Raw genomic sequence first — 57,087 nt, forward strand, 5'->3', positions numbered from 1 at the left:
GTGGCCGACCAGCGGCTTGGTGTCGATGCCCGCGAGTTCCTCCTCGCCCACCGAGAAGGCGACGACGGGGATGTCGGTGGCCTTGATGCCCTGGTTGCCGAGTTCCTTGTAGAACGGCACGTTCGCGTCGCCGTTGATGGTCGAGACCACGGCGGTCTTCTTGCCGGCCGAGCCGAACGCCTTGATCTTCGACACCTCGGTCTGCCAATCGGAGAAGCCGAACGGCGTGTAATTGATCATGATGTCCTCGGCCGCGACCCCCTTCGACTTGAGGTAGGCTTCGAGGATCTTGTTGGTGGTGCGCGGGTAGACGTAATCCGTGCCCTCCAGCACCCAGCGCTTGGCGCCGCCGCCATCCTCGGACATCAGGTAATCGACCGCCGGGATCGCCTGCTGGTTCGGCGCGGCGCCGGTGTAGAACACGTTGCGCTCGCTCTCCTCGCCCTCATACTGGACGGGGTAGAACAGGATGTTGTCGAGTTCCTTGAACACCGGCAGCACCGACTTGCGCGACACGCTGGTCCAGCAGCCGAACACGGCCGAGACCTTGTCCTTCGAGATCAGTTCGCGGGCCTTCTCGGCGAAGAGCGGCCAGTTCGAGGCCGGATCGACCACCACCGGCTCCAGCTTCTTGCCGAGGAGGCCGCCCTTGGCGTTCTGCTCGGCGATGAGCATCAGCATGGCGTCCTTCAGGGTCGTCTCCGAGATCGCCATCGTGCCCGACAGCGAGTGGAGGATGCCGACCTTGATGGTCTCTTCCGCCCGTGCGGCGCCCGTCGAAAGCGCACCGAGGGCGAGGCCGGCGGCCAGCGCGGCGGCCGAACTCCAGGTCTTCCAAGTCTTCACGGTCATCCCCTTGTCGTCTGCGCGAGACGTCGCAGACGGAGGCAATGGCCGTGCCAGTTTTTTGGGCAAAACCGCGGATCGAAGCCCCGGAGCGATCACAGGCCGGTGCCGTCATCCCGGCGCGGTCCGGTCTCTGCTAAAGCCGGGCGGTCAGCCCGGAGAGAGCGATGATGCATGAGTCCGACGCGGCCCCGCAGCGCATCGCCCTGATCGGCGCGCCGATCGAGGTCGGCACCCATGAGCCCGGGGCGCTCATGGGACCGGCGGCCCTGCGCACCGCCGGGCTGGTGCGCACGCTGCGGGACCTCGGCCACGCGGTGGAGGACAGGGGCGACATCGCCCCCGCCGGCCTCGCGCCCGGCGCCACGGGCCTGCCGGCGGTGGCCGCCTGGGCGCAGGCGCTCTCGGAGGCCGTCGAGGCGGCGCTCGGCGAAGGGGCGGTGCCGCTGGCCGCCGGGGGCGATCACAGCCTGTCGCTCGGCTCCGTCGATGGGGCCATGCGCCATTGCGCCCGCACCGGGCGGCCGCTCATGGTGCTGTGGCTCGACGCCCATGCCGACTTCAACACCCTGGAGACCTCGCCCTCCGGCAACGTCCACGGGATGCCCCTGGCGGCGCTCTGCGGCGAGCCCGGCTTCGCGGCCCTGTTCCGCCAGCCGGCGCCGCCGCCGCTGGACCCGCGCCGGGTCCATCTCTTCGGCCTGCGCTCGGTGGATGCCGGGGAGCGCGCCCTGGTCCGTGCCCGGAAAGTGGGCGTCACCGACATGCGCGAGATCGACGAGTTCGGCGTCGTCGCGCCCCTGCGCCGGCTGCTGGAACGGGCGGCCGAGGCGCGCGCCCATCTCCATGTGAGCTTCGACATCGACTTCCTCGACCCGTCCATCGCCCCGGCCGTGGGGACGGCGGTGCCGGGCGGGGCGACCTTCCGCGAGGCGCATCTCATCATGGAGATGCTGCACGATTGCGGCCTCGTCGGCTCGCTGGACGTGGTCGAACTGAACCCGTTCCTCGATGAGCGCGGGCGCTCGGCGCGGGTGCTGGTGGAGCTGGTGGCCAGCCTGTTCGGCCGCCGCATCCTCGACCGGCCGTCGTCGCCGGAGCCGTTGCCTGCGGAACAGGCAGGGCGCGGGTGAGGGCGATGCACACGGAACAGGCAATCGGCGCCCCCTCGCGGCAGCGCTCCGTGGGCACGATCCGCCTCGCGGTGGGGCCGAGCGGAGAGGGCGGGCCGACGCGCCTGCGCGACCTCGCCGAATCCGGCCCCTCGCGCCTGCGCTTTCCCCGGGTCGGGGACGTGCCGGAGGCGGTTCTGGTCAACACGGCGGGCGGCATCGCCTGCGGCGACGTCTTCCACGTCGATCTCGACCTCGCGGGGGGCAGCGACCTCGTCTTCACCACCACGGCGGCGGAGAAGATCTACCGATCCGACGGGCCGGACAGCGTGATCGAGAACCGGGTGCGGATCGGGGAGGGCGCGCGGCTGGCGTGGCTGCCGCAGGAGACGATCCTGTTCGACCACGCGCGGCTGCGCCGCCGCTTCGAGGTGGATCTCGCAGCCGATGCGGGGCTGCTGGCGGTGGAGATCGTCGCCTTCGGCCGGGCGGCCCGGCGGGAGCGGATCGGGCAGGGGCTCTTCGCCGATGCGTGGCGGGTGCGGCGGGGCGGACGCCTCGCCTATGCCGACACGGCCCTCCTCGAAGGCCCGGTGACGGACCTGCTGGCCCGCCCCGCCATCGGCGGCGGCGCCGGGGCGGCGGCGACCCTGCTCGACGCCTCCCCCGGCGCCGAGCCCCGGCTGGAGGAGGCCCGCGCGATCCTCGCCGGGCTGGAGCGGCCGGAGGAGGGGATCGAGGCGGCGGCGAGCGCCTGGAACGGGCATCTCGCCCTGCGGATGCTGGGGCCGATTGTGGGGCCGTTGCGGGAGCGCATGGCTCGCTTCACGGCGGCCTATCGCGGGTTGCCGATGCCGCGGGTGTGGCAGACCTGAATTGGGTGCGTCTCGCCCGTTGCCTGCCGGGGCCGACCTCTGCTAGAGACGCGGCCTCCGGGGCCAGCCGCCAGGCCCCGCGCGGCCTTGCGCCGCGACCGGATGGCCTCGTGGCGGAGTGGTGACGCAGAGGACTGCAAATCCTTGTACGGGGGTTCGATTCCCTCCGAGGCCTCCATCCTTTCTCTTTTATCGCTTGGTTCGACGCAGCCCCGCCCGCAAGGCCGGGGCTTTCGGCGTTTGGCCGCTGCCTCTGGCGCCCGCCCTGGGCGTTGCCTTTCGGCCACGGGGGCATCGCCGGCATTTATCCCGGCAAACAGGGCTTGCGCGGTCCGCCAGCGCTGTGTAGAGACACCCCCGCGATCCCCGATAGCTCAGTTGGTAGAGCAGGCGACTGTTAATCGCCTTGTCGCAGGTTCGAGTCCTGCTCGGGGAGCCATCGCCCTAATAACTCCCTCGCATTGTTGGTCTATTTGCTTTGGCTCCCGCACCGGGTGCTGAGGTGAGGGAATAGCGTCGCCGTTCCAGCGGTCGGCAATACGCTCCGCGAGCGTCGTTCGATTGGCGCCGCGCACGTCAGCGGCGCTCTCGCGGTTCCCCTCGGCCCATCCGAACCACGCGTTGGGCTCGCCCACCGGATCTCGAAGCGCGCGACCTCGTCCTCCGTTTTTCCGGCCTGACGAGGGCGTCGGCAATGTCCTGGGTGGCGAGGGGAGGGGCGGCGCGGAGGCTGGCTCTCGCGGCCACGATTCAACGCCCGGCCCCGTCATGGGTCCAGGCGTTGCAGGTGTGCTCCAAGTCGGCTGTGCGGACGCCCCATTCCCAGAGGCGGAGCGTCCCGTCCCGCGCTACTCGCGCGAGGCCATCATGTCATGGGTGAGGACGGTGAGCTTGCCGATCAGGCTGGTCAGGTCGCCCTTGCGGCAGGACCATTGCGTACCGATCGCCTCGCCGTCCGCCGAGACCGAGACCACCGCCACCGAGCGGAGCTTGCCCTCGCGCGCCAGGGCCAGTTGCTCCTGCAACACCTCGATCACCGACGCGACGCCTTCGTCGGCGACCGTCGGTGCGAGCCTGGCCGGGAAGGCCACGACCGTCGCCTCGTCCGCCTGCTGGCTGCGCTTGTTCATCGGCTCCGCCGCTCCTGTTCCTCGAATGAGCGATCCTTGCGGGGCCGGTTCGGGCAGAGTGTGGCAGCTTATCCTTACTGGATCAAATCAACCAGGCATTGTGGTATCCGTGCCACATCCCCGGGCTCCGCCAAGCGCCACGCGGAGCAATATCGCGGTTGCGAACGTTAGTGCTGCATGAGCACACAGATCGATCAGAGCCACACCGTCGAGATCGTGCCCTGCACCGGCGCGTTCCCGAGCTTCCGCTGGATCATCCGCCGGCCGGACGGGACCGCTCTGCGCCATTCGCCCTACGCCTTCTCCACCGAGAAGGGCGCGCAGATCTCCGCCTCATGCTGGCGCCGAGAGCTCGCCGAGGCCGGCATCCGCTGAGGTCGCCGCCTCAATAATACAGCGTGGGGTTGCAGTAAGCGTGGCCGTGGCGGGAAGGCTTCGGCGGCCTCCCCATGATCTCGGCGGGGTCCGCGCAAACAAAAAAGCAAGGCCACGAGGCCTTGCTTTTAGAAATGGCAGTCTTTCGGCCTTGGTTTTCCCGACGCATTGCCTGCGTGGTGGCCGGTTTTTCCTCCCGAGACTCGGACCCTGCGCCGGCCCTCTCGGGCGTCGCAAACATCGCGGCCTGCTTATAGGAACAACAATGCGTGCTGTCACCGGGGTTGGAGAAAAAATCTGCGCTTTTTTGCCGGCCACGGGGAACGGCGTGTTCGCGCCCTGGTTGCGCGTCCTCGCCGTAAGAAACCGGAGCGATCTTTCGCCGGCCCCACGATCCGCTTGTATTTTGCCACAGTGACGTGTTGTGTGCCCCGCGCCGGGGCCACCGAGCCCCGCAAGGCTCCCGTTCGAAGCGATCGATGCGTCTCTCCCGCTACTTCCTGCCGACCTTGCGCGAGACGCCCAAGGAAGCCGAGATCGTCTCTCACCGGCTGATGCTGCGCGCGGGTCTCGTGCGCCAGGAATCGGCGGGCATCTACGCGTGGCTGCCCCTCGGCCTGCGGGTGCTCAATAAGGTGTGCGACGTGATCCGCCGGGAGCAGGACCGCGCGGGCGCCGTCGAGATCCTGATGCCGACGGTCCAATCCGCCGAGCTGTGGCGGGAATCCGGCCGCTACGACGCCTACGGCAAGGAGATGCTGCGCCTGAAGGACCGGCACGAGCGTGAGATGCTCTACGGCCCGACCGCCGAGGAGATGGTCACGGAGATCTTCCGGGCGAGCGTGCGCTCCTACAAGGACCTGCCGAAGAACCTCTACCAGATCTCGTGGAAGTTCCGGGACGAGGTGCGGCCGCGCTTCGGCACGATGCGCTCCCGCGAGTTCCTGATGAAGGACGCCTATTCCTTCGATTTCGATCAGGCGGGCGCCCGGCACGCCTACAACAAGATGTTCGTCGCCTACCTGCGCACCTTCGCCGGCCTCGGCCTGCAGGCGATCCCGATGCGCGCCGACACCGGCCCGATCGGCGGCGACCTCTCGCACGAGTTCATCATCCTCGCCCAGACCGGCGAGAGCGCGGTGTTCTGCGACAAGGCCTATCTCGACATGGCGATTCCGCCGGAGACGGTGGATTTCGACGACGTCGCCGGCCTCCAGGGCCTCGTGGACGCCTGGACCTCGCGCTACGCCGCGACGGAGGAGATGCACGAGGAGGCCGCCTTCGCCGAGGTCTCGGAGGAGAGCCGCCTCTCCGCCCGGGGCATCGAGGTCGGGCACATCTTCTATTTCGGCACCAAATATTCCGAGCCGATGGGCGCCAAGGTCGCCGGGCCGGACGGGATCGAGCGCCCGGTCCACATGGGCTCCTACGGCATCGGCCCGAGCCGGCTGGTCGCCGCGATCATCGAGGCCTCGCACGACGAGGCCGGCATCATCTGGCCGGACGCGGTCGCCCCGTTCGACGTGGCGCTCATCAACCTCAAGGTCGGCGATGCGGGCACCGATGCCGCCTGCGCGCAGATCCAGGGCGAGTTGGAGGCCGCCGGCCTTTCCGTCCTCTACGACGACCGCGACGAGCGGCCGGGCGCCAAGTTCGCCACCGCCGACCTGATCGGCCTGCCCTGGCAGGTGATCGTCGGGCCGAAGGGTCTCGCCGAAGGCAAGATCGAGCTGAAGCGGCGGGCCGGCGGCGAGCGGGAGAGCCTCGCTTCCATCGACCTGCTGGCCCGCATCAAGCGCGTCTAAGGCGGCCCGATGGCGGGGCTCGCACCGATGGTTGGCCGGCTAAGGGGCCGCGCGGCGGAATGGGCCTCCGGCTTCGTCGCGAACATGAAGGCGGGCACGCCGCCCTTCGCGCCCTTCGAGTGGCTGCTCGCCGGCCGTTACCTCCGCGCCCGGCGCCGGGGCGGCGGCGTCTCGGTGGTCGCCTTCTTCTCGGTGCTCGGCATTGCGCTCGGCGTCGCCACGCTCATCATCGTACTCTCGGTGATGAACGGCTTCCGCGCCGAGTTGCTCTCGAAGATCGTCGGCATCAACGGCCATCTCTTCGCCACGCCCATCGACCGGTCCTTCACCGATTGGCAGGACCTGTCCGACCGGCTGTCGAAGGTCGCGGGGGTGAAGGCGGCGGTGCCGCTGGTGGAGGGGCAGGCCTTCGCCTCCTCGCAATATGGCGGCTCGGGCGTGCTGGTGCGGGGCATCCGCGCCCAGGATCTCGATTCGCTGGCGGCCGTCACCACCTCCGTCCGGGGCGGTACGCTGGAAGGCTTCGATGACGGCAGCGGCGTGCTGATCGGCAAGCGGCTGGCCGATTCCCTCGGCCTGCAGGCGGGGGACACGATCACCCTCTCGACGCCGAAGGGCGCCTCGACCCCCTTCGGTACGGCGCCGCGCACCAAGAGCTACGCGGTGAAGGCGGTGTTCGAGGTCGGCATGACCGAGTTCGACCAGACCTTCGTGTTCATGCCGCTCGCGGAGGCGCAGACCTTCTTCAACCGCGAGGGCGACGTCTCGCTGATCGAGATCTACGTCGATGACCCCGACCATGTCGGCGACATGCGCGAGCCCCTGGAGATGGCGGCCGAGCGGCCCCTGCTCCTCACCGATTGGCGCCAGCGCAACCGGACCTTCTTCGGGGCCCTCGAAGTCGAGCGGAACGTGATGTTCCTGATCCTCAGCCTGATCGTGGTGGTGGCGACGCTCAACATCGTCTCCGGCCTGATCCTGCTGGTGCGGGACAAGTCGAGCGACATCGCGATCCTGCGGACCATGGGCGCGACGCCGGGCACGGTGATGCGGGTCTTCCTCATCAACGGCGCGCTGATCGGCGTGGTGGGCACCCTCTCGGGGCTGGTGCTCGGCATCCTCATCACCGTGAACATCAAGCCGATCCAGCGCTTCCTCTTCCCCGGCGCCTGGGATCCGACGGTGCGCTTCCTCGCCGAGATCCCCGCCGAGATGAACCCGCGCGAGATCACGGCGGTGGTCGTGACCACGCTGCTCCTGTCGCTCGCCGCCACCCTGTATCCCTCGTGGCGCGCCGCCCGGCTCGATCCGGTGCAGGCCCTGCGCTACGGCTGAGGCCATCACCATGAGCTCTGGCTCCCCGCCAGCCGATGCCCCGCCGGTGCCGGCCCTGTTCTTCGCGCAGGTCGAGCGGCGCTACGCCCAGGCCGAGGGCGCCCTCGAAATCCTGCGCGGGACCGATCTCGCGATCTGGCCGGGGGAACTCGTCGCCCTGGTCGCCCCCTCGGGGGCAGGCAAGTCGACGCTCCTCCACCTCGCCGGGCTGCTGGAGCGGCCGGATGGGGGCGAGGTCTATATCGGCGGCCGCCCGACCTCCGCGATGGCCGATGCCGAGCGCACCCGCCTGCGCCGGGAGGAGATGGGCTTCGTCTACCAGTTCCATCACCTCCTGCCGGAATTCTCCGCGCTGGAGAACGTGATGATGCCCCAGCTCATCCGGGGCCTGAAGCGCGGCGAGGCGAAGGCGCGGGCCTCCGAACTCCTGACCTTCCTCGGCCTCCAGGCCCGGCTCGCCCACCGTCCGGCGGAACTGTCCGGCGGCGAGCAGCAGCGCGTCGCCATCGCCCGCGCGGTCGCCAACGGGCCGAGGCTGCTCCTGGCCGACGAGCCCACCGGCAACCTCGATCCCGGCACCGCCGGCCATGTCTTCTCGGTGCTGATGTCCCTGGTGCGGGCCTCCGGCCTCGCCGCCCTGGTCGCGACCCACAACCTCGACCTCGCCGCGCGCATGGACCGCCGGGTGACGATCCGCGACGGGCAGATCACGCCGCTGGATTAAGCGGCCGGGCGGCCTCGCAACCCTTTATTGACCATCTTCGAAAGCCACCCGCCTGCCGTGCAAAACTCCGCTTCCAAAAGAACAAAACAAGAACATACTGCCTCAGCGAATGCGGGAGGTGGCGATGATGCTCAAGCGGGCGATCCTGACCGGAATGGTGGAGTTCATGGCCTTCGGGATTCTGTTCGGGGCGTTCGGCGCCTGGGCGGTAGCCCTCGCACCGATCCGTTGAGGGCGCGCTTCCAACCGGGCGGAAGTTCCCGCGGAACCGGGGTTGTCCACAGGCTGTCCCCGCTTTTCACAGGGCGGCCACAGGGCCGCGAAATCGACGCGCGGGCAGTGGATAAGTGCCCGGTGCGACCCTCCGGCGGTCGACTCTCGGGCGGACAGGGCCGATCCTCCACGGCCCCCGAACAAGGCCGGACATGACACGTCAGTTGAAGGAGGTCGGCTTCGTCCACCTCCACGTCCACTCGTCCTATTCCCTGCTCGAAGGCGCCGTGAAGGTCGGCGACCTCGTGAAGGCGGCCGTGTCCGACCGGCAGCCGGCGCTGGCCCTCACCGACACGAACAACCTGTTCGGCGCCCTGGAATTCTCCGAGAAGGCGGCCAAGGACGGGCTGCAACCCATCGCGGGCGTGCAACTCTCCGTGGCCTTCGAGGGGGCGGACCCCCATGCCCGCACCCTGCCGACCTATCATGGCGTGGTGCTGCTGGCGCAGGACGAGGAGGGCTATGCCAACCTCCTGCGGCTGGCGAGTCGGGCCTATTTCGACTCGCCGCTCGGCGAGGCGCCCCGCGTCGCCGCCGCCGTGCTCGCGGATCATGCCGGCGGCCTCATCGCGCTGACCGGCGGGGCGGGCGGCCCCCTCGACGGGGCTCTGCGCGCCGGCCGCCCCGAACTCGCCGCGAGCCGGCTGGAGAGCCTGAAGCGGGCCTTCGGGGAGGACAACCTCTACGTCGAGATCCAGCGCCACGGCCTGCCCGAGGAGGGGCGGATCGAGGCGGCGCTCCTGCATCTGGCGGACCGGAACGGCCTCGGCGTCGCGGCGGCGAACGAGACGTTCTTCTCGAAATCCGACGATTACGACGCCCACGACGCGCTCCTCGCCATCGCGGACGGGCGGATCGTCTCGGACGACCGCCGCCGCAAGCTGACGCCGCGCCACAACTTCAAGACCCGGGCCGAGATGGCGGCCCTGTTCCACGACCTGCCCGATGCCCTGACCGCGACGGTCGAGATCGCCATGCGCTGCGCCGTCCGCGCGCGGACCCGCAAGCCGATCCTGCCGAACTTCTCCCGCGTGGCCGGCAGCGAGGCCGCGACGCTCGCCGAGGCGTCCGGCGCCGTGGCCCAGACCATCGCCGCCGACGAGCCGACCGAGTTGCGCCGCCAGGCGGAAGCCGGCCTCGAACTGCGCCTGCAGCAGCACGGCACGGCGCCGGGCTTCACGGAGGACGATTACCGCAAGCGGCTCGCCTTCGAGCTCGACGTCATCGTCTCGATGAAGTTCCCCGGCTACTTCCTGATCGTGTCGGACTTCATCAAGTGGGCGAAGGAGCACGACATTCCGGTGGGGCCGGGGCGCGGCTCCGGCGCCGGCTCGCTGGTGGCGTGGTCGCTGCTCATCACCGACCTCGACCCGCTGCGGTTCGGCCTGCTCTTCGAGCGGTTCCTGAACCCCGAGCGCGTCTCGATGCCGGATTTCGACATCGACTTCTGCGTCGAGGGCCGCGAGCGCGTGATCCGCTACGTGCAGGAGCGCTACGGCGAGCGTCAGGTCGGGCAGATCATCACCTTCGGTACGCTGCTCGCGCGCGGCGTGCTGCGCGATGTCGGCCGCGTGCTGGAGATGCCCTACGGGCAGGTCGACAAGCTCACCAAGCTCGTGCCGCAGAACCCGGCCAACCCCGTCACCCTCGCCCAGGCCATCGAGGGCGAGCCGAAGTTGCAGCAGGCGATGGAGGAGGAGCCCATCGTCGGCCGCCTCATCGACATCGCCAAGAAGCTGGAGGGCCTGCACCGCCACGCCTCGACCCACGCGGCCGGCGTGGTGATCGGCGACCGGCCGCTGGAAGAGTTGGTCCCCCTCTACCGAGACCCGAAGACGGGCATGCGCGTCACCCAGTTCAACATGAAGTGGGTGGAGCAGGCCGGCCTCGTGAAGTTCGACTTCTTGGGACTTAAAACTCTCACGATGCTGCGGTGCTGCACAGACCTGCTGAAGCAGCGCGGCATCGAGATCGACCTCGCGAGCCTGCCGCTCGACGACCCGGACACCTACGCGCCGATGGGCCGGGGCGAGACGGTCGGCGTGTTCCAGGTGGAATCGGCCGGCATGCGCAAGGCGCTCTGCGAGATGCAGGCCGACCGGTTCGAGGACATCATCGCCCTCGTGGCCCTCTACCGGCCGGGCCCGATGGCCAACATCCCCGTCTATTGCGAGCGCAAGCTCGGCCGCGACGCGGGCAACGAGGCCAACTGGTACCCGCATCCGAGCCTGGAGCCGATGCTGAAGGAGACCTTCGGCATCATCGTCTACCAGGAGCAGGTGATGGAGATCGCCAAGGTGCTCGCCGGGTACACCCTGGGCGAGGCCGACATGCTCCGCCGCGCCATGGGCAAGAAGATCCGCGCGGAGATGGACGCCCAGCGCGAGCGCTTCGTGAAGGGCTGCGAGGCGGGGGGCCTCACCAAGGCCAAGGCGAACGAAATCTTCGACCTGCTCGCCAAGTTCGCCGATTACGGCTTCAACAAGAGCCACGCGGCGGCCTACGCCCTGCTGACCTACCAGACCGCCTATCTGAAGGCGAATTATCCGGTCGAGTTCCTGGCCGCCGCCATGACCCTCGACATCGACAACACCGACAAGATCGCCGAATTCCGGCAGGACGCGCAGCGCCTGAAGATCACCGTCGAGCCGCCCTCGATCAACGCCTCCGGCGAGGTGTTCGAGGTGCGCGACGGCAAGATCTTCTACGCGCTGGCCGCCATCAAGGGCGTCGGCCGGGAGGCGGTGCGGGCGCTGGTCGAGGCGCGGGGCCAGAAGCCCTTCACCGACCTCTCCGACCTCGCGCGGCGCCTCAACCCGCGCCTCGTGAACAAGCGGACGATGGAAAGCCTCGTCCAGGCCGGCGCGCTCGATGGCATCGAGCCCGACCGGGCGCGGGCCTTCGCGGCGGTTGAGCCGATGATGCGGCTCGCCTCCAGCGCGGTCGAGGCCGAGACGACCGGCGTCGCCGACATGTTCGGCGGCGTCGCCTCGGCGGACGTGTCCCTGCGCATCCCGCCCCATGAGCTGTGGCCCATGGCCGACACGCTGAAGCGGGAATACGCGGCGATCGGGTTCTTCATCTCGGGCCATCCGCTGGACGAGTACGGCGACCTCCTCGACAAGCTGCGGGTGCAGAGTTGGACGGATTTCTGCCGGGCGGTGCGGGCGGGCACGACGAGCGTCGGCCGGGTCGCGGCCTCGGTGCTGGACCGGGCCGAGCGGCGCACCAAGACCGGCAACAAGATGGGCATCGTCACGCTGTCGGACCGGACGGCGCATTTCGAGGCGATCATCTTCTCCGAAGGACTCGGCCAGTACCGGGACATCCTGGAACCCGGCCGCCCGCTGGTGCTCCAGTTGCAGGCGAACCTGGAGGGCGAGGATGTCCGCGCCCGGATCATGACCGCCGAGCCCCTGGATGCGGCCGTCGCCCGGTTCCAGAAGGGCATGCGCATCCACCTGGAAGACCCGCGCGGCATCCAGGCGGTGCAGAGCCGCCTGACCATGCGCGGGGAGGGGGAGGTGTCCCTGGTGCTGCGCCTCGACGGCGGCGGGCGCGAGGTGGAGATCCGCCTGCCGGGCCGCTACCAGGCGACGCCGCAACTCGCGGGCATGCTCCGCGCCATGCCCGGTGTGGCGCAGGTGGAGGTGAGTTAGGGACCGACCGTGCGAAGGCCGGCGTGGGGCGGAAGGCGGTCTGGCGGCTTTCGCGATGGATGTCCGCGCAACCGGACAGTCGCGCGGATCACGGTGGGCCGCAGCTCGGGTCGGATCACCGTCCGTGCTCTGCCAGAACGGTGTCTCGCTCCGCCTTCAGGATGCTGATGAGCCGCCCGGCGAGTTGCCCCACAGGTCGGCCAGCGGGGCGGATCATCACCGACTCGATGGGCAGGCAGGGTCGAAACGGGCGCAGCACGATCGGAAGATGGGCCAGTTCGCGTGCCGGAATGGGGTCTACAATGGCCAGCCCAGCACCTTCCGCCACCAAGCCGCAGCGTGCTGCCGTGTACTGAGCCATGTGCAGAAACCTCGGCTCCGTGGCTGCCTCACCAAAGGCCGCCTCGACCGATTGCTGGAAGATGCCGGGAGCGCCCGCGATCAGGGTCTCGGCCATGAGATCCTGCACCGTCACGAATGGGGCCTGCGCCAACGCGTGCCCGATCGGCAACGCACAGACCGCGTCGACCGACAGGAACGGCTCGCTGTCGACGCCGACATAGCCGGAGCGTGGCCGCCCGATCCCGAGGTCGCACTGGCCGGACGCCACCCAAGACCAGATCGTGTCCGGCGCTGGGACGTGGAGCGCCACACGCGCGCCCGGGTATTCCACGCCGAGGCGGCGGATCGCACGCGGCAGCAGGCGCGATGCCAGCGACGGCTGGCACGCCACCTTCAGCGGTCCCGTCCCGAGTTCCCTGATCTGACGTGCGGCGTCGCGCAGATGATCGAGCCCCGCATAGGTCCGCTCGACCTCGCGGGCGAACGCCTCGCCCTCGACGGTCGGCGTCGCGCTGCCGTGGCCGCGAATGAACAGCGCGAACCCCAGTTCCGCTTCGAGCTGCGCGACCGCCCTGCTGACATGCGGCTGACCGATGCCGAGCGCGTCCGCGGCCTTGGTCATGCCGCCGTGCCTCAGAACCGCGCGGAAAAGGTCGAGATGCCCTGGGTTCATGATGCCTGTCGTGCATGGAGACGCGCGTTTTGAGCATTTGACGACATGCCGCGAGAGATGGTGTCAATGCCGGGCGCGCCGAACCAACGGACGCGACGCCGCCGGACAGGGCCATCCGGCGACGCTCAACGTGCTTCTTCCATCAGCCCTCGCGGTCGTGGTCAGGCTTCACGTCTGACGTCGTCGGCGTCGCGCTGCGGATTCGGCGGCGTGGTGTGGATCCGCCGCCGACGAGCGGGCCCAAGAAAGTTCAGACGATGCGACGGGCAACCAACGGCTGGCTCAGCGGCCTGATTGGGGTGGTGATCTTCAGCGCTTCGCTGCCGGCAACGCGGATCGCCGTCGGTGGCTTCACTCCGGTGTTCCTCACCTCGGCGCGGGCCGTGATCGCGGCCATGCTCGGGGCGGCTCTTCTGCTGCTGCTCAGGCAGAAGCGGCCGGCGGCCGGCGACCTGGGGCCCCTTGCCATCGTCGCGCTTGGGGTGGTGGTCGGCTTTCCGCTGCTGACGGCGCTCGCGCTTCAGCACATCACGTCCGCCCATTCCATCGTGTTCATCGGCCTCCTGCCGCTGGCAACGGCGACCTTCGGCGTCCTCCGTGGCGGCGAACGTCCCAAGCCCGCCTTCTGGCTGTTCTCCATCATCGGTGCGCTGGCGGTCGTCGGCTTCGCGCTCTCACGTGACGGCGAAGCGTCGTTGACGGGCGATTTGCTGATGGTGGCCGCCATCCTGCTCTGCGGGCTTGGCTACGCCGAGGGCGCGACCCTCTCCCGCCGCCTGGGGGGCTGGCAGGTGATCTCCTGGTCTCTGCTCCTGTCCCTGCCCGTCATGGGCGCGGTCGCGCTGGCTGCCATGCCTGGTACCTTTGCCGGGATCGCGGTGCCCGTCTGGGCGAGCCTCGCCTACGTCTCCGTGTTCAGCATGCTGGTCGGGTTCGTGTTCTGGTATCGCGGGCTGGCCCTCGGCGGTATTGCCGGCGTCGGTCAACTCCAACTCCTGCAACCCTTCTTCGGATTGCTGCTGGCCGGCCTGCTGCTGCACGAGCCCGTCCCGGCGAGCATGATCGCCGTCACCGGCCTCGTTGTGCTCTGCGTGGCGGGCGCCAAGCGGTTCGCTCGATAATCCGCTCGCGAGCGACGCTCGCCTCACGCTGTGCGCCCGTATCGGGTCGGAAGCAGTCCCCGGAATCGTCCCGCGAAACGGGTTTCGAGCACAGCACCCGCTCAGGTGGGCGCGCCCGGCACGCAGGGCTCGATCACCTTCCGCATGGCGGCGGCGTCGGTGACGGGGAAGGTCGCGATGATCGCGGCATCCCCGGTGCGCGGGCTCGATTGCGTCCAGACGATCCGCGCATTCGCCTCCGCGAGGCCCGGCGCGATGCCCCGGAGGGGGCTTTCGGTGCGCCTCGGGCCGGCGACGGTCAGGGTGAAGCTGGTGGCCGGATCGGCGGCCACCGCGCCGCTCGCCGGGGCGATCATGCTGCGCACGCCGTTCGCCCCCGCGACCCGGATCGCGGTGAGGGGCTTGGCCGTGCCGCCCGGCCCCTCGAAGGCGTCGAAGTCGAAGGTGGCGGAGACATCCGCGAAGCGCGGGATCGTCAGCGCCGCCGAGAGCCCCGCCTGGGCCGGATCGCAGGCGAGGCGCAGGGTGACGTGGCGGGACGCGCCGCCGATCGTCGCCTCGCCCACCAAGCCCACCTCCTCCGCCAGGACGGGAGAGGCCAGAACGACGAGAGCCAGGGCGGGGGCGACGATCCGCATGGAAGCCTGATCCGTTAACGCCGCATCGCGGCCGGGAAGGGTCGCTTTACCACGGGAGGAGGAAAGGGGCTCTCAACCCAGGGTTAATGTGCGCTGCAGCAACTCATTCAAAAGTGATCGATCCTACACCGCCACGCTTAGGTCCTCAGGCGTGGCCATGCGCATCAAGATCACCCTCGGCCTCATGCTCGTCGTGTATCTCATCGACGGCCGGGCGCCGGGCTTCCGCGAACTCCGCAACCCCGATGCCGAACATGCCGGCGCGCGCAACATCGTCGCGACGAAGCGGGCGTGGGTCTGACGCGGCGGCCACGCCGCGCGGCGGATACAGCGACGCGGAAAACGCCTATATCCCTCCCATGCAATGGACGGACGACGCCCTGGTGCTGGGCCTGCGCCGGCACGGGGAGAGCGGCGTCATCCTCGAAGCCATGACCGCCGAGCACGGGCGCCATCTCGGCCTCGTGCATGGCGGGCGCTCGCGCCGGATGCAGCCGGTGCTCCAGCCGGGCAACCGGGTGCGCGTGACGTGGCGGGCGCGGCTCGACGAGGGGCTGGGCGCCTTCGCCGTGGAGCCCTTGGCCTCCGAGGTCTCGCGGATGATCGGCTCGGGCCTCGCCCTCTACGGGCTCGGGGCCCTCGGCGCGCTGCTGCGCCTCCTGCCCGAGCGCGACCCGCATCCGGCGCTCTACGAAGCCGCCGGCATCCTCGTGGAGCATCTGGACGACCCCGCCATCGCCCCGCCGCTGATGGTGCGGTTCGAACTCGCCGTGCTCACTGAACTCGGCTTCGGCCTCGACCTCTCGGCCTGCGCCGCCACCGGGGGCAACGACCGCCTCGCCTACGTCTCCCCCCGCACCGGCCGGGCGGTGAGCGCGGCGGCCGGCGAGCCCTACAAGGACCGCCTGCTCGCGCTGCCGACCTTCCTGCGGGAGGGCGGGGCGCCCGGCCCGGACGGCGTTGCGCAAGGGTTTACCTTGACGGGATACTTCCTCGACCGGCACGTCTGGGGTCCGCGCGGCCTCACGCCACCGGAGGAGCGGGCGCGATTCGTTGCGCTCGGCGTCGCCGCCGGTTAATCTGTTCGCGTTACGTTCCAGTCTGAAAGCCGGAAACCACCATGGGCCAGCCCTTCGAGCCGCCGTCCGGCGACGGCATCGAAAGCGTCGAGCTGAAGTCGGCGCTGGAAGAGCGCTACCTCGCCTATGCGCTCTCGACCATCATGCACCGGGCCCTGCCCGATGCCCGCGACGGGCTGAAGCCGGTGCACCGGCGCATCCTCTACGGCATGCGCCTCCTGCGGCTCGACCCGAACACCGCGCACAAGAAATGCGCGAAGATCGTCGGCGACGTGATGGGCGACTTCCACCCCCACGGCGACCAGGCGATCTACGACGCGCTGGTGCGCCTGAGCCAGGATTTCGCGCAGCGCTATCCGCTGGTCGACGGCCAGGGCAATTTCGGGAACATCGACGGCGACGGCCCCGCCGCCTACCGCTACACCGAGGCCCGCCTCACCGAGGTCGCCCGCCTGCTGCTGGACGGGATCGACGAGGACACGGTCGATTTCCGGCCCTCCTACAACGGCGAGAAGGAAGAGCCGGTCGTGCTGCCGGCGGCCTTCCCGAACCTGCTCGCCAACGGCAGCCAGGGCATCGCGGTCGGCATGGCGACCTCGATCCCGCCGCACAACGCGGCCGAACTCTGCGACGCGGCGCTCTACCTGATCAACCACCCCGAGGCGACCTCGGGCCAGCTCGCCAAGTTCGTGCAGGGGCCGGATTTCCCGACCGGCGGCATCCTCGTGGACTCGGCCGAGTCCATCGCGGAGGCCTATCGCACCGGGCGCGGGGCGTTCCGGGTCCGCGCCCGCTGGCACAAGGAGGATCTCGGCCGGGGGACGTGGAACATCGTCGTCACCGAGATCCCCTACGGCATCCCGAAGGGCCGGCTGATCGAGAAGATGGCCGAGCTCCTGCAGGAGAAGAAGCTGCCGCTGCTCGCCGACGTCCGCGATGAATCCGCCGAGGACGTGCGGGTGGTGCTGGAGCCGCGCTCGCGCAGCGTCGATCCCGTCATCCTGATGGAATCCCTGTTCCGCCTCACCGAACTGGAGGCGCGGATCTCGTTGAACCTGAACGTCCTCGTCGGCGGCCTCGTGCCGAAGGTGATCGGGCTCGCCGAATGCCTGCGGGAATGGGTCGATCACCGCCGGGTGGTGCTGCAGCGCCGCTCCCGCTACCGCCTCGGCCAGATCGACCGCCGCCTCGAAATCCTCGGTGGGTTGCTCATCGTCTATCTCGACCTCGACGAGGTGATCCGCATCATCCGCGAGGAGGACGAGCCGAAGCCCGCCCTCATGGCCCGCTTCGAACTGACCGAGGTGCAGGCCAACGCCATCCTCGACACCCGCCTGCGGTCCTTGCGCAAGCTGGAGGAGATGGAACTGCGCCGCGAGTTCGACGCCCTGACCGCCGAGAAGGCCGAACTCGACGGGCTGCTGGCCTCCGAGCCGGCGCAGTGGAAGTCGATCCAGGCGCAGATCCGCGCGGTGAAGAAGACCTTCGGGCCGGAGACCAAGCTGGGCCGCCGCCGCACCAGCCTGGAGAACCCGCCGGACACGGCCGGCGTCGATTTGACGGCGGCCCTGGTGGAGCGCGAGCCGATCACGGTGATCGTCTCGGAGAAGGGCTGGATCCGAGCCCTGAAGGGCCATGTGGCCGACCTGTCGGGCGTGGCCTTCAAGGGCGACGACCGACTCAAGATCGCCTTCCCGAGCGAGACGACGCAGAAGATCCTGCTGCTTGCCTCGAACGGCAAGATCTTCACCCTCGACGCCTCGAAGCTGCCGGGCGGGCGTGGCTTCGGCGATCCGGTGCGGCTGATGGTCGATCTCGACGACGGGACCGAGGTGGTGGCCGCTTTGCCCTACCGGCCGGAGACCAAGCTGCTGATCGCCGGTTCGGACGGACGGGGCTTCGTCGCACCCTCCGATGCCCTCGTCGCCAACACCCGCAAGGGCAAGGGCGTGCTCGGCCTCGACGGCGACGCCACCGCCACGGTGATGGTGCCGGCCGACGGCGACCACGTGGCGGTGATGAACACCGAGAGGCTGCTCCTCGTCTTCCCCGTCACGGAGCTCGCCGAACTGTCGCGCGGCAAGGGCGTGCGGTTGCAGCGCTGCCGCAGCGGGCAGCTCACCCAGGCCCATGTCTTCCGCCTGGAGGACGGCCTGCCCTGGCAGGACGGCTCGGCCGAGGGGCGGCTCGCCAACGCCTCGATCCTGGAGAAGTGGCTCGGCCACCGGGCGGAGGTCGGCCTGATGATGGCCCGCAGCTTCCCGAAATTCGAGCGGTTCGGGCGCTGATGCTCCGCTGGCTGGCGCGGCGGCTCCAGCGGCGGCGCTTCCTCAGGATCTGCCGGGAGCGCATCGCGATGCGCATTCCGCAGATCCGGCGGGACCTCGCGGCGGCGCCGCCGGGCTTCGCCTGGATCGTCGGCGATTCCCATGCCGAGTTCCTGTGCGCGCACCCCCTCGGCTCCCGGTCGGTGGTGAATGCCGGCATCGGCGGGATCTCGACCGGCGGCTATGCGGAGCGCCTGCCGCAGCTGCGCCCGGTCCGGCGGGCGGGGGTCGCATTGCTCGTCACCGGGAGCAACGACCTCTCGGTGCGGGGGCGTCCGCTCTCGCCGGAGGCGGTCGCCCGGTTCGAGGCTGCGGCGACGTCGCTCGTCCGGGGGGTGCGGGACCATGCGGACAGGGTCGTGGTGCTCGCCCTGCCGCCGATGGACTCGGTGCCGGGCCAGGAGCGCGAGCCGGCGGCGGTGGAGGATTACTCGACCCGCCTCGCCCGGATCGCGGCCGCGCATGGCTGCGCCTTCGCCGACCCGTTTTCCGATCTGCGCGAGGGACGGGGAGGGCTCGCCCGCTCGGGGGCGCTGAGCGACGGCGTCCACCTCGCCAATTACGGCGCGGCGGCGCGGCGGCTGGCGGAACTGCTGGGGTGAGGCGCGTGGGCCGGTCTCAAATTCCCTTCACCGTCAACCCCGATTTTTCGTGCAACCCACCATGGATGACGGCGGCATGAGGCTCGGCTACGCTGCGCCGCAAGCGGCGTTCTCAGCGCGGCATCAAAAGTCGTCACGGAGTGGGTGGAATGGGCGCGAGCGCCGGAATCGCCGAGGTGAAGCGCGACAAGCCGTGGATCATCCGCACCTATGCGGGTCACTCCACCGCGGCCGAGTCGAACAAACTCTACCGCGGCAACCTCGCCAAGGGCCAGACCGGCCTGTCGGTCGCCTTCGACCTGCCGACCCAGACCGGCTACGACCCCGACCATGAACTCTCGCGCGGGGAGGTCGGCAAGGTCGGCGTCTCGATCGCGCATCTCGGCGACATGCGGACCCTGTTCCAGGACATCCCGCTGGCGCAGATGAACACCTCCATGACGATCAACGCCACGGCCCCGTGGCTGCTCGCCCTCTACCTCGCGGTCGCCGAGGAGCAGGGCGCGCCGTTGAGCGCCCTGCAGGGCACCACCCAGAACGACATCATCAAGGAATACCTGTCGCGGGGCACCTACGTGTTCCCGCCGGCCCCGAGCCTCCGGCTCACCAAGGACGTGATCCTGTTCACGACCAAGGAAGTGCCGAAGTGGAACCCGATGAACGTCTGCTCCTACCACCTGCAGGAGGCGGGGGCGACGCCGGTCCAGGAACTGTCCTACGCGCTCGCCATCGCCATCGCCGTCCTCGACACGGTGCGCGACGATCCCGCGTTCGATGAGGCGAGCTTCCCGGAGGTGTTCGGGCGCATCTCGTTCTTCGTGAACGCGGGCCTGCGCTTCGTCACCGAGATCTGCAAGATGCGCGCGTTCTCGGAACTCTGGGACGAGATCGCCCAGGAACGCTACGGCATCGACGACCCGAAGAAGCGCATCTTCCGCTATGGCGTGCAGGTGAACAGCCTCGGGCTGACCGAGCAGCAGCCCGAGAACAACGTCCACCGCATCCTCATCGAGATGCTGGCCGTGACCCTCTCGAAGCGCGCCCGCGCCCGCGCCGTGCAATTGCCGGCCTGGAACGAGGCGCTCGGCCTGCCGCGCCCGTGGGACCAGCAATGGTCCATGCGGATGCAGCAGATCCTGGCCTTCGAGACCGACCTCCTCGAATACGACGACATCTTCGACGGCTCCCACGTCATCGAGGCCAAGGTCGAGGAGCTGAAGAACCAGACCCGCGCCGAACTGGAGCGGATCGGCGGGATCGGCGGCGCGGTGGCCGCTGTCGAGACCGGCGCCCTGAAGCGCGCCCTGGTCGAATCGAACGCCAAGCGCATCTCGGCCATCGAGGCGGGCGACCAGATCGTGGTCGGCGTCAACAAGTACCAGCACGGCGAGCCCTCGCCGCTGACGGCGGGCGAAGGCGCGATCTTCTCCGTCTCCGAGACGGTGGAGATGGAGGCGGCGGGCCGCATCAAGACCTGGCGCGAGACCCGCGACGCAGCGGCGGTGCGGGCGGCGCTCGCCGGCCTGGAGGAGGCGGCGCGCTCCGGCGCCAACATCATGCCGGCCTCCATCGTGGCGGCGAAGGCGGGCGTGACGACCGGCGAGTGGGGCTCCTGCCTGCGCGGGGTGTTCGGCGAATACCGGGCGCCCACCGGCGTCACCCGGGAGACCGTCTCGGCGGGGGCGGCCGAGGAGGCGCGCCTCCTCATCGCCGACCTCGGCGAGCGCCTGGGCGAGCAGCCGAAGCTCGTCGTCGGCAAGCCCGGCCTCGACGGCCATTCGAACGGCGCCGAGCAGATCGCGCTGCGCGCCCGCGACGTCGGCTTCGACGTGACCTATGACGGCATCCGCCAGACCCCGTCCGAGATCGTCGCCAAGGCGAAGGAGACGGGGGCCCATGTGGTCGGCCTGTCGATCCTGTCGGGGAGCCACGTCCCGCTGGTGCGGGAGGTGCGCGCCAAGATGCGCGAAGCCGGGCTCGACCACATCCCGGTCGTGGTCGGCGGCATCATCTCGCCGGACGACGAACTGGTCCTGAAGAACATGGGCGTGCGGGCGGTCTACACGCCGAAGGACTACGCCATCGACCAGATCATGATCGGGCTCGCCAAGGTCATCGAGAAGACCCTGGACGGCCAGACGAACCGCCCGCAGGAAGAGCCGGCCCAGGTCTACTAGTGCATCGATCCAGACGAAGGCGTCAGCCGTGTCTGGGAAAAATTGATGCAGAAACAAGAAGCTAGGGCAGAGGCGCATGAACGGAGTGAGTGCGTCACTGCACTAGGACTCGACCACCGCGATCCCATCCCCAACCTCATCCTGAGGTGCCCGCGTGAGCGGGCCTCGAAGGAGGGCTCCAGGGATCGCGGCACCATCTGGAGGGCTCCTTCGAGGCCGCTTCGCGGCACCTCAGGATGAGGTGGAGGGTTGGATGATGATCCGGCCGGTTCCCTTCCCCCGCCCGCCCTGTAATCTCCCCCTCGCGGGTCCGCCGCGATTCGCGTCGCGGCGGCGGGGGAGGGGCCCATGGCGCGGTGGTGGATCCAAGCGGTCGCGGGCGGCCTCGCCGCCCTGCTCCTGGCGGTGCCGGCGCTCGCGCAGACGAAGCCGACACCCGCCGCCTTCTCGCGGAGCTTCGTCCGTCCCGGCCTCGCCAGCGACGCCATCCGCCTCGAAGCCACGCTGAAGGCCGAGGCCGGCGGGCCCCTCGCCCCCGCCGCGCAGTCCCGCCGCAAGGGCGAGGGGCTGCTCGAAGCCGACAAGCCCGCCGAGGCCCTGGCGCCGCTGGCCGCCGCCGTGACGGCCGATCCCGGCGATCCGGCCAACTGGCGCGCCTATGCCCGCGCGGCGGAAGCGGCGGCGGGCGAGACGGAGGAGAACGATTACCAGGGCCGCACGCGCCTGCGGGGGCAGGCCCTCGCCGCCGCCTACCGGGCCTACGAGCGCGCCCGCTCCGCGCCGGACGCCGCCGCCGCCCTGGCGCTGCTCGGCGCCAACGCCGCCGACCAGGAGGAATGGCGCCCGGCGCTCGACGCCTATGCCGCGAGCCTCGCGCTCGCCGACGATGCCGCGACCCGCGCGACCTACGAGGCGCTTCGCGCGGAGCATGGCTTCCGCATCCTCAACTACACCGTCGATTCCGACGCCGCCGCCCCGCGCCTGTGCTTCACCTTCTCCGAGCCGGTGGCGCCGAAGGCGGAGTTCGCGCCCTTCGTCGCGGTCTCCGGCAGCGCCTCGGCGGCGGTGACGGGGGAGGGGTCGCAGGTCTGCGTCGATGGGCTGAAGCACGGCACCCGCTACGCGGTGGTGCTGCGCCCCGGCCTGCCCTCGTCGGTCGGCGAGACCCTGCTCAAGGCCGCCGATTACGAGATCTACGTCCGCGACCGCGCCCCGCAGGCGCGCTTCACCGGCCGCAACTACGTCCTGCCGCGCACCGGTCAGGCGGGCATTCCCATCGTCGCGGTGAACGCGCCGAAACTCGATGTCGAGGTGCTGCGCATCGGGGATCGCGGTCTGCTGCCGACCCTGCGCTCGGAGGATTTCCTCGGCCAGCTCAGCGGATCAACGGCCAAGGGCATCGCCGCGCAGAAGGGCGTGCGCGTCTGGAAGGGGAGCCTCGACACCGCCAAGGCCGAGATCAACCAGGAGAGCGTCACTGCCTTCCCCGTGCTTCAGGCGGTGGGGAAGCTGGAGCCCGGAATCTACGTGATGATCGCCCGGCCCTCCGGCACCGCCGCGCCGGACGAGGAGAGCTACGAAACCCAAGCCACGCAATGGTTCGTCGTCTCCGATCTCGGCCTGACGGCGACCAAAGGGCGCGACGGCGTCCACGTGGTGCTGCGCTCGCTGGGCACGGCCAAGGCGACGGAGGGGGCCGAGATCCGCCTCGTCGCCCGCGACAACGAGGTATTGGCGACCCGCAAGACGGACGCGCAGGGCCACGCCGCCTTCGAAGCGGGCCTGAGCCGGGGCGAGGGCGGCACCGCCCCGAGCCTCGTCGTGGCCCAGCTCGGCGACGATTACGGCTTCCTCGACCTCGACCAGGGCGCCTTCGACCTCACCGACCGGGGCGTGAAGGGCCGCCCCGAGGGCGGCGGGCTCGACGCCTACCTGTTCACCGAGCGCGGGGTCTACCGCTCCGGCGAGACGGTGCAGGTCGCCGCCCTCCTGCGGGACGCGCGGGGCAACGCCGTGCCCGACCTGCCCCTCACCCTGGTGGTGAAGCGCCCCGATGGCGTGGAGTACCGCCGGGTCTCGGTGGCCGACCAGGGACTCGGCGGGCGGGCCTATTCCCTGCCGCTGCTCTCGGGGGCGATGCACGGGACGTGGCGGATCGCGGCCTATACCGATCCGAAGGCGCCCCCGGTCGGGGAGGCGAGCTTCCTGCTCGAAGACTACGTTCCCGAGCGGCTGGACGTGACCCTCACCCCCGCCGGCCCGAGCCTCAAGCGGGGCGAGCCGGCGCAGGTGGCGGTGTCCGCGCGCTACCTCTACGGCGCGCCGGGGGCGGGGCTCGACGTGTCGGGCAGCGTCACCGTGCAGGCTGCCGCGACGAGCGGCATCAAGGGGCTCGACGGCTTCACGGTGGGCCTCGACGACGAGGCCGTGGAGGCGACGACGCGGGAACTCTCCGCCCACGCCACCACCGACGCGCAGGGCGCGGCGAGCGTCGCCGTGCCGGTGCCGGAGGTGGTCGCCCCGCGTCCGCTGGAGGCGAAGATCACCCTCGCGGTGGGCGAGCCCGGCGGGCGGGCCTTGTCTCGCAGCGTCACGCTGCCGATCCTGCCGTCGGGCCCGGTGCTGGCCCTGCGCAAGGGTTTTTCCGATCTCAAGGAGGGTGACCTCGCAGCCTTCGACGTGGTGATGGCGGCGCCGGACGGGCATCGCGTCCCGAAGGCCGGCGTATCCTGGACGCTGAACAAAATCGAAAAAACCTACCAATGGTACCGCGCGGACGGGCGGTGGTCCTTCGAGGCGGCCAAGACCACGAAGCGGATCGCCAGCGGCACGCTGGACCTCGCCGCCGACGCGATGGGCCGGATCGCGGCGCCGGTCGGCCTCGGCGCCTACCGCCTCGACGTGACGGTGCCCGGCCTCGCCGAGGCGGCGGCGAGCCTCGGCTTCGAGGTCGGCTGGGCGGGCTCGGAGACGGCGCAGGCCCCCGACCTCCTCGACCTCACCCTCGACAAGGCGGCCTACGCGGCGGGCGAGACAATGAGCGCCAAGCTCGGCCCGAAATTCGCGGGCCAGGCGAGCGTGATGGTGGTGAGCGACCGGGTGCACGAGATCCGCGAGGTCAGCGTGCCGGAGGGCGGCACCACGATCCGCCTGCCCGTGAAGGCGGAATGGGGCGCGGGCGCCTACCTCGTCGCGACCGCCTACCGGCCCCTCGATCAGGCGGCCCGGCGCCAGCCGGGGCGGGCGCTCGGCCTCGCGTGGTTCTCGGTCGATCGCGACAGGCGCGCGCTCACCGTCTCCGTCGCCGCGCCGGAGAAGGTGCGGCCCCGGCAGGACCTGACCCTGCCGGTGACGCTCGCCGGTCTCGCCCCCGGCGAGGAGGCGCGGGTGACGGTGGCGATGGTCGATGTCGGCATCCTCAACCTGACCCGCTACGCCGCCCCGGACCCGACCCGCTACTTCCTCGGCCAGCGGGCGCTCGGCCCCGAGTTCCGTGACGTCTACGGCTACCTGATCGACGGGATGCAGGGCAGCGCCGGGGCGATCCGCTCCGGCGGCGACGCGGGCGGGGCGGAACTCGTGGACGCGCCGCCGACCGAGGCGCCGCTCGCCCTGTTCTCCGGCGTGGTGAAGGTGGGGGCGGACGGCACGGCCAGCGTCACCTTCCCCGTGCCCGCCTTCAACGGCACCGGCCGGGTGATGGTCACGGCGTGGAGCGGCACCCGCGTCGGGCAGGCGCAGGCCGACGTCACGATCCGCGACCCCGTGGTGGTGAGCGCTACCCTGCCGCGCTTCCTCGACATCGGCGACCGCTCGCGCCTGTTCGTCGCCCTCGACAACGTCGAGGGGCCGGCGGGCGAGTACGTCGCCGACATCGTGCCCTCGGGGCCGGTCCTCGTGGGGGCGCAGGCCCTGCGCACCACGCTGCGCCTCGCGACCAACGGGCAGGCCCGCTTCGTCGTGCCGCTCACGGCGGCGGGGCCGGGCGTGGCCCGGCTCGACGTCGCGCTGTCCGGGCCGGGGCTGGCCGCGCCCCTGTCGCGCAGCCTCAGCCTCGGCATCGCCCCCGGCACCGGGGCGCTGCTGCGGCGGCAGGTCCGCACCCTCGCGCCGGGGGAGAGTCTTTCGGTCACGGCCGACCTCCTCGCCGACGTGATCCCCGGCACCGGGCGCGTGTCGCTCGCGGCCTCGACGCTGCCCGGCGTCGATGTGCCGGCCCTCCTCCAGGCCCTCGACCGCTATCCCTATGGCTGCTCGGAGCAGGTGGTGAGCCGGGCGATGCCGCTGCTCTACGTGAACCGGCTCGCCAGCCTCGATCAGCTTTCCCTCGATCCGGACGTGGACGGCCGGGTGCGCGAGGCCATCGACCGGGTGCTCTCCCGCCAGGATTCGAGCGGCGATTTCGGCCTGTGGTCGGCGGACGGGTCGAACGACCTGTGGCTCGACGCCTACGTCGCCGACTTCCTCACCCGTGCCCGCGAGCGCAAGTTCGCCGTGCCGCAGGGGCCGTTCGCCCTCGCCCTGGACCGGCTGCGCAACGCGGTCGCCAACGCGAGCGAGGTCCGCGACGGCGGCGCCGACCTCGCCTACGCGGCCTATGTGCTCGCCCGCAACGGCCGCCCGGTGATGGGCGATCTGCGCTACCTCGCCGATTCCCGCCTCGGCGACTTCCGCACGGCGCTCGGCCGGGCGCAGCTCGCCGCCGCCCTGGCGCTGCTGGGCGACCGGGGCCGGGCGGCGCGGGTGATGGAGGCGGCGGTTGCCTCGCTCGCGGCGGAGCGCGACAGGGGCACCTACCGGGCCGATTACGGCTCACGCCTGCGCGACGGCGCCGGGCTGATCGCGCTCGCCGCCGAGACCGGACTCACCCACGGCGCCCTCGCCCCCGCGAGCGCGGCGCTGGGCCAGGAGCGCGCTGACGGGCGGCCGACCAGCACGCAGGAGAACGCCTGGATGGTGCTCGCCGCGCAGGGGCTGGCGGACGAGGCGAAGGGCCTTTCCTTCACCCTCGACGGGGCGGCCCAGCAGGGGGCGCTCGCCCGCTCGTTCCGGGAGGCGGATCTGGCGGGGGCGGGGCGGCTCCTCGTGAACACGGGGGCGGCGCCGGTCCAGGTGTCGCTGGGCGTGTCCGGCAACCCGATGAATCCCGAGCCCGCCGAGTCCCGTGGCTACAGCGTGGAGCGCAGCCTGTACCGGCTCGACGGCAGCGCGGTCGATCCCGCCACCGGCATCCGCCAGAACGACCGCCTCGTGGTGGTGCTTAAGGTCACGGAGGCCAAGGCCGAGGCGGCGCGGCTCCTCCTCGTGGACCGTCTCCCCGCCGGGCTGGAGATCGACAACCCGAAGCTCCTCGACGCGGACGCGCTCAAGGGCCTCGCCTTCGCGAAGTCCGACGTGCAGCCGGTCCATACGGAGTTCCGGGACGACCGCTTCGTGGCGGCCTATACCCGCGAGCCGAGCCAGCCGGCCGTCTTCACGGTGGCCTACGCGGTGCGGGCGGTCTCGCCGGGGACCTACGTCCATCCCGGCGCCAGCGTCGAGGACATGTACCGCCCCGCCCGCTACGGGCGGACGGGCACGGGGAGCCTGACGGTGGGAGAGGGGAAGTGAGGCGCTACTCCACCACGATCGGGTAGCAGCGCGCCCCGACCGCGCCGGCCAGCGCCTGCACGGCGCCGACCGTGCCGACGTCGCCGGCGACATGGATCACGTCGGTGGCCCGCAATTGCGGGAGATGGGCGCCCACGGGGCCGGGGCGCACGTCCGGCGGGCGCTGGCGGCCCCGCTCGGCGCAGAGCACGATCCGCCCGACCCCAGTGGCGCGCAGCCAGTCGAGGCTCTCGCGCATGTAGAGGTCGAGGGCATCGCGGGCGCCGATGGCGAGCGCCATGTCGCGATCCGGCTCGATGTAGCGCGCGGCCCGGGCGATGGCCCAGATCGGCCCGAACCCGGCCTCCGACGCAGCCAGCACCAGCCGTCCGCCCCCCGGCCGGTAATGGCTGCGCCCCATCGGGCCCTTGAGCTTCACCTCGCGGCCGATGGCGAGGGCGTCGAGGGCGTCGCCCTCCGCCTCGCGGTTCAGGTGGAACACCGCCTCGTTGATCTCGGCCGCGCCATCGACGCGGAGCGTCGGGCACAGATTCAGGGTCGGCAGGCCGGGCAGGCTCACCGCGTAATGCTGGCCGGGCTCGTGGAGCGGCCGGCGGGTCAGGGTCGCGACGATTTCGAGGATGCCGGGGCCGAGGCGGCGCACCTGCGTCACGGTCCCCTTCAGGGTTTGGCGGGCGCGCTCCTGCGGGGCGGGGGCGGGGGCCGCCTCGCCGGGGCGGCTTTCCGGCACCTCGGCGAAGGGCGCGGGGGCCTCGCGGGCGCGGCGGCCCTGGCTGCGGCGGGCGGCCGGGGCGGCGCCCTGGCCGAGGAGATGCGTGCCGTGCAGGCCGGGGACCGGCGCGATCATCCCCTCGGCCACGGCGGCTTCGAGGGGCGTGTCGCCGGGCGAGCAGCGGACGGCACGGCCGTTGACGACGAGCGAGCAGCGCGCGCGCATGGCGGAACCCTCGCGTCTCACGGCACGATGCGGAAGGAAGGGATCGGGGTTCCCGCGGACATCGTGCGACACTGGTTCATCCTGGACGGGAACGGACGGGCGAACGCCGGCCGGATGCCTTCAGCGGGCGCGGATCAGCAGGGAATCGACGAGGTCGGCCCAGCGCTCGCGGGTCGCCCGTACGTCGTCGTCGGGCGAGGATTCGGTGAGAAGCTTGCGCTGCGCCCGCAGGGATTCGATCTCCTGCCGCTGCACCCGCACCACCGCCTTCATCACCCCGAGCTCGGCTTCGAGCCGGGCGATGGCGGCCTCGGCGCGGGCCGTGGCCGGCGCCTGAACGGGGGCAGCCTCGTGCTCGGGCAGGCGGGTGCGCGACTGATGCGCGAGCCGCACCGGCCGGGCGATCATGCGGCGCACGAGATCCGGGCTACCCGCCGGTTGGAAACGCCTCGCCGCCTCGGCCATCCGCTCATCCCCCACACGCGACCTGTGGATGACTCTGGGTGAACGTGGTTAAGGCGGGCTTAACCGGACCTACGCGGCCTCCGGCGCGGCGCCGACGATCTGGCGGGCCTGGAGCATGGTCATCGGCTCGCCGAAGGCCGGGCCGAGGGCGTATTCGCAGCCCAGTTCCACCAGCGCCACGGCGTCGGCCTCCGATTCGCAGCCCTCGGCGACGATGGAGAGGTTCAGTTCGCTCGCCATCTTCACGATGGAGCGCAGGATGCCGGTCTGGCCCGAGGCGATCTGGCGGACGAAGTCGCGGTCCACCTTGATCGTGTCGAACGGGAAGCGCTGCAGGTAGGACAGCGCCGAGTAGCCGGTGCCGAAATCGGACAGGCACAGGCCCGCCCCGAGGTCGTGGATGCGCGAGAGCATCTGCGCCGCGTATTCCGGGTTCTCCATCACGAGGCTCTCGCTGAATTCGAGCTTCAGGGAGCCGGGGAGCGCGCCGGAGCGGGCGAGCACCGTCTTCACATCGTGCAGGAGGTCGTGGCGCAGCAACTGCCGCGAGGACAGGTTGCAGGCGGCGAAGATCGGCGGCTCGACTTCGAGGGAGCGCTGCCACGCCGCGAGTTCCAGCGCGGTGCGCTCCAGGGCGAAGATGCCGAGGTTGACGATGAGGCCGCATTCCTCGGCCAGCGGCAGGAAGGTCGCCGCCGGGATGCGCCCGAGCTTCGGGTGGTCCCAGCGCAGCACCGTCTCGAAGCCCGCCACGGTGCGGTCGTCGAGGCGCACGACGGGGTTGAACAGCACCCGCATCTCGTTGCGCTCGATGGCCTTGCGCAGATCGCCTTCGAGCATCACCCGGTCGGAGCGCTCGGCGCGCATGTGGGCGCGGAACACCTCGATCCGGTCGCCGCCCTGGCGCTTGGCCTGGATCATCGCGACCTCGGCGTTCTTCAGCACCTCGTCGCGCTTCTGCCCGCCCTCGTAGAGGGCGAGGCCGATGGAGACGGTGAGGAAGATCTCCCGGTCGGCATAGGTGATCGGCGTGGCGATGGCCCGCTGGATCATGCTCGCGAAGGCGAGGATCCGGTCCGGGTCGCGCTCGGAGAGCAGGATCACCGCGAACTCGTCGCCGGAGAGGCGGGCCAGGGTGTCCTGCGGGCGCAGCAGCCGGCCGAGCCGTCGCGACAGGGTGAGCAGGATCGAATCACCCGCCGAGAGGCCGATCGCGTCGTTGATGCCGGTGAAGCGGTCGATGTCGAGGACGAGGATCGTGGGCTTCAGCCGCGCGTCCTGCCCGGCGAAGGCCAGGGCCGCGTCCAGCCGGTCCCCGAACAGCTCGCGGTTCGGCAGGCCGGTGAGGCTGTCGTGCACGGCGTCGTGCAGCAGGCGCTCCTCGGCGGTCTTCACCTCGGTCACGTCCGCGATGGTGCCGACCACGCGGATCACCTCGCCGTCGGCGCCGATCACCGGGCGGGCCTTCAACCGGTACCAGAAATAGCTGCCGGCGGCCGAGCGCAGGCGGAAATCGTGGACGATGCGGCCGCGCCGCTCCTCGATCACCGTGTCGAGGGCCGCCGAGTAGCGCTCCACGTCGAACGGGTGCAGGGCGCCGAGCCAGTTCGCGGCCGGGCCTTCCAGCGCCCCGCGCGACAGGCCGAGCTGCACCTCGATCTCGGGGCCGACGAAGATCTTGTCGGCGGGCACGTCCCAGTCGAACACCACGTCGCCCGCGCCGGTCAGCGCCAGCGCCCGGCGCTCCGTGTCGGAGACGAGGGCGTGGGAGAGGCCGCTGCCGGCGAAGGCGTGCTGCAGCACCGTGAAGCCGATCAGCATCACGATCAGCACGAGGCCGCCGATGAGCGCCGGCTGGACGAGGTCGCTGCCGATCTGGCCCGTCACCGCGAAGCCCGCCGCCGTCACCCAGATCATCAGCAGGAGCCAGGTCGGCACGAGCAGGATCGCCCGGTCGTAGCCGTTATGGACGGAGAGGTAGAGGATCAGCAGCAGGCCGATGCCGGCCACCGCCGCGATGGAGATGCGCGCCACGCCCGCCGCCACGGGCGGATCGAACACCGCGAGCCCGACGAGTCCGGCGAGGAAGGCGAGCCAGAAGAAGGCGACGTGGCTGTAGCGGACGTGCCAGCGGGCGAGGTTCAGGTAGGCGAAGAGGAAGACCAGCAGCGTCGCGCCGAGCACCGCTTCCGCCGAGGCGCGGTAGACCCGCTCGGCCAGTTCCGTGACGGGGAAGACCCGCTGCAGGAACCCGAAATCGATGCAGGCATAGGCGAGCACCGACCACGCCAGCGCGGCGGCGGCGGGGAAGATGATCGCGCCCTTCACCACGAAGACGATGGTGAGGAACAGGGCGAGCAGCCCGCTGATGCCGATGATGATGCCCTTGTAGAGCGTCAGGCCCGCCGTCTTCCGGCGGTAGGCGTCCTGATCCCACAGGTGGAGTTGCGGTACGTTCGCGTTGCGCAACTCGGCGACGTACGTGACCGTCGTGCCGGGATCGAGGGTGATGGTGAACTGGTCCGCGTCCGGGTTCTCGTCGCGCTCGGGGCGGATGCCTTGGCTCGCGGTGATGGCGGCGATGCGCGAGCCGCCGAGATCGGGCCAGATCACCCCGGAGCCGACCAGCCGGAAATGCGGGGCGATGAGGATGCGGTCGATCTGCTCGTCGGTGTCGTTGGTCAGCGCGAAGGCGATCCAGTCGGGCCGGGCGCCCGCGTCGCGGGCCTTCACGACGATGCGCCGCTTGATGCCGTCCTTGCCGGCGGCGGTGGAGATCTGAACGAGGTCGCCGTCCGACCGGTAGCGCTCGATGGCGCCGGTCAGGTCGATCACCGGCTGGTCGAGGCCGACCCTGACCGCCTCCACGGCGCGGGCGGGGCCGACCGAGGCGAGGCCGCCGACCAGGATCAGGAGGAGGGCGAGGATGCGCAAGGGGCTGACGTGTCCGGCCGGGGGTGTCTGCATCGGCCGCCCTGGCGACCGCGATTGGTAAAGACGACGTGAAGGCCCGGCAAGGCCGAGGGCGCGCCGGTCCACCGTTCGCGGATCGCGCCCCTTTGCGGCCAAATCAAGTTGAAGGCGGTTCAGTGCCCGCCCGATAGCCCCGCCGCGATCCGCTCCAGCGACGGCAATCCCGCGATGGGGCCGATGGCGGCGAGCGTCGGCTGGCCGGCGAGCATCGTCGCCGCCACCCTGCGCACGTCCTCCACCGTCACCGCATCGACCTTGGCGATCACCTCGGCGGCGGGGATCACCCGGCCCCAGGCGAGGATCTGGCGGGCGTTGCGCTCGATCCGCCCGCCCGGCGTCTCCAGCGCCGAGAGCAGCGAGACCTTCAACTGCGCCTTGGCACGGGCGATCTCGGTCTCGTCGAGGTCGCGGGCGGCGCGGGTGGTGGCCTCCAGGGTCACGTCCACGAGTTCGGCCACGTCCGAGCCGGCGGTGCCGGCGCCGATGCCGAACAGGCCGCAATCGGAGAAGGGCCAGTGGAAGGCCTGGATCTCGTAGGCGAGGCCGCGCGTCTCGCGCACCTCGTGCCACAGGCGCGAGGTCAGGCCGCCGCCGAGCACCTGCGCGAACATGTGCAGGGCGTAATAGCCCTCGTCGCGGAAGGAGAGGCCGGGCAGGCCGATCACGAGGTTGGCCTGTTCGAGCTTGCGCTTCATCCGCCGCTCGCCGCCGCCGTAGCGGCCGGGCTCCATCGGCGGCGCCGCGACGGCCTTCATGCTCCCGAAATGCCGCTCGGCCGCCGCCACGATGGCCTCGTGCTCGACGCAGCCCGCCCCCGCCACCACGAGGCGGTCCGGGGTGTATTCGCGGGCGAGGTAGGCGCGGATGCCCGCCTCGTCGAAGCTCTGGATCGTCTCGGGCCGCCCGATGATCGGGCGCCCCACCGGCTGGCCGGGGAAGGCGGCCTCGGTGAAGGCGTCGTAGACGACGTCGTCCGGCGTGTCCTCGATGGCCGCGTATTCCTGCAGGATCACGCCCTTCTCGCGGGCGAGTTCGCCCTCGTCGAAGGTGGCGCTCGTCAGGATGTCGCCGATCACGTCGAGGGCGAGGCCGGCATCCTCGCCGAGCACCCGAGCGGTGTAGCTCGTCGTCTCGGTGGAGGTGGCGGCGTTGATATCGCCGCCGACATTCTCGATCTCCTCGGCGATGCCCCGCGCCGTGCGCCGGGCGGTGCCCTTGAACGCCATGTGCTCGATGAGATGCGACAGGCCGCTCTCGTCGGGGCGCTCGTGGCGGGAGCCCGCCCCGACCCAGACGCCGAGGCTCGCGGTCGCCACCCCCGGCATCGGCTCCGTCACCACGCTCACCCCGTTGGGCAGGCGGGTGACGCGGAGGGTCGGGGAGGCGGCGTGCGTCGAGAAATGCTGGTTCATCGGTGGCTCAGCCGCCCTTCGTGATGCGGGCGCGCTCGCGGATGAGGCGCTCGATGGCTCCCTGGTCATTGGCGACGCGGGTCAGGCGCTCGGGCCGGCCCATCAGGTCGGCGAGGTGCGGGGGCAGGGCGGGGCGCCGGCCGCCCGTCGCCTTGGCGACCGCATCCGGGAACTTCGCCGGATGGGCGGTGGCGAGCGCCACGACCGGCGTCGCCGGGTCCTTTTCCAACAGCCGCCGGCCCGCGTTCACACCGATGGCGCTGTGCGGATCGAGGGTCACGCCGGTCGCCGCGTGGCTGAAGGCGATCTCCTCCATCACGGCGCTCTCCGGCACCGCGTGGGCGTCGAACTCGCCGCGGATCGTGGCGAGCACCGCGTCGTCGAGGTGGAACCCGCCCGATTGCTTCAGCCCGGCCATCAGCCGCTTCAGGCTCGACGCGTCCCGCCCGAGGGCCTCGAACAGCAGCCGCTCGAAGTTCGAGGAGATCTGGATGTCCATGGAGGGCGAGGTGGTGGGCTCGACGCCGCGCAACTCGTAGGCGCCGTGCTCAAGCGTGCGCACGAGGATGTCGTTGGCGTTGGTGCCGATCATCAGGCGCTTGATCGGCAGGCCCATCTTCTTGGCGACCCAGCCGGCGAGGATGTCGCCGAAATTGCCGGTGGGCACCGCGAAGGAGACCTCGCGATGCGGGGCGCCGAGCGCCACGGCGCTGGTGAAGTAATAGACCACCTGCGCCGCGACGCGGGCCCAGTTGATGGAGTTCACGCCGGAGAGGCGGACCTCGTCGGCGAAATCGCCGTGCTGGAACAGGGCTTTGACGATGTTCTGGCAATCGTCGAACGTGCCGTCGATGGCGAGCGCGTGGACGTTCGGGGCGTCCACGGAGGTCATCTGCCGCCGCTGCACCTCCGAGACCCGCCCGTGCGGGTAGAGGATGAACACGTCGACCTGATCGAGGCCCCGGAACGCCTCGACGGCGGCCGAGCCGGTGTCGCCAGAGGTGGCGCCGACGATGGTCGCCCGGCTGCGGCGCTGGCGCAGGACGTGGTCCATCAGCCGGCCGAGCAGCTGCATCGCCACGTCCTTGAACGCGAGCGTCGGGCCGTGGAAGAGTTCCAGCAGGAACAGGTTGTCGTCGATCTGGGTGATCGGGCAGATCGCCGGGTGCCGGAAGGTGGCGTAGGCGTCGTCGATCATCCGGTCGAGGTCGGCATCGGCGATCTCGCCGTCCACCAGCGGGCGCAGCACGCGCTTGGCGGCCTCGGCATAGGGCTTGCCGGCCAGCGCGGCGATCTCGTCGCGGCTGATTCGCGGCCAGGTCTGGGGCACGTAGAGGCCGCCGTCGCGGGCCAATCCGGCGAGCAGCGCATCCGAGAACGAGAGCGGCGCGGCCTCGCCGCGGGTCGAGACGTGGAGCACAGGGGCCTCCGTGGGAAGGCGGTCCCTCTACACGATGCGGGCTTGCGTGTCGAAATTCGATCGCCGTTCATCCCGCTGCCCAGGGATCATCCCACCCACTCCCCTCCTTCGAGGCCCGCCGAGGCGGGCGCCTCAGGATGAGGGGGCGGGTTGGGACAAGCGTCGCGACGACCCGGGCGGAGGGTGAGGGGAACGGCTACGTTTCGTATCCTGAGCCGGGTTCTGACGCAGAACTGGACCGGTCCCTCACGCGCTGATCCCCGGCGCCTTGATGAGGCGGCAGCCGGTGATGCGCCATTCGCCGTCGGGCTGGCGGTCCAGGGTGTATTCCGCCGTCCAGTCCGTGCCGAACTCGTCCTGGATCGCCACCGATTGGCTTACCGAGGTCTCGCCGACGTCGCGGGCGGTGCCGAAGACGAAGCTGCGGTGGCGGTAGACCGGCTTGTACTGGTTGCGCACCATCCCGAGGAACAGGTCCGGGTTCGGGAAGATGTCGCGGATCGCCGGGGCCGCCTGGGCGTAGGCCGTCGAGGCGTCGTCCCGGCCGAAGGCCTCCGCCTGCCGGCTGATGACCGCGCGGGCCGCCGCCTGTTCCGCCTCGCCGGCCCACGCCTCGGACCCGAGGCATCCCAGAAGAAGGAAGAGACAGGACAGGGCGCGCATGGCTGATCACTCCGGGGAGCAACCATGAATTGTAGGCGGCTGCGCGATCCCGGCAAGCGTCAGGCGGGGATCGTCATCGCCAGGGCCGCCAGCGGCAGGGCGACGACATCGACCGCCGCCGCCGCCACGGGGAGCATCGCCGGCCAGCGCCCGCCGGCCTCCTCCCGCCGGGTGCGGGCGAAGGCGAGGACGAGCATCGGCACGAGGGGCAGGAGGTAGCGCCCCTGCGGGCCGTCGATCCGGTTCTCGCCGACATTCGTCCAGGTGAGGTATTGCGAGATCACCACGAGCCACAGGCAGGCGGCGGCCGCCGCCGGCAGGATCAGCCGCTCCGGCCAGGGGGGCGGGGTGCCCTGCCGCAGCAGGACGAGCGGCACGAGCAGGGCCACGGCCCAGAGCCCGTAGAGGACGCCCGGCAGCGGCCTGTCGAGCCAGCCGAAGATGCCGATGGCGCCCTTGTAGAGGATGGTCAGGTGCTTGACCGTGCCGAGGAAATGCCCCGGCAGGGTGGCGATCCGGGCGGGTTTTTCCAGCAGGACCTGCGCCTGCGCCTTCGGATCGGTGGCGGTGAAGGTCGCCGGGCGCGGGCCGGACCAGAGCGGCCCGGCCTCGTAGGCGGCGCGGGGCACCGGCGTCGCGACATAGGCCGTCGCCGCCGCCGTCCAGAGGATGGCGGGCAGGACGGCGAGGAAGGCCGCCGCGAGGCGTCGTGCGGCGTGGCGCATCCCCTCGCCCCTGGGGGGCAGGGGCACCAGCAGCATGGCGGCGAGCCCGGCATAGGGGGGCTTGGCCAGCACCACGAGGGCGAGGCTGAGGATCGCGCCGGAGAGCCGCCAGCGGGCGCCCGCTCCGGTGAGCGGCCGGGGGGTGAGAAGCGCGGCGGCGAGCGCCGCGAGGGCGATGATCGGGGCGTCCTGGTTGAACGAGGCCGCCAGCGACAGGGTCATCGGCAGGGCGAGGACGGCGAACAGGGCGACCCGCCCGCGATGGGCGAATGCCAGGGCGGCGAGGGCGATCGCCAGGGTCGCCGTCGCGTTGCCGAGCCGGCCGAGATAGAAGCCGACCTCCGGCGCGAGGCCGAGGACGCGCGCGATGCCGAGCCCCGCCGCGCCGGGCAGGTAGAGGAAGGGCGGATAGGTGCCGACCGTGTAGAGCGGCACGAAGATCCGGCCGCGTGCGTCGGGCTCGCTCTCGACCGCCGAGATGGCGCCGCCGAAATCCTTGGGCCGGGAGCGGCCGATCCTGTCCCAGACCGGGTCGATGCGCACCCCCGCCGCCGGATGGGTCGAGCCGTCGGAATAGCGCACGCTCTCGCGATGGCCGACCATGTCCCCCTGGATCAGCGCGGCGGCGCGGGCGAGGTGGGCGCCCTCGTCGGCGACCTCCCCCGGCGGGACGATCAGCGCGAGGGCGATGCAGACCGGGGCGCACAGAATCAGATAGGCGAGGCACCAGAAGCGCGGGCCGGAGGGCAGGCGCATCACGCGGGGATGTCCCCGTCCGGCAGGCTCTCCCGCGGGAGGGCGTCGCCCAGGATCCGGCGCAGGCGCAGCATCAGCAGCACGGTCGCGAGCGCCCCCGCGCAGAGCACGCCGAGGCGCAGCCATTCCGCCGGCCCGGCGCCGGAAAGGAGATGGCCGCCCCCGCGCCCCAGCGCCCCGAGGGCGACGTAGGCGAACAGGGCCGGCAGGGCGGCGAGCGTGCCGAGGGCGTAGTCGCGTAAAGGGACCGCGCTCGCCCCGAGGGCGAGGCTCGTCGGCGCGAAGGGCATGATCGGCGAGAGCCGGATCAGGCAGACGAGGCGCCAGCCCTCGGCCTTGAGGGCGCCGTCGAGGGCGGCGAGCCGCCGGCCGCCGAACCGGGCGAGCGTCCGGGCGCCGAGCATCGTCCGCGCGAGGCCGAAGGTGATGAGCGCCCCCGTCATGGTGCCGAGGGCGGCGACGCAGAATCCCTCGACGGGGCCGAGGAGCGCACCCGCCGCGATGCCGACGCCGGAGGCCGGCACGATCCCCGAGGCGGCGACCAGCGCCTGCACCGCCAGGATGATCGCCGGCCCCGCCGGGCCGAGGCCCCGCAGCGAGGCGGTCAGCCGCTCGGCGGCGTCGGGGGCGAGGACACCCACCGCCAGCGGCGCGGCAGCGAGCCCCGCGAGCAGCGCGAGGCCGGCGAGGCGGCGGAGCGGGGGGCGCCTCACGGACGCGCCTCCACGGGGGCGGAAGCCTCCGCGAAGAGCGGGTCCGCCTTCAGGCCGGAACGGTGCAGGCGGTAGGCGAGGCTCGTGCGCAGGACGCCGAGCCCGTAGATGCAGGAGCGCCGGAAGTTGATGGACGAGGCGTCGTCGAAATAGCGCGTCGGGCAGGAGATCTCGCCGATGCGGAACTCCTGGTGCATGGCGAGCGCCAGCATCTCGTTGTCGAAGACGAAATCGTCCGAGCAGCGGTCGAGGGGCAGGGCTTCGAGCACCCTGCGGCTCCAGGCCCGGTAGCCCGAATGGTACTCGGAGAGCTTGTGGCCCATCAGCCAGTTCTGCACGAGGGTGAGCCCCCGGTTGGCGACGTACTTGTAGAGCGGCATCCCGCCCTTGAGCGCGCCGTTGCCGAGGATGCGCGAGGCCAGCACCGCGTCGTACTCGCCGGAGACGATCATGGAGGCCATCGCGGTCACGAGGCGCGGGGCGTATTGATAATCCGGGTGGAGCATCACCACCACGTCGGCGCCGCGCTCCAAGGCGGTGCGGTAGCAGGTCTTCTGGTTGCCGCCGTAGCCGAGGTTCCTGGCGTGGCGCACCGTGTGGATGCCCAGCCGCTCGGCCACCGCCACCGTGGCGTCCCGGCTGGCGTCGTCGATGAGGATCACGTCGTCGACGATGTCGAAGGGGATCTCGCGGTGGGTGCGCTCGAGGGTCGCCGCCGCGTTGTAGGCGGGCAGGACGACGGCGATTCGGTGTCCGTGGAGCATCGGCAGGGTCTTCGAACGGGTCAGGCCCGGAGGATCGCCGGGGCGATCTCGGGCAGGGCGGCGGCGAGGAGGCGGGCGGCGCGAAGCACCTCGCCGGCTTCGGTGACGGAGCGGCGGGCGAGCGCCTGCGCGAGGCGCAGGGGGATCTGCCCGCAGAAGGCGGCGGCGGTCAGGCCGAGTGCGGCGAGCCGCCCGTGGTGCTTGGCGGCATAGAGGATTTCGCTGCGCAGGATGTAGAACAGGCGGCGCGCCTTGGCTTGCCGGGTGGTGCCCTGGCCGAGATGGCGGGCGGCGGGGCCGGCGAGATGGCGCACGGCGTAGCCCGCCTGCCGCGCCCGCAGGCACAGGTCGACATCCTCGTAATAGACGAAGAAGCGCTCGTCGAAGCCGCCGAGCGCGGCGAACAGGTCGCGCCGGATCATCAGGAAGGCGCCCATCACCTGATCGACGGCGCGGTCCTGCCCGTGGTCCCAGTCGCGCAGGAAATGCGGGGGCACGAGGCCGATCCGGTCCAGGGCGAAGGCCCGGCCGAGCATCGCGAGCGGGCGGGGGGCGCGGGCGCAGGAGCGGGCATTCTGCCCGTCCGCCTCGACGAGCCGCGCCCCGACGATGCCCCATCCCGGCTCCCCGAGGAGCGCGGCGCGGGCGCGGGGCAGGGCGTCGGGCTCGACCCGCGCGTCCGGGTTCAAGAACAGGATCGCCGGGGCCATGCCCACCGCCGCGCCCTGGTTGCAGGCCCGGCCGAAACCGAGATTGTCCGTGTTGCGGATCACCCGGAACGGGAAGGGCAGGGCGGGCAGGTGGTCGAGGGAGGCGTCGGTGGAGGCGTTGTCCACCACGGTCACGGCGAGGCGTTCCGCGCCCTCCGAGGCGGCGAGCCCGGCGAGGCAATCGCGCAGCAGGGCGCCGCCGTTCCAGTTGACGATCACCACGTCGAGATCGCTCATCGCGGCAGATCCCGAGGGGGCCCGAGGCGGCCCATCAGCCCGTCCCGCGCCGCGCCCGCGAGGCGTCCGAGCACGGCGGGGCGCCAGCCGGAATCGGCCCAGTAGAGGAGGGCCTGGAGGGGCAGGTAGAGCCCTTGAGCGAGCTTCCACGAGAGCGGCAGGTGCGGCAGGCGCCACGCGTAGACGCTGTTCCTCAGGTAGGTCGCCATGCGGAACAGGGGCTGGCGCGGCATCGTGAGACCGAGCCGCCGGATCGTGCCGCCGCCGACCCGGTGGGGCAGGGTGACGGATGCGTCGCAATAGGTGCCGTGGCCGAGGCTCCAGGCGCGGAAGCACCATTCGAGCTCGACCCCGTCGATGAAGAAATCCGCCCGGAACGGGCCGGTGCGCGCGAAGGCGGCGAGGTCGAGGAGCGTGCCGGAGGTCGCTACGAACTGCACGGGGCTGAGGCCCGCCACGGCGGCCTCGCCGGCCCTCGCCGGGTAGGCGGGCGCCTTGTGGCCCGGCGCGGCCGAGGCGGCGGGGCCGATGACCGCCGGGGCGAGGCCCTTTGCCCGCAGGCGATCCCGCCCGGCGAGCAGCGCCTCCGGCAGGGAGGGGGCGGCCGCCGCGTCCTGATCGAGGAGGTAGAGGCATTCCGTCCCCGCCGTCTGCGCCGCCGCCGCGAGGCGGTTCAGGGCCTCCGCGATGCCGCGATTCGTGCCGTCGCCGAGGAGGGTGAAACCCGCCTGCGCCAGCGTGTCCCGCGCCTCCCCGTCGAGGGGGGAGTTGGCATAGGCGAGCCGCGCCCCGAGGCCGTCGGGCAGGCGCGAGGGCAGGGCCGCGACCTGGGCCGGCGTCGGGTGGAAGAGGGTGATCCCGGCGGCGATCCGCGCGAGCCCCGGCGCGGGGGCGGCGGTCGCCGTCTCCGGGTGCGGGGGCGGCATGGGCGGCTTCATCCGGACAAGCGATGTTCCAGGCTGGGCTGGTGACGATTCCAATGCGGTTTTCATGAGGCCGGCGCGAGGGCCACCCGTCCCGGTCCATTGCGTGGGCAAAAATCCCACGTCATGTGCGGGTCTAGAGATCGAGGGGCGCGTTGTCGATCACCTCCTTCATCACGAAGAAGGTCCGCAACTGGCGGACCCCCGGCAGGCCGAGCAGGGTGGTGCTGTGCAGGCGGTTGAAATCCGCCATGTCCGAGACCCGGATCTTGAGGAAATAGTCGAAGTCGCCGGCCACGAGGTGGCAATCGAGGACGGTGGGGATTCCGCGCACGGCGGCCTCGAAGGCGGAGAAGGCTTCCGGGGTCGAGCGGTCGAGCACCACGCCGACGATGACGAGGGTGCCGCGCCCCACTCGCGCGGGGTCGATGAGCGCCCGCACCGCCCGCACCACGCCGCCGGTCAACAGCGCCTGGAGCCGGCGGTGGCAGGTGGCGGCGCTGGTGTTCACCCGCTTGGCGATCTCGGCATTGCCCATCCGCCCGTCGGATTGGAGCAGGCGCAGGATTCTGAGATCGGTGCGGTCGAGCGCAGGCGGATCGGTGGATTCTTTCATTTTCGGAGGCCGATGCGGAAGGTTCCGGAGGGACGCGGCAATTCGGGAAAACCAGAAGCACATCGGCCGGCCAAAATCGAGAGCACCTTCCGTCTGGCGTTTGCTACCTTGGCCGCGCGTCCAAGACCCGGAGACAGACCCGATGCTGGAAAAGTTCGAGCGCTATCCCCTCACCTTCGGCCCGACGCCGATCGAGCCGCTGAAGCGGCTCTCGGCCCATCTCGGGAACGAGGTCGAGATCTACGCCAAGCGCGAGGATTGCAATTCCGGCCTCGCCTATGGCGGCAACAAGCTGCGCAAGCTCGAATACATCGTGCCGGACGCGCTGAAGTCGGGCGCGGACACCCTGGTCTCCATCGGCGGCGTGCAGTCGAACCACACGCGGATGGTGGCGGCGGTGGCGGCCAAGCTCGGCCTCAAGTGCCGGCTGATCCAGGAAGCCTGGGTGCCGCACGAGGACGCCGTGTACGATCGCGTCGGCAACATCCTCCTCTCGCGCCTCATGGGCGCGCAGGCCCAGCTCGTGGATGACGGGTTCGACATCGGCATCCGCGATTCGTGGAAGCGGGCGCTCGCCGAGGTCGAGGCCGAGGGCGGCAAGCCCTACGCGATCCCGGCCGGCGCCTCGGTGCACAAGTACGGCGGCCTCGGCTATGTCGGCTTCGCCGAGGAGGTCCGCGCCCAGGAGAAGGAGATGGGCGTGCGCTTCGACTACATCGTGGTCTGCACGGTGACGGGCTCGACCCATGCCGGCATGGTGGTCGGCTTCGGCGCGGACGGCCGCGCCCGCAACGTCATCGGCATCGATGCCTCCTGCACCCCGGTGCAGACCCGCGCCCAGGTGCTCGACATCGCCCGCAACACCGCCGAGCTGATCGGCGCCGCCCGCGTCGAGGACGAGGACGTGGTCATCAAGGAAGACTACGCCTACCCGGTCTACGGCGTGCCTTCGAAGGAGACCGTGGAGGCGATCCGCCTCTCGGCCCGCCTCGAAGGCATGATCACCGACCCGGTCTACGAGGGGAAGTCGATGCAGGGCATGATCGACCTCATCCAGAAGGGCTTCTTCCCCAAGGGCTCGAAGGTGCTCTACGCCCATCTCGGCGGCGCCCCGGCGCTGAACGGCTACAGCTACACCTTCCGCAACGGCTGATTCCGGCGCATCCCGGCCTAGATCCCCCCTGTCATCGGGCGGGATCGGAAGGGCCGGGAATGCAAACACGCTGGTGGAGCGCCCTCGTCGTCGCCTGTGCCCTGGCCCTGCCGGGCCTCGCGCGGGGGGCCTCGGCCCCGGCGGTCGAGGGCCGGAACGGCATGGTCGTCTCGTCCCAGGCGCTGGCCTCGCAGGCCGGGGCGGACATCCTGGCGGCGGGGGGCAACGCCGTCGATGCGGCGGTGGCGGTGGCCTTCGCCGAGGCGGTGGTGAACCCCTGCTGCGGCAATCTCGGGGGCGGCGGCTTCCTGGTGCTGCACACGGCGGAAGGGCGCAGCCGCTTCGTCAACTTCCGCGAGAAGGCCCCGGGCGCCGCCAGCCGCGACATGTATCTCGGCGCGGACGGCAACCTCGTGCCGTTCTCGACCCTGCGCGGCTGGAAGGCGGCCGGCGTGCCCGGCACGGTGCTCGGCCTCACCACCGCGCTCTCCCGCTACGGCACGCTCCCCCTCGCGCGGATCATGGCTCCCGCCATCGCCCTGGCGAAGGACGGGTTCGTGCTGACGCGGGGCGACACCGACATCCTGGAGACCGGCACGAAGAAGTTCGAACGGGATCCGACGGTGGCCAAGATCTTCCTGCGGCCGGACAGGACGCCGTTCCGGCCGGGGGACAGGCTGGTCCAGGCCGACCTCGGCAAGACCCTCCAGGCCATCGCCGAGGGCGGCCAGGCGGCCTTCTACCAAGGCGAGATCCCGCGCGCCGTCGAGGCGGCCTCGTCGGCGGGGGGCGGGATCCTCACCGCGCGGGATTTTGCGGACTACACCATCACCGACGACAGGCCGCTGTCCTGCACCTACCGGGGGGCGACGATCCTCTCGGCGCCGCCGCCCTCCTCGGGGGGCACGACGCTGTGCGAGACGCTGACGATCCTCGACGGCTACGACATCGCCGCCTCCGGCTTCAACGCGGCGCGGACCGTGCACCTGATGGTCGAGGCGATGCGGCGCGCCTATGCCGACCGCAACGCGACGCTCGGCGACCCCGCCTTCGTGGACAACCCCGTGGCGCGGCTGATCTCGCCCGACTACGCCCGCACCCTCCGCGAGGGGATCAGCCTCGACCGGGCGACGCCCTCGTCCGACATCCGCCCCGATCCGGCCCTGCAGCCGCCCCGCGAGCGGCCCGAGACCACGCATATCTCCGTCCTCGACCGGGCGGGCAACGCGGCCTCGCTGACCTACACGATCAACGGCTATTTCGGCTCCGGGGCGATGGCGCCGGGCACGGGCTTCTTCCTCAACAACGAGATGGACGACTTCACCACGAAGGTCGGGGTGCCGAACCTGTTCGGCCTCGTCCAGGGCAACGCCAACGCCATCGCGCCGGGCAAGCGCCCGCTCTCCTCCATGGCGCCGACCATCGTCCTGCGGGAGGGCAAGCCGGTGATGGTGGTGGGCTCGCCCGGCGGCTCGCGGATCATCACCATCAACGTTCAGACGATCATGAACATGCTCGATTTCCGGATGCAGCCGCAGGAGGCGGTCGACGCCCCGCGCATCCACCACCAATGGCTGCCGGACACGGTCTACGCGGAGCCCTTCGCCCTCTCGGCGGACACCCTCGCGATCCTGAAGGGCATGGGCCACAGCGTGCAGGTGCAGGTGCCGTGGGGGGCGCAGGAGCTGATCGCCACGGACGGCGCGGCGCCGCCGGAGCCGAGCGCGCCATCCTCCGGCAACGACGCCTCGCGCACCCGATCCATGCGGCCGGGGCTGCTCTACGGCGCCAACGACAACCGCCGCCCGGCGGGGGCGGCGATCGGCGAGTGAGCCGGATTCAGTTGATGAGGCAGAAGCCCGCGCCCGTGCCGACCCGGCGCTCGGACGGGCAGGAGGGCTTGGCCGGCGCGGCGGGGGCGGGCTGGACCGAGCCGGTCGTGCCGGGCTCGATGCCGCGCAGCCATGCGTCGAGGCGCGGACCCCGGGTCGAGACCACGCCCTCGGCGGTGCTCGCCAAGACGGGTGTCGCCAGAACCGGCGTCGCCAGCATGAGGCACGCGGTGGAGAATGCAGCGAGCCGCATCATCGAATCGTCCCCCTCTTCCAACCACGCGCCACGGGCGGCGCGGGTGCGGGGAACACCATCGCGACCGCCCGTAAACGCTTCGCTTAGAAGAAGAGTTAACGCCCGCGCATTCCCGCGGGAGTTGAGTTCTCAATAGCCGTCGTAGAAGCCGGCGGGGCCGTAGCCGCCGCCGTCGATCCCGCGCGGGTCGATGGCGACGGGGCGCCGGTCGGGCACGGCGTAGTAGACGGTGCGGGCGCCGGTCTGGTCGTCGTCGAACGAGTCGACGCCGTACCCATAGCCCCGGCCGCGCGCGACAGTGCGGGTCCGGGGGCCGCCCTCGGCCATGGCGGCGCCCTCGCCCTCGATCCGCACCTGGGTGCGGTTCATGCCCTGTGCCTTCACCAGGGTGAACAGGGTCGCGGCGTTGCGCACCGACAGGCGCACGCAGCCATGCGAGACCGCGCGGCCGAGGCTGCGGACGTGGTTCGTGCCGTGGATGGCGTGGCCCTGGTTGGTGAAGAACGTCGCGTAGGGCATCGGCGCGTCATCGAACTCCTTGGAGAAGTGCGTGCGCTCCATGCGGAACGGCCGGTAGCTCCCCGAGGGCGTGTCGTAGCCCGCCGCGCCGGTCGAGACCGGCCAGGAATAGCGCGGCGTGCCGTCGACGGCGACGGACATGCGCTGGGCATCCTTGTCGACGGTGATGACCACGTCGGCGCGGGCCGGCGCGGCGCCGAGCGCGAGGAGGAGGGTGGTGAGGAAGGCGGCGGATCGGACGCGCATCGATGAATCCCCGTGACGCCACGTTGGCGGAAGACCGCGAGGCGTTCAGCCGAGCTACGCCTTTGGGGCTCTCCGGTTCCCGGTGCGCGTAGTAAGACTTCCGTGCGGTGTCGAGGGGCACGTAAGGGACCAGGGTATGACCGGGAACGGGGTAGAGACGGTGGACGCGGCGGAGATCCTGGCGACGCTCGTCGCCTTCGACACGGTGAGCGACCGCTCGAACCTGCCGCTGATCGACTGGATCGAGGAGTTCGCCCGGCGCCACGGGGCGGCGGTGACGCGGGTTCCCGACGAGACCGGCACCAAGGCGGGTCTGTGGATCGGCCTCGGCCCCCTGGACCGGCCGGGCTACGTGCTCTCCGGCCACAGCGACGTGGTGCCCGCCGACGGCCAGCCCTGGAGTTCGGACCCGTTCCGGCTGCGGGAGGAGGGCGGCCGGCTCTACGGGCGCGGCACCTCGGACATGAAGGGGTTCCTGGCCGTGTGCCTCGCCCTGCTGCCGGAGATGGCGGCGGAGCCCCTGGCCGTGCCGCTCCACATCGCGGTCTCCTACGACGAGGAGGTCGGCTGCCTCGGGGTGCGGCCGCTCATCGCCCGGATGGGCGACCTGTTCCCGAAGCCGCTGGGCTGCTTCGTGGGCGAACCCACGGGGATGGAGGTCGTCCTCGGCCACAAGGGCAAGTCGGCGGCGCGGGTCACGTTCACCGGCCGTGCCTGCCATTCGGCCCTGGCGCCGCAGGGGGTCAACGCGGTGGAATACGCCGCGCGGTTCATCGAGCATGTCCGGCTGATGGCCGAGGGGCTGGCCCGCGAGGGCGCCCGCGACGGGCTCTACGACGTGCCCCACACCACCGCCCTGTCGAGCGTGGTGCGCGGCGGCTCGGCGCTCAACATCGTGCCCGATACGTGCAGCGTCGATTTCGAGGTGCGGGCCATCGGCGCCGACGATGCCGGCGCCCTGACGGCGGCGGCCGTCGCCTATGCCGAGGGGCACCTCGTTCCCCTGATGCGCGCCGCCGACCCCGCCTGCGGGATCACGGTCGAGCCCCTCATCGCCTATCCCGGCCTCGACACCGCGCCGGAGGCGGAGATCGCGACGCTGGCCAAGCGTCTCGCCGGGCGCAACGCCCACGCCAAGGTCTCCTACGGGACGGAGGCCGGGCTGTTCGACGCCGCCGGCGTGCCGAGCGTGGTGATCGGTCCCGGCTCCATCGCCCGCGCCCACCGGGCGGACGAGTACGTCACCCGGGGCGAACTCGACGCCTGCGCCGGATTCCTCCGCCGCCTGATCGGTGAATGCCGCGGATAGGCGCCGCGCCGGGGCTGGATTTCCCGGCCGGAACGGTGCGTTGTGCCCCTCGACCGTGACATCCGGGACTGGCCGATGAAGCTCCTCTACTCCCCCGCCTCACCCTATGCCCGCAAGGTGCTGGTGCTGGCCCACGAGACCGGCCAGGCCGGCGCGATCGAGGTCGTCACCGCCGGCACGTCGCCCGTGGCCGGCGCGCCCGACGTCGCCCCCCACAACCCGCTGGGCAAGGTGCCGGCCCTGATCCTCGCGGACGGCACCTGCCTGTTCGACAGCCGGGTGATCTGCGAATACCTCGACATGCGCTCCGTGGGCGCGCACCTCTTCCCCGAGGGCGCCGAGCGCTGGGACGCCCTGACCCGGCAGGCCCTGGCGGACGGGATGCTCGATGCGGCGCTCATCACCCGCTACGAGCGCGTGATGCGCCCCGAGCCCCTGCGCTGGCAGGATTGGGACGCCGGCCAGATCGCCAAGATCGTGGCGGGGCTCGACCGGATCGAGGCCGTCGTCGCCGACATGCCGGTGCTCGACATCGGCACGATCGCCATCGCCTGCGCCCTCGGCTACCTCGATTTCCGCTTCCCCGACCTCGCGTGGCGCGACGGCCGCCCGGCCACGGCTGCGTGGTACGCCGTGTTCGAGGGCCGCCCGTCCATGACGGCGACGGTGCCGCCGCAGGGCTGAGGCTCAGCGCGGCGACGGGATCTCGTAAGGGTGCGAGGAGGCGAGCGGGTCGGCGAAGAAACTCTCCACCGTGCTCGCCCCCGTGCCGAAGGTGATGAGCAGGAAGCCCCCGGCCAGCGCGAAGTTCTTCAGGAAATCCCAGAACAGCTCGCGGCCCTTGCCGCCGGACCAGAAGTCGCCCGGCGTCCAGAACTGCTTCCACAGGAGCGCCGTGACGCCGCAATAGCCGGCCATCACGAAGGCGGCGGCGCGGTCGAACGCCCCCGTCAGGATGCAGGCCGACATGCCGATCTCGACGGTGAGCCCGAGGAGGATGAGCACCACGGCCGGGGCGGTGGCGTGCACCGCCTGCTTCGCCTGACCGACCGCGCCCTTGAAGTTCACGATCTTGTCGAGGGCGCTGAAGGGCAGGAACAGCAGGACGAGGAGCAGGCGGGTGCCGAAGGCGATGGCGAGGCTCAGGCTTGGCATCCGGTCTTGGGCTCCATGACGGGGTCGCGTGAGCAGGTGTGACAGGCGCCGCCGATTGCAAGGAAGTCGGGCGCGATGCCCCGAAAACGGGCTTGGGCGGACAGGGCAAGCTGCGCTAATGTCGCAGTGCCCATCATGACGATGCGGGAGAGACCGGGACGGCCCGACAGAGGCCGCCCGGCGCCGACGGAGCAACCGCCCCGGAAACTCTCAGGCACCAGAACCGTGTCGTCGGGGCAATCTGGAGAGCGGTGCGGCGGATTCGTCCGCTGGCACCCGCCGAAGGGGACGTCCGGTCTCACCGCCCTGCCAAGGCGGCGCCGGATCAAGCTCTCAGGCACCGGGACAGATGGGGCGCGACCGACCGGCTTCACACGAGGCCGGTCCCATGCGTCCAGTTGGCCCGGAGTCCCAAACCCATGACCCATGTCGCCGTGATCGGCGCCGGCATCACCGGCGTGACGACAGCCTATGCCCTCGCCACGCGGGGCTATCGCGTCACCGTCCTCGACCGCAACCGCTACGCCGCGATGGAGACCTCCTTCGCCAATGGCGGCCAGCTCTCGGCCTGCAACGCCGAGGTGTGGAACAAGGTCGCGACGGTGATCCAGGGCCTGCGCTGGATGACCCGCCGCGACGCGCCGCTGCTGATGAACCCGGCCCCGTCCTGGCACAAGCTGTCGTGGATGGCCGAGTTCGTCCGCGAGATCGCCCATTACCGGGCCAACACCGTCGAGACGGTGCGGCTCGCGATCAAGGCGCGGGAGGCCCTGTTCGATATGGCCCGCGCCGAGGGGATCGACTTCGACCTGAAGACGCGCGGCATCCTGCATTTCTACCGGGACGAAGCGGCCTTCCGGAAGGCGGAAGGGGTGAACGCCCTGCTCCGCGAGGGCGGGCTGGAGCGCCACGCCGTCACGCCCGACGAGATCCGCGCCCTCGAGCCGACGCTGGCGGGGACGTATTACGGCGGGTTCTTCACCCCCTCCGACGCCACGGGCGACATCCACAAGTTCACGCGGGGCCTCGCCGCCGCCTGCGCCCGCAGGGGCGTGCGCTTCGTCCACGATGCCGTCGTCGCCTCGGTCGAGCCGGGCGGGGAGGGGGGCCACGTCGTCGGCTGGCGCGAGGCCGGCAGGGGCGAGGCCCGCGAGGAGAGCTTCGACGCGGTGGTGATCTGCGCCGGCACGGCGAGCCGCCACTTCGCGGCGATGCTGGGCGACCGGGTGAACATCTACCCCGTGAAGGGCTACTCGATCACCGTGAACCTCTACACGCCGGAGGCCCAGGCGGCGGCGCCGCAGGTGAGCATCCTCGACGAGGCCACGAAGATCGTCACCAGCCGCCTCGGCGAGGACCGCTTCCGCGTGGCCGGCACCGCCGAGTTCAACGGCTTCAACCGCGACATCCGCCACGACCGGATCCAGCCCCTGGTGGACTGGACCCGCGAGCAGTTCCCCGGCGTCGCCACCGACCGGGTGATCGCCTGGAGCGGCCTGCGGCCGATGCTGCCGAACATGCTGCCGAAGGTCGGGCGCGGACGCCGGGCGGGGGTGTTCTACAACACCGGCCACGGCCATCTCGGCTGGACCCTCTCGGGCGCCACCGCCGAACTCGTGGCCGAGGCCATCGCGGCCGAGCACGCGCCCGGCACGGCGGACCTGCGCCTCGCGGCGTAAGCCAGGGTCGCTCCCCGTACCCTCGCCGTCATTGCTTCGCTGGCGCTCGCAATGACGGCGAGGCTTCCAGAATCGGTTCGTAATTTTGAATAATGTTCGTGCGGCGCTACGGTCGCCGTCGGGAGGCGCCATGACCACGATAACCGCCTATGTCGATCCCATCGACGGGACGACCTACCCCATCGACACGCCCCGCTGGCGCTCGGAGGCGGGGCGACCGCTGATGATCACCGACCTGCCGGGCCTCGGGCGGGACGGCATCGACACCGCCGCGCGGTCCCTCTGGCGCTATGCCGGCGCCCTGCCGGTGGCGGTCTCCGACCCGATCAGCCTGGGCGAGGGCTGCACGCCCCTCGTCCGCCGGCCGTGGCGGGGCGGGCACGCCCATTTCAAGCTCGAATGGTTCGCGCCCTCGGGCAGCTTCAAGGACCGGGGGGCCTCGGTGATGCTCTCGATCCTGCGGCAGCAGGGGATCGACTCCGTGCTGGAGGATTCCTCCGGCAACGGCGGCGCGGCGGTGGCGACCTACGCGGCCGCCGCCGGGATGCGGGCCAAGATCCTCGTGCCCGCCTCGACCTCGCCGGCCAAGACCGTGCAGATGCGCGCGGCCGGCGCCGCCATCGAACTGATCCCCGGCACCCGCCAGGACACGGCCGACGCCGCCGTCGCCCAGGCCGAGTCGATCTTCTACGCCAGCCACAATTGGCAGGCGCATTTCCTTCAGGGCACCAAGACCCTGGCCTACGAATTGTGGGAGGATCTGGGCTTCCGCGCACCGGATTCGGTCATCATCCCCTGCGGGGCGGGCAGCAACATCCTCGGCTGCGACATCGGCTTCCGCGAATTGCTGCGCCGGGGCGAGATCGACCGCCTGCCCCGCCTCTACGCGGTGCAGCCGGCCCATTGCGCGCCGCTCCATGCCGGCTTCGCGGCAGGAGCGGAGGACGCCCTGCCCATCGATCCGCGCCCGACGCTCGCCGAGGGCGCCTCCATCGCCCAGCCGGTGCGTGGGCGGGAGGTGCTGGCGGCCCTGCGGCGCTCCGGCGGCGGCACCGTCGCGGTGTCGGAGGCCTCCATCGAGGCGGCGCTGCATGAGCTGGCCCGGTCCGGCCTCTATGTGGAGCCGACCTGCGCCATGGCGGCGGCGGCGCTCGGCGACCTGACCGGACGCGGCGCCATCCGCGCCGACGAGACGAGCGTCGTCGTCCTCACCGGCACCGGCATCAAGGCCACGCCCCGCATCGCCGACCTGCTCGACGCCCAAGGCTGAGACACAACAACAAAGGAGGAACCCCATGGCCAACACGCTCCCCGCCGCCATCGGCATGCCGGTCGATGAGGTCGACACCCCCTGCCTCGTGGTCGATCTCGACGCCTTCGAGCGCAACGTCGAGAAGCTCGGCCGCTACATGAAGGAGAAGGGCCTGCGCCACCGGGCGCACGCCAAGACGCACAAGTCCTCCGACATCGCGATGATCCAGATGGAGCGGGGCGGGGCCTGCGGCGTGTGCTGCCAGAAGGTCAGCGAGGCCGAAGCGCTGGTGAGCGCCGGCATCCGCGACGTGCTGGTCTCGAACCAAGTGGTCGCGCCGAAGAAGATCGAGCGGCTGGCGGCGCTCGCCACCCGCGCCCGGGTGCTGGTCTGCGTGGACGACCTCGACAACGTCGATGACCTCTCGGCGGCGGCGGTGAAGTACGGCGTCACCCTCGAATGCCTCGTGGAGATCGATGTCGGCGCGGGCCGCTGCGGCGTCGCGCCGGGCGAGCCGGCGGTCGCCATCGCACGCCGCATCGCCGACCGGCCGGGCCTCTCGTTCGCCGGGCTGCAGGCCTACCAGGGCAAGGCCCAGCATGTCCGCGCCCACGACGAGCGCCGGGACCTGATCCGGAAGGCCATCGACGACACCAAGCGCACCGTCGATCTCCTGAAGGCCGAGGGCCTGTCCTGCGCCATCGTCGCGGGGGCGGGCACCGGCAGCTTCGAGATGGAGGGGGCGAGCGGCGTCTACAACGAGCTGCAATGCGGCTCCTACGTCTTCATGGACGCCGACTATCAGCGCGTCCGCGATGCCGGCGACAAGCCGATCTCGGAGTTCGAGAACAGCCTGTTCATCCTCACCTCGGTGATGAGCAAGGCGAAGCGGGACGTCGCGATCTGCGATGCCGGCCTCAAGGCGCAGAGCGTGGACAGCGGCATGCCGATCGTGTTCGGCCGCAGCGACGTCGAGTACCTGAAGGCCTCCGACGAGCACGGGGTGATCGCCGATCCCGGCAACGTGCTCCGGCTGAACGACCGGCTGCGCCTGATCCCCGGCCATTGCGACCCGACCGTCAACGTCCACGACTGGCTGGTGGGCGTCCGCAACGGCCGCGTCGAGGCCCTGTGGCCGGTCACGGCGCGGGGGGCTCTCCTGTAGGGGCGGCGCGGCCCGCGCGAACTTTTAGGGTGAATCGCCGGGGCGGCCGGCTTATGTACGCACTCCGTTCCCGAGAGCGCGCCGCCGGTCGCGGCGGTGTGCTCCCGGTCCTTTCCGCCCCCTGGGATGCCCCGCCGCAGCATGCTCGCGCAGCTCGCGATCCGCGACATCGTTCTGATCGACAAGCTCGAACTCAACTTCCGCGAAGGGCTCAGCGTCCTCACGGGTGAGACGGGCGCGGGGAAGTCGATCCTGCTCGACGCCTTCGCCCTGGCCCTCGGCGGCCGTGGCGACGGCCGCCTCGTGCGCTCCGGCGAATCGCAGGGCGGCGTGACGGCGGTGTTCGACGTGCCCCTCGACCACCCGGCGAGGCGGATCGCCGCCGAGGCCGAACTCGACACCGAGGGTGACCTGATCCTGCGCCGCACGCAGATGGCGGACGGACGCACCCGCGCCTTCGTCAACGATCAGGCGGTGGGCGTGCAGGTGCTGCGGGCCATCGGCGCGGCCCTGGTGGAGATCCACGGGCAGCACGACGACCGGGCCCTGGCCGATCCCGCCTCGCACCGGGCGATCCTCGACGCCTTCGGCGGGCTCCAGCCGCAGGCGGCCAAGGTCGGTACCGCCGCCCGCGCCCTGCGCGCCGCCCGCACCGCCTTCAGCGAGCACAAGGAGCGGGTCGAGACCGCCCGCCGCGAGGCCGACTTCCTGCGGCACGCCGTCGAGGAACTCGGCGAACTGAACCCGCTGCCGGGGGAGGAGGCGAGCCTCGCCGAGCGCCGCACGGTGATGCAGCAATCGGAAAAGATCGCCCGGGAACTCAACGAGGCCCTGGACGCGGCGGGCGGGCCGCATTCGGGCGTGCCGCACCTCTCGGCCGCCCTGCGCAAGCTGGAGCGACGGGCGGCGCTGCTGCCGGCCCTGGTCGAGCCCTGCGTCAACGCCCTCGACGCGGCCCTCGTCGCCCTCGACGAGGCACGGGCCGCCATCGAGAACGCGGTGGCGGAGGCGGAATTCGATCCGCGCGAACTGGAGCGCGTCGAGGAACGGCTGTTCGCCCTGCGCGCGGCGGCGCGGAAGTACAACGTCGCCGCCGACGACCTCGCCGACCTCGCCGGGCGCTTCGCCGCCGACGTGGCCGCGATCGACGCGGGCGAGGCCGAACTCGCCACCCTGGAAGCCGCGCAGGGGAAGGCGGAGGCCGCCTATGCCGCCGCCGCCGAGACCCTGAGCGCCGGCCGCAGGAAGGCGGCGCGCAAGCTCGACGCGGCGGTGCAGGCCGAGTTGCCGCCCCTGAAGCTGGAACGCGCCCGGTTCATCACCGAGATCGCGACCGATTCCGCCTCCCGCGACGCCGCCGGCATCGACCGGGTGGAGTTCTGGGCGCAGACCAACCCCGGCACGAAGCCCGGCCCGATGATGCGCGTCGCCTCGGGGGGCGAGCTGTCGCGGTTCATGCTGGCCCTGAAGGTGGTGCTCGCCGACAAGGGCTCGGCCCCGACCCTGATCTTCGACGAGATCGACACGGGGGTCGGCGGCGCGGTGGCCGACGCCATCGGTCTGCGCCTCTCGCGCCTCGCCGACACGGTGCAGGTCATCGCCGTCACCCACGCGCCGCAGGTCGCCGCGCGGGCGGCCACGCATCTCCTGATCGCCAAGGCGCCGGTGAAGGGCGCGGGGCGGGTGGCGACCCGCGTCTCGACCCTGCCGGTGGAAGACCGCCGCGAGGAGATCGCCCGGATGCTCGCCGGCGCCACGGTGACTGACGAGGCCCGCGCCGCCGCCGCCCGATTGTTACTGGGTGTCTGAACCGGACGGTAGTGTCGCAGCTTCCGTCGCAAGCTTAACGATAGGTTGACGGTAACGCGTAGTTAACCAAGTTAGTGGAGTGTCACCGTTGCTCGCCCCGTCATCGTCGGTCGAGCCGGTTTTCGGTATCGGAGAGGACCATGAGCCGCACTGCTGCCATGGCAGGAACACGCATCGCGTCCGCGAAGCCGGGGAATGGCGTCGATACCGGCCATCTCGGCCAGAGCCTGCGCCGCGTCTACGAGGACAGCATCGACACGCAGCCGATCCCCGATTCGCAGATCGACCTGCTCCTGCGCCTGCGCCACAAGGAGCGTGACCGCCGTCAGGCCCTCTGACGCGCGATCACCACCGCCGGGCGCCGGGCTGGCGCCCGTATTCCGCCGCTCTGATCCGCGTGAGCACCCGGTCCAGGCTGAGGAGCAGGTCCGCCTCCTCGCGCGCGGCCTCGCTGGCCTCGGCCGCGTCCCGCGCCACCCGCTGCCGCGTCTGGCAGAGGGACAGCGCCCGCTCCAGCGCCTCGCGCTCCTCGTGAAGCTCACGCCAGGCCGCGTCCGGATCGTCGTCCTCCCTCGCAGGCCCTGTCACCACGTCCGCGATCCCTTCGGCCCCATCGCCCTATGCCTCCGGGCACCGGGTCGATGCGACAACAACGCAGCCGGCCGCCATAGCGTGCCATCGCCTCGGAAAGAGGCCCCCGCGGCTCCGTTGCCGGTTTGTGTCCGGGCCGGATCGATTCGAGAAATCAGGTTCTTACCGCAGCGCGAAAGACCGCGCGCGCCGGGGTTGTCATAGCGCTGTCATACGACCGGCGTACCGCCCCGAGCGCCGGCCGGACCCTTCCGCGCCCCTTGGATCTGCGCCGTATCGCCCCAGGGACGGCGGCGCAGCCGACCGAGACGGAGACACCCTTGAGACCCTTCGCTTACGCGCTCGCCCTCGGCCTCGCGACGGCCCAGCTCGCCACCGCGGCGCTCGCCGCCGACATCACCGGAGCGGGAGCCACCTTCCCCTTCCCGGTCTATTCCAAGTGGGCGGAAGCCTACCGCAAGGAGACCGGCACCGGCCTGAACTACCAGTCGATCGGGTCCGGCGGCGGCATCAAGCAGATCCAGGCCAAGACCGTCGATTTCGGCGCCACCGATGCCCCCCTGAAGGGTGAGCAGCTTGCCAAGGACGGCCTCGTCCAGTTCCCGACCGTGATGGGCGGCGTCGTCACCGTGGTGAACATCCCCGGCATCGAGGCCGGCAAGCTGAAGCTGACCGGCGAACTCATCGCCGACATCTACGCCGGCAAGATCGCCAAGTGGTCGGACCCGCGCATCGCCAAGCTGAACGAGGGCGTGAAGCTCCCCGACGCGAACGTCACGCCGGTCTACCGCTCCGATGCCTCGGGCACGACGAGCATCTTCACGACCTACCTCGCCCAGGCCTCCGAGGCGTGGAAGAAGGAATTCGGCGCCGCCACGACGATCTCCTGGCCCGTGGGCCAGGGCGGCAAGGGCAACGAGGGCGTGACCGCCACCGTGAAGCAGGTCCCGAACTCGATCGGCTACGTCGAGTCGGCCTACGCCAAGCAGAACAAGCTGGCCTACACGCTCATCCAGAACAAGGACGGCAAGTTCCCCGAGCCGACCGACAAGGCGTTCCAGGCGGCCGCCGCCAGCGCCGACTGGAAGGCCGCCCCGGGCTTCGGCATCTCGCTCACCAACCAAGCGGGCGCGGATGCGTGGCCGATCACCGCCGCGACCTTCATCCTCGTCTACAAGGAGCCGGCCGATTCGGCGAAGGCGGCCGACGTGCTGAAGTTCTTCGACTGGGCCTACAAGAACGGCGACAAGCTCGCCTCGGACCTCGACTACGTCCCGCTGCCGGACAACGTCGTCGGCCTGATCCACGACGAGTGGAAGACCATCAAGGGCAAGGACGGCAAGCCCGTCTTCGGCATGTGATCCTGAACATGTGATCCCGCGCGGGGAGGGGGCTTCGGGCTCCCTCCCTCGCATCGCGGGTGCCGCCACGATAGAAGTCCGTCCATTCCAGAGAATCGCGGATGCCCGCCTTGTCGCAGTCCATCGCCATCGCCGAGACGCGCTCCACCCCGCGCCGGGGTCCGAGCCGTGGGCTCGATGCGATGTTCCGTACCTGCTCCTACGCCGCCGCCCTGCTCGTGCTGCTGATGCTGGCCGGCATCCTCGGCTCGATCCTCTACGGCGGCTGGCCCGCCTTCCGCGAATTCGGCTTCGGCTTTCTCACCTCCAGCGCCTGGAACATCGGCACCGAGCAATACGGCGCCCTGGTCGCGGTGATCGGCACCCTCGCCTCGGCGGTGATCGCGCTGCTGATCGGCGTGCCGGTCTCGCTGGGCATCGCGATCTTCCTGACGCAGCTCTGCCCCGGCTGGGCGCGCAAGCCCGTCGCCATGACGATCGAATTGCTCGCCGCCGTGCCGAGCATCATCTACGGCATGTGGGGCCTGTTCATCTTCGCCCCGATCTTCGCGCGCTTCGTGCAGATCCCCCTCTCGAACCTCGTCGAGGGGCTCCCGGTGGTCGGCACGCTGCTCTATGCGCGGGTGCCCTCGGGCGTCGGCATCTTCACCGCCGGCATCATCCTGGCGATCATGATCGTGCCGTTCATCGCCTCGATCGCCCGGGACATGCTGGACCAGATCCCCACGGTCCTGCGCGAGAGCGCCTACGGCATCGGCTGCACGACCTGGGAGGTGGTGCGCCACGTCCTCGTGCCGCAGGCCGCCGTGTCGATCATCGGCGCGGTCATGCTGGGCCTCGGCCGGGCGCTGGGCGAGACGATGGCCGTGACCTTCGTGGTCGGCAACGCCAACCGGCTCTCGGCCTCGATCTTCGACCCGTCCTCGACCATCGCCTCGCGGATCGCCAACGAGTTCAACGAGGCGGACGGCCTGCAACTGAACGCCCTGATGGCGCTCGGCTGCATCCTGTTCGTCATCACCTTCATCGTGCTGATCGTCGCGCGGCTGTTGACCCGCCGCGTCCGGGCCGCCTGAGGAGCCGATCCCGATGGATGCCACGAACCCCATGGTGACGACCCCGTCCCCCCTCCGCGCGAGCCGCGTCCGCCCCGGCCGCCGGGTGGCGGACCGGGCCCTGCGCATCTCCTGCCTCGTCGCGACGGTGGTGGGCGCGGTGGTGCTCGGCTCGATCCTCCTGATGCTCATCGTCGAGGGCATCCGGGGCCTCAGCCCGACCCTGTTCACGCAGCCGACCCCCGGCCCCGGCTCGGAAGGCGGCGGCATCGCCAACGCCATCCTCGGCAGCCTCGTGCTGACGACCATCGGCATCGTGGTGGCGACCCCGGTCGGCGTGATGGCGGGCACCTACCTCGCCGAATACGGGCGGGGCTCGAAGCTCGCGGACATCATCCGCTTCCTGAACGACGTGCTGCTCTCGGCGCCGTCCATCCTGATCGGCCTGTTCGTCTACACCCTGATGGTGCGGCCGATGGGGACCTATTCCGGTTGGGCCGGCGGCGTCGCCCTGGCGATCATCGCGGTGCCGGTGATCGTGCGCACCACGGAGGACATGCTGCGCCTCGTGCCCGGCACCCTGCGCGAGGCCGGCGCGGCGCTGGGCGCCCCGCCCTCCAAGGTCATCACCTCGGTGACGTGGCGGGCCGCCTCCTCCGGCATCGTGACGGGCATCATCCTGGCGCTGGCCCGCATCGCGGGCGAGACCGCGCCACTGCTCTTCACCGCGCTCAACAACAATTCCTGGTTCTCCCCCAACCTGATGGGCGGCGTCGCGAACCTTCCGGTGATGATCTACCAGTTCGCCCTCTCGCCCTATCCGAACTGGCAGGGCCTCGCCTGGGCTGGCGCCCTGCTGATCACCACGACCATCCTGGCCCTGTCGATCATCGCCCGCCTGGTGATCAAGCCTCAGAACGCCCGCTGAGGGCGTGACGTCCGAACCCATCACGAGGACATGACGATGAACGCCGCCTCCGCGATGCCGACCGGGGACCTCAGCCGTGGCAATCCCGCCGCCGACAGGGCCGTCCGCATCGCCGTCAAGAACCTCAACTTCTATTACGGTTCGTTCCACGGCCTGAAGAACGTCAACCTCAACTTCTACGACCGGAAGGTCACGGCGCTGATCGGCCCCTCGGGCTGCGGGAAGTCGACCCTGCTGCGCTGCTTCAACCGCATCTACAGCCTCTACCCGGAGCAGCGCGCCGAGGGTGAGATCCTCCTCGACGGGCGCAACGTCCTCGATTCGAACGTCGACCTGAACGAACTGCGCTCGCGCATCGGCATGGTGTTTCAGAAGCCGACGCCCTTCCCGATGTCGATCTACGACAACGTCGCCTTCGGCCTGCGCCTCTACGAGAAGCTGCCCAAGGCCGAACTCGACGTCCGCGTCGAGGAATCGCTGCGCAAGTCCGCCCTGTGGGACGAGGTGAAGGACAAGCTCCGGCAGCCCGGCACCGGCCTCTCCGGCGGCCAGCAGCAGCGCCTCTGCATCGCCCGCACCGTGGCGCAGAAGCCGGAGGTGATCCTGTTCGACGAGCCGACCTCGGCCCTCGACCCGATCTCCACGGGCCGCATCGAGGAGCTGATGGAGCAGCTGCGCGACGAGTTCACTATCGTGATCGTCACGCACAACATGCAGCAGGCCGCCCGCATCTCGCAGTACACGGCGTTCATGTATCTCG

Annotated in this window: 47 protein-coding genes, 2 tRNA genes and 2 riboswitches (2 of these 51 running past the window's edge); of the genes, 29 read left to right on the forward strand and 20 right to left on the reverse strand. The window is 70.9% G+C overall.

Annotated features, from left to right (window positions below):
• On the reverse strand, positions 1-852 hold the 5' portion of the coding sequence (gene urtA / locus ACXJ1Y_RS07475; RefSeq protein WP_463849449.1) for an urea ABC transporter substrate-binding protein. It extends 450 nt beyond the left edge of the window; the window shows 852 of its 1,302 coding nt (coding positions 1-852); the start codon lies at positions 850-852; its stop codon lies off the left edge, out of view.
• Positions 853-1,013: 161 nt separating this feature from the next.
• On the opposite strand from urtA, the gene rocF reads away from it, so the two are divergent.
• The 4 genes from rocF (at position 1,014) to ACXJ1Y_RS07495 (ending at position 3,272) form a co-directional block, all read left to right on the forward strand.
• Positions 1,014-1,979, forward strand: a complete 966-nt coding sequence (gene rocF / locus ACXJ1Y_RS07480) for an arginase (protein WP_463849450.1) — start codon at positions 1,014-1,016, stop codon at positions 1,977-1,979.
• Positions 1,980-1,984: 5 nt separating this feature from the next.
• Positions 1,985-2,833 carry an urease accessory protein UreD gene (locus ACXJ1Y_RS07485; protein ID WP_463849451.1) on the forward strand — a complete coding sequence of 283 codons (849 nt, stop codon included), beginning with the start codon at positions 1,985-1,987 and terminating at the stop codon, positions 2,831-2,833.
• Positions 2,834-2,937: 104 nt separating this feature from the next.
• A tRNA-Cys gene (locus ACXJ1Y_RS07490) sits at positions 2,938-3,011 on the forward strand.
• Between the two features lie 185 nt (positions 3,012-3,196).
• Positions 3,197-3,272: transfer RNA gene (locus tag ACXJ1Y_RS07495), tRNA-Asn, on the forward strand.
• A 409-nt stretch (positions 3,273-3,681) separates the two neighbouring features.
• Here ACXJ1Y_RS07495 and ACXJ1Y_RS07500 read toward each other — a convergent pair.
• The gene (locus ACXJ1Y_RS07500; protein ID WP_463849452.1) at positions 3,682-3,963 is read right to left on the reverse strand and encodes a hypothetical protein; all 282 of its coding nucleotides are present in this window, start codon (positions 3,961-3,963) and stop codon (positions 3,682-3,684) included.
• Positions 3,964-4,140: 177 nt separating this feature from the next.
• On the opposite strand from ACXJ1Y_RS07500, the gene ACXJ1Y_RS07505 reads away from it, so the two are divergent.
• The 5 genes from ACXJ1Y_RS07505 to dnaE all read left to right on the forward strand — a co-directional run bounded on the left by ACXJ1Y_RS07505 (position 4,141) and on the right by dnaE (position 12,134).
• A complete protein-coding gene (locus ACXJ1Y_RS07505) occupies positions 4,141-4,338 on the forward strand; it encodes a hypothetical protein (RefSeq protein ID WP_463849453.1) in 198 nt (65 codons plus the stop codon).
• A 479-nt stretch (positions 4,339-4,817) separates the two neighbouring features.
• Positions 4,818-6,143, forward strand: coding sequence for a proline--tRNA ligase (gene proS, locus ACXJ1Y_RS07510; RefSeq protein WP_463849454.1), 1,326 nt, complete (start codon positions 4,818-4,820; stop codon positions 6,141-6,143).
• An 84-nt stretch (positions 6,144-6,227) separates the two neighbouring features.
• Positions 6,228-7,478 carry a lipoprotein-releasing ABC transporter permease subunit gene (locus ACXJ1Y_RS07515; RefSeq protein ID WP_342165566.1) on the forward strand — a complete coding sequence of 417 codons (1,251 nt, stop codon included), beginning with the start codon at positions 6,228-6,230 and terminating at the stop codon, positions 7,476-7,478.
• 10 nt (positions 7,479-7,488) lie between these two features.
• The gene (locus tag ACXJ1Y_RS07520; RefSeq protein WP_463849455.1) at positions 7,489-8,202 is read left to right on the forward strand and encodes an ABC transporter ATP-binding protein; all 714 of its coding nucleotides are present in this window, start codon (positions 7,489-7,491) and stop codon (positions 8,200-8,202) included.
• A gap of 425 nt (positions 8,203-8,627) precedes the next feature.
• A complete protein-coding gene (gene dnaE / locus ACXJ1Y_RS07525; RefSeq protein ID WP_463849456.1) occupies positions 8,628-12,134 on the forward strand; it encodes a DNA polymerase III subunit alpha in 3,507 nt (1,168 codons plus the stop codon).
• Positions 12,135-12,249: 115 nt separating this feature from the next.
• Here dnaE and ACXJ1Y_RS07530 read toward each other — a convergent pair whose 3' ends face one another.
• On the reverse strand, positions 12,250-13,152 hold the full coding sequence (locus ACXJ1Y_RS07530; protein WP_463850058.1) for a LysR family transcriptional regulator: 903 nt from the start codon (positions 13,150-13,152) through the stop codon (positions 12,250-12,252).
• A gap of 254 nt (positions 13,153-13,406) precedes the next feature.
• Between ACXJ1Y_RS07530 and ACXJ1Y_RS07535 the strand changes: the two genes are divergently transcribed.
• The gene (locus ACXJ1Y_RS07535; RefSeq protein ID WP_463849457.1) at positions 13,407-14,270 is read left to right on the forward strand and encodes a DMT family transporter; all 864 of its coding nucleotides are present in this window, start codon (positions 13,407-13,409) and stop codon (positions 14,268-14,270) included.
• Positions 14,271-14,371: 101 nt separating this feature from the next.
• Here ACXJ1Y_RS07535 and ACXJ1Y_RS07540 read toward each other — a convergent pair whose 3' ends face one another.
• Positions 14,372-14,908, reverse strand: a complete 537-nt coding sequence (locus tag ACXJ1Y_RS07540; protein WP_463849458.1) for a hypothetical protein — start codon at positions 14,906-14,908, stop codon at positions 14,372-14,374.
• Positions 14,909-15,059: 151 nt separating this feature from the next.
• Here ACXJ1Y_RS07540 and ACXJ1Y_RS07545 point away from each other — a divergent pair, with 151 nt between their 5' ends.
• The 6 genes from ACXJ1Y_RS07545 (at position 15,060) to ACXJ1Y_RS07570 (ending at position 26,703) form a co-directional block, all read left to right on the forward strand.
• Positions 15,060-15,209 carry a hypothetical protein gene (locus ACXJ1Y_RS07545; protein WP_463850201.1) on the forward strand — a complete coding sequence of 50 codons (150 nt, stop codon included), beginning with the start codon at positions 15,060-15,062 and terminating at the stop codon, positions 15,207-15,209.
• 58 nt (positions 15,210-15,267) lie between these two features.
• Positions 15,268-15,987, forward strand: coding sequence for a DNA repair protein RecO (recO, locus tag ACXJ1Y_RS07550; protein WP_463849459.1), 720 nt, complete (start codon positions 15,268-15,270; stop codon positions 15,985-15,987).
• Positions 15,988-16,028: 41 nt separating this feature from the next.
• Positions 16,029-18,275 (forward strand): DNA topoisomerase IV subunit A, encoded by a 2,247-nt coding sequence (parC, locus tag ACXJ1Y_RS07555; RefSeq protein WP_463849460.1) that lies wholly within the window; start codon positions 16,029-16,031, stop codon positions 18,273-18,275.
• On the forward strand, positions 18,275-18,916 hold the full coding sequence (locus tag ACXJ1Y_RS07560) for an SGNH/GDSL hydrolase family protein (protein ID WP_463849461.1): 642 nt from the start codon (positions 18,275-18,277) through the stop codon (positions 18,914-18,916). Before parC ends, ACXJ1Y_RS07560 begins: the two co-directional genes overlap by 1 nt.
• A gap of 149 nt (positions 18,917-19,065) precedes the next feature.
• On the forward strand, positions 19,066-21,093 hold the full coding sequence (locus ACXJ1Y_RS07565; RefSeq protein WP_463849462.1) for a protein meaA: 2,028 nt from the start codon (positions 19,066-19,068) through the stop codon (positions 21,091-21,093).
• A gap of 348 nt (positions 21,094-21,441) precedes the next feature.
• The gene (locus ACXJ1Y_RS07570; protein WP_463849463.1) at positions 21,442-26,703 is read left to right on the forward strand and encodes an alpha-2-macroglobulin family protein; all 5,262 of its coding nucleotides are present in this window, start codon (positions 21,442-21,444) and stop codon (positions 26,701-26,703) included.
• 4 nt (positions 26,704-26,707) lie between these two features.
• Here the strand turns inward: ACXJ1Y_RS07570 and ACXJ1Y_RS07575 are convergent, their stop codons facing one another.
• From ACXJ1Y_RS07575 to ACXJ1Y_RS07630, 12 genes are all read right to left on the reverse strand, one after another.
• Positions 26,708-27,640: a ferredoxin reductase domain-containing protein gene (locus ACXJ1Y_RS07575; protein ID WP_463849464.1), complete on the reverse strand. Its 933-nt coding sequence runs from the start codon at positions 27,638-27,640 to the stop codon at positions 26,708-26,710.
• Positions 27,641-27,760: 120 nt separating this feature from the next.
• Positions 27,761-28,105, reverse strand: a complete 345-nt coding sequence (locus ACXJ1Y_RS07580) for a hypothetical protein (RefSeq protein WP_463849465.1) — start codon at positions 28,103-28,105, stop codon at positions 27,761-27,763.
• Between the two features lie 69 nt (positions 28,106-28,174).
• Entirely contained in the window at positions 28,175-31,072 is a 2,898-nt protein-coding gene (locus ACXJ1Y_RS07585; protein WP_463849466.1) for an EAL domain-containing protein, read from the reverse strand.
• A 119-nt stretch (positions 31,073-31,191) separates the two neighbouring features.
• Complete coding sequence (locus ACXJ1Y_RS07590) at positions 31,192-32,490, reverse strand: M16 family metallopeptidase (RefSeq protein WP_463849467.1); 1,299 nt, start codon at positions 32,488-32,490, stop codon at positions 31,192-31,194.
• A gap of 7 nt (positions 32,491-32,497) precedes the next feature.
• On the reverse strand, positions 32,498-33,910 hold the full coding sequence (gene thrC / locus ACXJ1Y_RS07595; protein ID WP_463849468.1) for a threonine synthase: 1,413 nt from the start codon (positions 33,908-33,910) through the stop codon (positions 32,498-32,500).
• Between the two features lie 246 nt (positions 33,911-34,156).
• The gene (locus tag ACXJ1Y_RS07600) at positions 34,157-34,573 is read right to left on the reverse strand and encodes a DUF4864 domain-containing protein (RefSeq protein ID WP_463849469.1); all 417 of its coding nucleotides are present in this window, start codon (positions 34,571-34,573) and stop codon (positions 34,157-34,159) included.
• Positions 34,574-34,632: 59 nt separating this feature from the next.
• Positions 34,633-36,054: a DUF2142 domain-containing protein gene (locus tag ACXJ1Y_RS07605; RefSeq protein WP_463850059.1), complete on the reverse strand. Its 1,422-nt coding sequence runs from the start codon at positions 36,052-36,054 to the stop codon at positions 34,633-34,635.
• The gene (locus ACXJ1Y_RS07610) at positions 36,054-36,767 is read right to left on the reverse strand and encodes a TVP38/TMEM64 family protein (RefSeq protein WP_463849470.1); all 714 of its coding nucleotides are present in this window, start codon (positions 36,765-36,767) and stop codon (positions 36,054-36,056) included. Before ACXJ1Y_RS07610 ends, ACXJ1Y_RS07605 begins: the two co-directional genes overlap by 1 nt.
• Positions 36,764-37,531 carry a glycosyltransferase family 2 protein gene (locus tag ACXJ1Y_RS07615; protein ID WP_463849471.1) on the reverse strand — a complete coding sequence of 256 codons (768 nt, stop codon included), beginning with the start codon at positions 37,529-37,531 and terminating at the stop codon, positions 36,764-36,766. Before ACXJ1Y_RS07615 ends, ACXJ1Y_RS07610 begins: the two co-directional genes overlap by 4 nt.
• Positions 37,532-37,551: 20 nt before the next feature.
• Positions 37,552-38,478 (reverse strand): glycosyltransferase family 2 protein, encoded by a 927-nt coding sequence (locus ACXJ1Y_RS07620; RefSeq protein WP_463849472.1) that lies wholly within the window; start codon positions 38,476-38,478, stop codon positions 37,552-37,554.
• Positions 38,475-39,404, reverse strand: coding sequence for a glycosyltransferase family protein (locus ACXJ1Y_RS07625; protein ID WP_463849473.1), 930 nt, complete (start codon positions 39,402-39,404; stop codon positions 38,475-38,477). Before ACXJ1Y_RS07625 ends, ACXJ1Y_RS07620 begins: the two co-directional genes overlap by 4 nt.
• A gap of 133 nt (positions 39,405-39,537) precedes the next feature.
• Positions 39,538-40,017, reverse strand: a complete 480-nt coding sequence (locus tag ACXJ1Y_RS07630) for an Lrp/AsnC family transcriptional regulator (protein WP_463849474.1) — start codon at positions 40,015-40,017, stop codon at positions 39,538-39,540.
• Positions 40,018-40,159: 142 nt separating this feature from the next.
• Here ACXJ1Y_RS07630 and ACXJ1Y_RS07635 point away from each other — a divergent pair, with 142 nt between their 5' ends.
• On the forward strand, positions 40,160-41,170 hold the full coding sequence (locus ACXJ1Y_RS07635) for a 1-aminocyclopropane-1-carboxylate deaminase (protein WP_463849475.1): 1,011 nt from the start codon (positions 40,160-40,162) through the stop codon (positions 41,168-41,170).
• A 59-nt stretch (positions 41,171-41,229) separates the two neighbouring features.
• Positions 41,230-43,002: a gamma-glutamyltransferase gene (ggt, locus tag ACXJ1Y_RS07640; protein ID WP_463849476.1), complete on the forward strand. Its 1,773-nt coding sequence runs from the start codon at positions 41,230-41,232 to the stop codon at positions 43,000-43,002.
• Between the two features lie 7 nt (positions 43,003-43,009).
• Here ggt and ACXJ1Y_RS07645 read toward each other — a convergent pair whose 3' ends face one another.
• Together ACXJ1Y_RS07645 and ACXJ1Y_RS07650 are read right to left on the reverse strand one after the other, a co-directional pair.
• Positions 43,010-43,258 (reverse strand): hypothetical protein, encoded by a 249-nt coding sequence (locus ACXJ1Y_RS07645; RefSeq protein ID WP_463849477.1) that lies wholly within the window; start codon positions 43,256-43,258, stop codon positions 43,010-43,012.
• A 129-nt stretch (positions 43,259-43,387) separates the two neighbouring features.
• Positions 43,388-44,023 carry a L,D-transpeptidase gene (locus tag ACXJ1Y_RS07650; protein ID WP_463849478.1) on the reverse strand — a complete coding sequence of 212 codons (636 nt, stop codon included), beginning with the start codon at positions 44,021-44,023 and terminating at the stop codon, positions 43,388-43,390.
• A 136-nt stretch (positions 44,024-44,159) separates the two neighbouring features.
• On the opposite strand from ACXJ1Y_RS07650, the gene argE reads away from it, so the two are divergent.
• Both argE and ACXJ1Y_RS07660 read left to right on the forward strand, forming a co-directional pair.
• Complete coding sequence (gene argE, locus ACXJ1Y_RS07655) at positions 44,160-45,332, forward strand: acetylornithine deacetylase (RefSeq protein WP_463849479.1); 1,173 nt, start codon at positions 44,160-44,162, stop codon at positions 45,330-45,332.
• A 75-nt stretch (positions 45,333-45,407) separates the two neighbouring features.
• On the forward strand, positions 45,408-46,016 hold the full coding sequence (locus tag ACXJ1Y_RS07660; protein ID WP_463850060.1) for a glutathione S-transferase: 609 nt from the start codon (positions 45,408-45,410) through the stop codon (positions 46,014-46,016).
• 3 nt (positions 46,017-46,019) lie between these two features.
• On the opposite strand, the gene ACXJ1Y_RS07665 is transcribed toward ACXJ1Y_RS07660, so the two are convergent.
• Entirely contained in the window at positions 46,020-46,487 is a 468-nt protein-coding gene (locus ACXJ1Y_RS07665; protein WP_463849480.1) for a DoxX family membrane protein, read from the reverse strand.
• Positions 46,488-46,621: 134 nt separating this feature from the next.
• Positions 46,622-46,723, forward strand: a riboswitch (glycine riboswitch).
• A 1-nt stretch (position 46,724) separates the two neighbouring features.
• Positions 46,725-46,840, forward strand: a riboswitch (glycine riboswitch).
• Positions 46,841-46,906: 66 nt separating this feature from the next.
• Between ACXJ1Y_RS07665 and ACXJ1Y_RS07670 the strand changes: the two genes are divergently transcribed.
• The 5 genes from ACXJ1Y_RS07670 to ACXJ1Y_RS07690 all read left to right on the forward strand — a co-directional run bounded on the left by ACXJ1Y_RS07670 (position 46,907) and on the right by ACXJ1Y_RS07690 (position 52,730).
• Positions 46,907-48,166: a D-amino acid dehydrogenase gene (locus ACXJ1Y_RS07670; RefSeq protein WP_463849481.1), complete on the forward strand. Its 1,260-nt coding sequence runs from the start codon at positions 46,907-46,909 to the stop codon at positions 48,164-48,166.
• 130 nt (positions 48,167-48,296) lie between these two features.
• Positions 48,297-49,436, forward strand: coding sequence for a threonine synthase (locus ACXJ1Y_RS07675; RefSeq protein ID WP_463849482.1), 1,140 nt, complete (start codon positions 48,297-48,299; stop codon positions 49,434-49,436).
• Positions 49,437-49,461: 25 nt separating this feature from the next.
• The gene (locus ACXJ1Y_RS07680) at positions 49,462-50,583 is read left to right on the forward strand and encodes a DSD1 family PLP-dependent enzyme (RefSeq protein WP_463849483.1); all 1,122 of its coding nucleotides are present in this window, start codon (positions 49,462-49,464) and stop codon (positions 50,581-50,583) included.
• A 141-nt stretch (positions 50,584-50,724) separates the two neighbouring features.
• On the forward strand, positions 50,725-52,392 hold the full coding sequence (gene recN / locus ACXJ1Y_RS07685) for a DNA repair protein RecN (protein WP_463849484.1): 1,668 nt from the start codon (positions 50,725-50,727) through the stop codon (positions 52,390-52,392).
• Between the two features lie 140 nt (positions 52,393-52,532).
• A complete protein-coding gene (locus ACXJ1Y_RS07690) occupies positions 52,533-52,730 on the forward strand; it encodes a hypothetical protein (protein WP_342166186.1) in 198 nt (65 codons plus the stop codon).
• Between the two features lie 7 nt (positions 52,731-52,737).
• Here the strand turns inward: ACXJ1Y_RS07690 and ACXJ1Y_RS07695 are convergent, their stop codons facing one another.
• On the reverse strand, positions 52,738-52,983 hold the full coding sequence (locus ACXJ1Y_RS07695; RefSeq protein WP_463849485.1) for a hypothetical protein: 246 nt from the start codon (positions 52,981-52,983) through the stop codon (positions 52,738-52,740).
• A gap of 320 nt (positions 52,984-53,303) precedes the next feature.
• Here ACXJ1Y_RS07695 and pstS point away from each other — a divergent pair, with 320 nt between their 5' ends.
• From pstS to pstB, 4 genes are all read left to right on the forward strand, one after another.
• Positions 53,304-54,344 carry a phosphate ABC transporter substrate-binding protein PstS gene (gene pstS, locus ACXJ1Y_RS07700; RefSeq protein ID WP_463849486.1) on the forward strand — a complete coding sequence of 347 codons (1,041 nt, stop codon included), beginning with the start codon at positions 53,304-53,306 and terminating at the stop codon, positions 54,342-54,344.
• Between the two features lie 101 nt (positions 54,345-54,445).
• Positions 54,446-55,420: a phosphate ABC transporter permease subunit PstC gene (gene pstC, locus ACXJ1Y_RS07705; RefSeq protein ID WP_463849487.1), complete on the forward strand. Its 975-nt coding sequence runs from the start codon at positions 54,446-54,448 to the stop codon at positions 55,418-55,420.
• Positions 55,421-55,433: 13 nt separating this feature from the next.
• Positions 55,434-56,327, forward strand: coding sequence for a phosphate ABC transporter permease PstA (gene pstA / locus ACXJ1Y_RS07710; protein ID WP_463849488.1), 894 nt, complete (start codon positions 55,434-55,436; stop codon positions 56,325-56,327).
• Between the two features lie 54 nt (positions 56,328-56,381).
• On the forward strand, positions 56,382-57,087 hold the 5' portion of the coding sequence (pstB, locus tag ACXJ1Y_RS07715) for a phosphate ABC transporter ATP-binding protein PstB (protein ID WP_463850061.1). Its footprint extends 92 nt past the window's final position; the window shows 706 of its 798 coding nt (coding positions 1-706); its start codon is at positions 56,382-56,384; the stop codon falls past the right edge of the window.

Source organism: Methylobacterium sp. TK26, assembly GCF_055361565.1.

Coding starts and splice junctions, on each gene's coding strand:
- recN (WP_463849484.1), top strand. CDS start 50,725: ATGCTCGCGCAGCTCGCGATCCGCGACATCGTTCTGATCGACAAGCTC.
- ACXJ1Y_RS07585 (WP_463849466.1), bottom strand. CDS start 31,072: ATGCAGACACCCCCGGCCGGACACGTCAGCCCCTTGCGCATCCTCGCC.
- ACXJ1Y_RS07605 (WP_463850059.1), bottom strand. CDS start 36,054: ATGCGCCTGCCCTCCGGCCCGCGCTTCTGGTGCCTCGCCTATCTGATT.
- ACXJ1Y_RS07650 (WP_463849478.1), bottom strand. CDS start 44,023: ATGCGCGTCCGATCCGCCGCCTTCCTCACCACCCTCCTCCTCGCGCTC.
- ACXJ1Y_RS07560 (WP_463849461.1), top strand. CDS start 18,275: ATGCTCCGCTGGCTGGCGCGGCGGCTCCAGCGGCGGCGCTTCCTCAGG.
- ACXJ1Y_RS07615 (WP_463849471.1), bottom strand. CDS start 37,531: ATGCTCCACGGACACCGAATCGCCGTCGTCCTGCCCGCCTACAACGCG.
- ACXJ1Y_RS07485 (WP_463849451.1), top strand. CDS start 1,985: ATGCACACGGAACAGGCAATCGGCGCCCCCTCGCGGCAGCGCTCCGTG.
- ACXJ1Y_RS07580 (WP_463849465.1), bottom strand. CDS start 28,105: ATGGCCGAGGCGGCGAGGCGTTTCCAACCGGCGGGTAGCCCGGATCTC.
- ACXJ1Y_RS07565 (WP_463849462.1), top strand. CDS start 19,066: ATGGGCGCGAGCGCCGGAATCGCCGAGGTGAAGCGCGACAAGCCGTGG.
- rocF (WP_463849450.1), top strand. CDS start 1,014: ATGATGCATGAGTCCGACGCGGCCCCGCAGCGCATCGCCCTGATCGGC.
- pstA (WP_463849488.1), top strand. CDS start 55,434: ATGGATGCCACGAACCCCATGGTGACGACCCCGTCCCCCCTCCGCGCG.
- ACXJ1Y_RS07570 (WP_463849463.1), top strand. CDS start 21,442: ATGGCGCGGTGGTGGATCCAAGCGGTCGCGGGCGGCCTCGCCGCCCTG.
- ACXJ1Y_RS07675 (WP_463849482.1), top strand. CDS start 48,297: ATGACCACGATAACCGCCTATGTCGATCCCATCGACGGGACGACCTAC.
- ACXJ1Y_RS07515 (WP_342165566.1), top strand. CDS start 6,228: ATGAAGGCGGGCACGCCGCCCTTCGCGCCCTTCGAGTGGCTGCTCGCC.
- ACXJ1Y_RS07630 (WP_463849474.1), bottom strand. CDS start 40,017: ATGAAAGAATCCACCGATCCGCCTGCGCTCGACCGCACCGATCTCAGA.
- pstC (WP_463849487.1), top strand. CDS start 54,446: ATGCCCGCCTTGTCGCAGTCCATCGCCATCGCCGAGACGCGCTCCACC.
- ACXJ1Y_RS07690 (WP_342166186.1), top strand. CDS start 52,533: ATGAGCCGCACTGCTGCCATGGCAGGAACACGCATCGCGTCCGCGAAG.
- ACXJ1Y_RS07540 (WP_463849458.1), bottom strand. CDS start 14,908: ATGCGGATCGTCGCCCCCGCCCTGGCTCTCGTCGTTCTGGCCTCTCCC.
- ACXJ1Y_RS07660 (WP_463850060.1), top strand. CDS start 45,408: ATGAAGCTCCTCTACTCCCCCGCCTCACCCTATGCCCGCAAGGTGCTG.
- argE (WP_463849479.1), top strand. CDS start 44,160: ATGACCGGGAACGGGGTAGAGACGGTGGACGCGGCGGAGATCCTGGCG.
- ACXJ1Y_RS07520 (WP_463849455.1), top strand. CDS start 7,489: ATGAGCTCTGGCTCCCCGCCAGCCGATGCCCCGCCGGTGCCGGCCCTG.
- ACXJ1Y_RS07575 (WP_463849464.1), bottom strand. CDS start 27,640: ATGCGCGCGCGCTGCTCGCTCGTCGTCAACGGCCGTGCCGTCCGCTGC.
- proS (WP_463849454.1), top strand. CDS start 4,818: ATGCGTCTCTCCCGCTACTTCCTGCCGACCTTGCGCGAGACGCCCAAG.
- ACXJ1Y_RS07505 (WP_463849453.1), top strand. CDS start 4,141: ATGAGCACACAGATCGATCAGAGCCACACCGTCGAGATCGTGCCCTGC.
- ACXJ1Y_RS07665 (WP_463849480.1), bottom strand. CDS start 46,487: ATGCCAAGCCTGAGCCTCGCCATCGCCTTCGGCACCCGCCTGCTCCTC.
- ACXJ1Y_RS07635 (WP_463849475.1), top strand. CDS start 40,160: ATGCTGGAAAAGTTCGAGCGCTATCCCCTCACCTTCGGCCCGACGCCG.
- ggt (WP_463849476.1), top strand. CDS start 41,230: ATGCAAACACGCTGGTGGAGCGCCCTCGTCGTCGCCTGTGCCCTGGCC.
- ACXJ1Y_RS07680 (WP_463849483.1), top strand. CDS start 49,462: ATGGCCAACACGCTCCCCGCCGCCATCGGCATGCCGGTCGATGAGGTC.
- ACXJ1Y_RS07620 (WP_463849472.1), bottom strand. CDS start 38,478: ATGAGCGATCTCGACGTGGTGATCGTCAACTGGAACGGCGGCGCCCTG.
- ACXJ1Y_RS07670 (WP_463849481.1), top strand. CDS start 46,907: ATGACCCATGTCGCCGTGATCGGCGCCGGCATCACCGGCGTGACGACA.
- ACXJ1Y_RS07500 (WP_463849452.1), bottom strand. CDS start 3,963: ATGAACAAGCGCAGCCAGCAGGCGGACGAGGCGACGGTCGTGGCCTTC.
- ACXJ1Y_RS07590 (WP_463849467.1), bottom strand. CDS start 32,490: ATGAACCAGCATTTCTCGACGCACGCCGCCTCCCCGACCCTCCGCGTC.
- ACXJ1Y_RS07625 (WP_463849473.1), bottom strand. CDS start 39,404: ATGCCGCCCCCGCACCCGGAGACGGCGACCGCCGCCCCCGCGCCGGGG.
- recO (WP_463849459.1), top strand. CDS start 15,268: ATGCAATGGACGGACGACGCCCTGGTGCTGGGCCTGCGCCGGCACGGG.
- ACXJ1Y_RS07645 (WP_463849477.1), bottom strand. CDS start 43,258: ATGATGCGGCTCGCTGCATTCTCCACCGCGTGCCTCATGCTGGCGACG.
- parC (WP_463849460.1), top strand. CDS start 16,029: ATGGGCCAGCCCTTCGAGCCGCCGTCCGGCGACGGCATCGAAAGCGTC.
- dnaE (WP_463849456.1), top strand. CDS start 8,628: ATGACACGTCAGTTGAAGGAGGTCGGCTTCGTCCACCTCCACGTCCAC.
- ACXJ1Y_RS07535 (WP_463849457.1), top strand. CDS start 13,407: ATGCGACGGGCAACCAACGGCTGGCTCAGCGGCCTGATTGGGGTGGTG.
- ACXJ1Y_RS07600 (WP_463849469.1), bottom strand. CDS start 34,573: ATGCGCGCCCTGTCCTGTCTCTTCCTTCTTCTGGGATGCCTCGGGTCC.